35 protein-coding genes and 4 pseudogenes are annotated in these 42506 nt (G+C 67.7%); 21 read left to right on the forward strand and 18 right to left on the reverse strand.

What is annotated here, in order from left to right; all coding sequences use genetic code 11:
- Window positions 1-285 precede the first annotated feature (285 nt).
- Entirely contained in the window at window positions 286-963 is a 678-nt protein-coding gene (locus tag ACWCQK_RS36740; RefSeq protein ID WP_451162715.1) for a hypothetical protein, read from the forward strand.
- On the opposite strand, the pseudogene ACWCQK_RS36745 reads toward ACWCQK_RS36740, so the two are convergent.
- Both ACWCQK_RS36745 and ACWCQK_RS36750 read right to left on the reverse strand, forming a co-directional pair.
- Window positions 915-1825 (reverse strand): annotated as a pseudogene (locus ACWCQK_RS36745) (IS5 family transposase). The gene ACWCQK_RS36740 and the pseudogene ACWCQK_RS36745 sit on opposite strands and share 49 nt — an antisense overlap.
- Window positions 1826-1918: 93 nt before the next feature.
- A complete protein-coding gene (locus tag ACWCQK_RS36750; RefSeq protein ID WP_451162717.1) occupies window positions 1919-2836 on the reverse strand; it encodes a LysR family transcriptional regulator in 918 nt (305 codons plus the stop codon).
- Between the two features lie 138 nt (window positions 2837-2974).
- Here ACWCQK_RS36750 and ACWCQK_RS36755 point away from each other — a divergent pair, with 138 nt between their 5' ends.
- The 5 genes from ACWCQK_RS36755 (at window position 2975) to ACWCQK_RS36775 (ending at window position 6377) form a co-directional block, all read left to right on the forward strand.
- Window positions 2975-3793, forward strand: a complete 819-nt coding sequence (locus ACWCQK_RS36755) for a 3'(2'),5'-bisphosphate nucleotidase CysQ (protein WP_451162719.1) — start codon at window positions 2975-2977, stop codon at window positions 3791-3793.
- Between the two features lie 137 nt (window positions 3794-3930).
- The gene (locus ACWCQK_RS36760; protein WP_451162721.1) at window positions 3931-4527 is read left to right on the forward strand and encodes an NADPH-dependent F420 reductase; all 597 of its coding nucleotides are present in this window, start codon (window positions 3931-3933) and stop codon (window positions 4525-4527) included.
- Between the two features lie 385 nt (window positions 4528-4912).
- Window positions 4913-5704, forward strand: a complete 792-nt coding sequence (locus tag ACWCQK_RS36765) for a GNAT family N-acetyltransferase (RefSeq protein WP_451162723.1) — start codon at window positions 4913-4915, stop codon at window positions 5702-5704.
- Window positions 5701-5925, forward strand: a complete 225-nt coding sequence (gene infA, locus ACWCQK_RS36770; protein WP_004936508.1) for a translation initiation factor IF-1 — start codon at window positions 5701-5703, stop codon at window positions 5923-5925. Before ACWCQK_RS36765 ends, infA begins: the two co-directional genes overlap by 4 nt.
- A gap of 146 nt (window positions 5926-6071) precedes the next feature.
- On the forward strand, window positions 6072-6377 hold the full coding sequence (locus tag ACWCQK_RS36775) for a hypothetical protein (protein ID WP_451162725.1): 306 nt from the start codon (window positions 6072-6074) through the stop codon (window positions 6375-6377).
- A 202-nt stretch (window positions 6378-6579) separates the two neighbouring features.
- On the opposite strand, the gene ACWCQK_RS36780 is transcribed toward ACWCQK_RS36775, so the two are convergent.
- Window positions 6580-7788, reverse strand: coding sequence for a serine hydrolase domain-containing protein (locus tag ACWCQK_RS36780; protein ID WP_451162727.1), 1209 nt, complete (start codon window positions 7786-7788; stop codon window positions 6580-6582).
- A 522-nt stretch (window positions 7789-8310) separates the two neighbouring features.
- On the reverse strand, window positions 8311-8517 hold the full coding sequence (locus ACWCQK_RS36785) for a hypothetical protein (protein ID WP_451162729.1): 207 nt from the start codon (window positions 8515-8517) through the stop codon (window positions 8311-8313).
- Window positions 8518-8814: 297 nt separating this feature from the next.
- Between ACWCQK_RS36785 and ACWCQK_RS36790 the strand changes: the two genes are divergently transcribed.
- Together ACWCQK_RS36790 and ACWCQK_RS36795 are read left to right on the forward strand one after the other, a co-directional pair.
- Complete coding sequence (locus ACWCQK_RS36790; protein WP_451162731.1) at window positions 8815-10656, forward strand: protein kinase domain-containing protein; 1842 nt, start codon at window positions 8815-8817, stop codon at window positions 10654-10656.
- A gap of 183 nt (window positions 10657-10839) precedes the next feature.
- Window positions 10840-11241 carry a hypothetical protein gene (locus tag ACWCQK_RS36795; protein WP_451162779.1) on the forward strand — a complete coding sequence of 134 codons (402 nt, stop codon included), beginning with the start codon at window positions 10840-10842 and terminating at the stop codon, window positions 11239-11241.
- A 134-nt stretch (window positions 11242-11375) separates the two neighbouring features.
- On the opposite strand, the gene ACWCQK_RS36800 is transcribed toward ACWCQK_RS36795, so the two are convergent.
- Window positions 11376-14306 carry an ATP-binding protein gene (locus tag ACWCQK_RS36800; protein ID WP_451162733.1) on the reverse strand — a complete coding sequence of 977 codons (2931 nt, stop codon included), beginning with the start codon at window positions 14304-14306 and terminating at the stop codon, window positions 11376-11378.
- Between the two features lie 180 nt (window positions 14307-14486).
- On the opposite strand from ACWCQK_RS36800, the pseudogene ACWCQK_RS36805 reads away from it, so the two are divergent.
- The 3 genes and pseudogenes from ACWCQK_RS36805 to ACWCQK_RS36815 form a co-directional block, all read left to right on the forward strand.
- Window positions 14487-15164, forward strand: a pseudogene (locus ACWCQK_RS36805) (IS110 family transposase); the annotation flags it as partial.
- A gap of 88 nt (window positions 15165-15252) precedes the next feature.
- Window positions 15253-15741, forward strand: coding sequence for a DUF4265 domain-containing protein (locus ACWCQK_RS36810; protein WP_451162735.1), 489 nt, complete (start codon window positions 15253-15255; stop codon window positions 15739-15741).
- Window positions 15742-15876: 135 nt separating this feature from the next.
- A pseudogene (locus ACWCQK_RS36815) lies at window positions 15877-16275 on the forward strand (transposase); the annotation flags it as partial.
- 324 nt (window positions 16276-16599) lie between these two features.
- Here the strand turns inward: ACWCQK_RS36815 and ACWCQK_RS36820 are convergent.
- On the reverse strand, window positions 16600-17412 hold the full coding sequence (locus tag ACWCQK_RS36820; RefSeq protein WP_451162737.1) for a hypothetical protein: 813 nt from the start codon (window positions 17410-17412) through the stop codon (window positions 16600-16602).
- A 266-nt stretch (window positions 17413-17678) separates the two neighbouring features.
- Here ACWCQK_RS36820 and ACWCQK_RS36825 point away from each other — a divergent pair, with 266 nt between their 5' ends.
- Window positions 17679-18938 (forward strand): hypothetical protein, encoded by a 1260-nt coding sequence (locus ACWCQK_RS36825; protein WP_451162739.1) that lies wholly within the window; start codon window positions 17679-17681, stop codon window positions 18936-18938.
- Window positions 18939-19557: 619 nt separating this feature from the next.
- Here ACWCQK_RS36825 and ACWCQK_RS36830 read toward each other — a convergent pair.
- Window positions 19558-20031 carry a hypothetical protein gene (locus ACWCQK_RS36830; RefSeq protein WP_451162741.1) on the reverse strand — a complete coding sequence of 158 codons (474 nt, stop codon included), beginning with the start codon at window positions 20029-20031 and terminating at the stop codon, window positions 19558-19560.
- 693 nt (window positions 20032-20724) lie between these two features.
- Here ACWCQK_RS36830 and ACWCQK_RS36835 point away from each other — a divergent pair.
- Window positions 20725-22896 (forward strand): hypothetical protein, encoded by a 2172-nt coding sequence (locus ACWCQK_RS36835; RefSeq protein WP_451162743.1) that lies wholly within the window; start codon window positions 20725-20727, stop codon window positions 22894-22896.
- A gap of 427 nt (window positions 22897-23323) precedes the next feature.
- Here ACWCQK_RS36835 and ACWCQK_RS36840 read toward each other — a convergent pair whose 3' ends face one another.
- Both ACWCQK_RS36840 and ACWCQK_RS36845 read right to left on the reverse strand, forming a co-directional pair.
- Window positions 23324-23923: a hypothetical protein gene (locus tag ACWCQK_RS36840; protein WP_451162745.1), complete on the reverse strand. Its 600-nt coding sequence runs from the start codon at window positions 23921-23923 to the stop codon at window positions 23324-23326.
- Window positions 23924-24440: 517 nt separating this feature from the next.
- Complete coding sequence (locus tag ACWCQK_RS36845; RefSeq protein ID WP_451162747.1) at window positions 24441-24836, reverse strand: MarR family winged helix-turn-helix transcriptional regulator; 396 nt, start codon at window positions 24834-24836, stop codon at window positions 24441-24443.
- A 661-nt stretch (window positions 24837-25497) separates the two neighbouring features.
- Between ACWCQK_RS36845 and dxs the strand changes: the two genes are divergently transcribed.
- From dxs to ACWCQK_RS36865, 4 genes are all read left to right on the forward strand, one after another.
- Window positions 25498-27381, forward strand: a complete 1884-nt coding sequence (dxs, locus tag ACWCQK_RS36850) for a 1-deoxy-D-xylulose-5-phosphate synthase (protein WP_451162749.1) — start codon at window positions 25498-25500, stop codon at window positions 27379-27381.
- A gap of 316 nt (window positions 27382-27697) precedes the next feature.
- The gene (locus ACWCQK_RS36855; protein ID WP_451162751.1) at window positions 27698-28522 is read left to right on the forward strand and encodes an LLM class F420-dependent oxidoreductase; all 825 of its coding nucleotides are present in this window, start codon (window positions 27698-27700) and stop codon (window positions 28520-28522) included.
- A 173-nt stretch (window positions 28523-28695) separates the two neighbouring features.
- Window positions 28696-29487 (forward strand): DUF488 family protein, N3 subclade, encoded by a 792-nt coding sequence (locus ACWCQK_RS36860; RefSeq protein WP_451162753.1) that lies wholly within the window; start codon window positions 28696-28698, stop codon window positions 29485-29487.
- On the forward strand, window positions 29484-30140 hold the full coding sequence (locus tag ACWCQK_RS36865; protein WP_451162755.1) for a tellurite resistance/C4-dicarboxylate transporter family protein: 657 nt from the start codon (window positions 29484-29486) through the stop codon (window positions 30138-30140). Before ACWCQK_RS36860 ends, ACWCQK_RS36865 begins: the two co-directional genes overlap by 4 nt.
- Window positions 30141-30224: 84 nt before the next feature.
- On the opposite strand, the gene ACWCQK_RS36870 is transcribed toward ACWCQK_RS36865, so the two are convergent.
- The 4 genes from ACWCQK_RS36870 to ACWCQK_RS36885 all read right to left on the reverse strand — a co-directional run bounded on the left by ACWCQK_RS36870 (window position 30225) and on the right by ACWCQK_RS36885 (window position 33888).
- The gene (locus ACWCQK_RS36870; RefSeq protein WP_451162757.1) at window positions 30225-31103 is read right to left on the reverse strand and encodes an ABC transporter substrate-binding protein; all 879 of its coding nucleotides are present in this window, start codon (window positions 31101-31103) and stop codon (window positions 30225-30227) included.
- A gap of 131 nt (window positions 31104-31234) precedes the next feature.
- Window positions 31235-31960 carry an SDR family NAD(P)-dependent oxidoreductase gene (locus tag ACWCQK_RS36875; protein ID WP_451162759.1) on the reverse strand — a complete coding sequence of 242 codons (726 nt, stop codon included), beginning with the start codon at window positions 31958-31960 and terminating at the stop codon, window positions 31235-31237.
- A gap of 505 nt (window positions 31961-32465) precedes the next feature.
- Window positions 32466-32777, reverse strand: coding sequence for a hypothetical protein (locus tag ACWCQK_RS36880; protein ID WP_451162761.1), 312 nt, complete (start codon window positions 32775-32777; stop codon window positions 32466-32468).
- Window positions 32778-33015: 238 nt separating this feature from the next.
- Complete coding sequence (locus ACWCQK_RS36885; protein WP_451162763.1) at window positions 33016-33888, reverse strand: ATP-binding protein; 873 nt, start codon at window positions 33886-33888, stop codon at window positions 33016-33018.
- Here ACWCQK_RS36885 and ACWCQK_RS36890 point away from each other — a divergent pair.
- Window positions 33802-34995 carry a PP2C family protein-serine/threonine phosphatase gene (locus ACWCQK_RS36890; RefSeq protein ID WP_451162765.1) on the forward strand — a complete coding sequence of 398 codons (1194 nt, stop codon included), beginning with the start codon at window positions 33802-33804 and terminating at the stop codon, window positions 34993-34995. The two genes, ACWCQK_RS36885 and ACWCQK_RS36890, sit on opposite strands and share 87 nt — an antisense overlap.
- A 211-nt stretch (window positions 34996-35206) precedes the next feature.
- Here the strand turns inward: ACWCQK_RS36890 and ACWCQK_RS36895 are convergent, their stop codons facing one another.
- Window positions 35207-35578 carry a hypothetical protein gene (locus ACWCQK_RS36895; RefSeq protein WP_451162767.1) on the reverse strand — a complete coding sequence of 124 codons (372 nt, stop codon included), beginning with the start codon at window positions 35576-35578 and terminating at the stop codon, window positions 35207-35209.
- Window positions 35579-35973: 395 nt separating this feature from the next.
- Between ACWCQK_RS36895 and ACWCQK_RS36900 the strand changes: the two genes are divergently transcribed.
- Window positions 35974-36426: a hypothetical protein gene (locus ACWCQK_RS36900; RefSeq protein ID WP_451162781.1), complete on the forward strand. Its 453-nt coding sequence runs from the start codon at window positions 35974-35976 to the stop codon at window positions 36424-36426.
- 198 nt (window positions 36427-36624) lie between these two features.
- Here the strand turns inward: ACWCQK_RS36900 and chvE are convergent, their stop codons facing one another.
- Entirely contained in the window at window positions 36625-37704 is a 1080-nt protein-coding gene (gene chvE, locus ACWCQK_RS36905) for a multiple monosaccharide ABC transporter substrate-binding protein (protein WP_451162769.1), read from the reverse strand.
- A gap of 865 nt (window positions 37705-38569) precedes the next feature.
- Between chvE and ACWCQK_RS36910 the strand changes: the two genes are divergently transcribed.
- Entirely contained in the window at window positions 38570-38977 is a 408-nt protein-coding gene (locus tag ACWCQK_RS36910) for a cytidine deaminase (protein ID WP_451162771.1), read from the forward strand.
- Window positions 38978-40082: 1105 nt separating this feature from the next.
- Here the strand turns inward: ACWCQK_RS36910 and ACWCQK_RS36915 are convergent.
- Together ACWCQK_RS36915 and ACWCQK_RS36920 are read right to left on the reverse strand one after the other, a co-directional pair.
- Window positions 40083-40736: a TetR/AcrR family transcriptional regulator gene (locus ACWCQK_RS36915; RefSeq protein ID WP_451162773.1), complete on the reverse strand. Its 654-nt coding sequence runs from the start codon at window positions 40734-40736 to the stop codon at window positions 40083-40085.
- Between the two features lie 240 nt (window positions 40737-40976).
- Window positions 40977-41354: a hypothetical protein gene (locus tag ACWCQK_RS36920; RefSeq protein WP_451162775.1), complete on the reverse strand. Its 378-nt coding sequence runs from the start codon at window positions 41352-41354 to the stop codon at window positions 40977-40979.
- Window positions 41355-41418: 64 nt separating this feature from the next.
- Here ACWCQK_RS36920 and ACWCQK_RS36925 point away from each other — a divergent pair, with 64 nt between their 5' ends.
- Window positions 41419-41604: a hypothetical protein gene (locus tag ACWCQK_RS36925; RefSeq protein ID WP_451162777.1), complete on the forward strand. Its 186-nt coding sequence runs from the start codon at window positions 41419-41421 to the stop codon at window positions 41602-41604.
- A gap of 499 nt (window positions 41605-42103) precedes the next feature.
- Here ACWCQK_RS36925 and ACWCQK_RS36930 read toward each other — a convergent pair.
- Window positions 42104-42320 (reverse strand): annotated as a pseudogene (locus tag ACWCQK_RS36930) (e9imm peptide).
- Between the last annotated feature and the right edge of the window lie 186 nt (window positions 42321-42506).

The following is a 42506-nucleotide window of genomic DNA, read 5'->3' on the forward strand; positions in this document are numbered from 1 at the left end:
ACGCCAAGGCCTGGGCCGATGTCGCCCGACGCGTCCACCGCTCCAACACCGCCCGCTCGTCATCAGACAGCAGCAACGGTTCCAGCCTCGGGCCCCGACGAGGAACTGACGCACCAGCAGTAGAAGTCACGCAACTACTAACGATCAACTACCGGCGCAGGACACTAGGCCGTTTCGTTCGGATCTTGCGAGGCTTGTCATACTTCCCGAGTGGAGATGCAAGCCGAGGAGGCAGCGCGGCGTTGGCTGGCTGATCAGGGCGTTGGCCAGGTGCGCGACGGGTGGATGAGCGACGAGAAGCCGGACGCGTTGCTCACCGCCAACCAGGTAGCGCACTCCTGGGCCGGTGATGTGTTCGCCGAAGACCTGGATGCAGCCGACCAGGTGCGGTTGGCTTTCGGGCTGCTGGACCTCCTCGACGAGTACTGGGTCACGTGCGAGATCCGGTTCGCGAACGAGAGTGCGGAGGGTCCCTTGCCCGCCGACGTGCTGTGGGACGGCTACCGTCAGCGGCTGGAGGCGGACCGGGACGCCGAGGCCGTCACCTACTCGCTGTGGGTGGACTGGTTCGAGGACCACGCCACTTCCGCGACGGCCTTCGCCGAGGTTCTCGGTGACGACATCGACCGGGTGGTGGCCGAGCGATCGGAAGCCCCGCTCCGCCGAGCCCGTCGGGTTCTGGAGTGTTCGGGACCGGTGCGCTGGACGGTGAAGGAGCTGACGTACCGCACCGCCATGCGGCTTCCGGCCCTGCACTCGGCCGTCTTCCGCGGCCTCCTGGCGAGCTTCCACGACGCCTGCGGCGACCTGGAGCCGACTGCCGCACTTGCTTTCCTCGGCCGGCTGGATCTCCCCACGAACACCCAGCACCTTGCCGAACTGCGCCACGTACTTGCCGCGGGACACAAGAGCCACTACCACAACCCTGGTGCCTGGGACGATGCGCTTCGCTCCTGCTCCTGAGTCGTTGGCCTGGCAGACCAAAGAAAGATGCCGGCGACGTAGAGTCCGGCCAGGTAGATGGTTGCGGTCTTCTCGTAGCGGGTGGCGATGCCCCGCCACTGCTTCAGGCGGTTGATGCATCGTTCGACGGTGTTGCGCTGCGTGTATGCCTCGCGGTCGAAGGCGGGTGGCCTGCCGCCTCGGCTGCCGCGCCGCAGCCGGTGGCCGCGTTGATCGGCCGGGACGGGGATGACCGCCCGGATTCCGCGCTTGCGCAGGTACTCGCGGATCGCGCGAGAGGAATACGCCCTGTCGGCCAGGACCACGTCCGGCCTGGTACGGGGGCGTCCTCGCTGCCGAGGGACGCGAAGGCCATGACGTGAGCGAAGGCGGGCGCGTCACCGGCCTGGCCGGCGGTGAGCACGAAGGCCAATGGCCGACAGTGGGCATCGGAGGCGAGGTGGATCTTCGTGGTCAGTCCCCCGCGAGACCGGCCGATGGCGTTGTCATCGGGCTCGCTGGCCGGGGCCCCTTTTTGCGGGCCCCGGCTGCGTGCTGGTGAGCGCGCACGGCAGCGGAGTCGACCGAGACGGCCCAGCTGAGGTATTCCTGGGCGTCGGCCTGCGCGATGAGCACGGTGAACACCCGCTCCCAGGTGCCGTCGATGGCCCACATCCGCAGCCTGTTGTAGACGCCCTCCAGTTCCCGTACTTCTCGGGCAGGTGGACCCACTGCGATCCGGTCTGGAACTTCCAGGCGATCGCATCGATCACTTCACGGTGATCCCGCCACCGGCCACCCCGCTGCGGCGTCCGGTCTGGCAACAACGGCTCGATCCGGCCCATTGCGCGTCAGTCAACGGCACACCCAGACCAACGGTCAGATGATCCAAACGAAACGGCCTAGGGCATCGCCTCCCGCTCTCACAGCAATGGGCCAGCACCAGAACTTCCGCCTGGCCTTGCCCTGTTGTCGTTCAGGACGCCGACTGCGGCGCTCCGCAGGCGGCGAGCGCGGCGCGCGCCAGACCGCGCAGCCAGGCGTGGGCGTGGTCGGTGTCGTAGCGCTGATGCCACGACAGATATACCGGTGCCGACGGCAGTTCGAGTGGGAGGGGGAGGACGACCAAGCCGAGGTCGGCGACCGCTGACCGCGTGGTGGCTTGGGGAACGCTGATCAGGAGATCGGAGCCGCGCGCGAACTCCAGCGCGGCCGCTTCCGTGGGCGCGGTCGCCACGACGTGGCGGGTGAGGCCGAGCCGCGCGAGGGCGTCGTCGAGGGCGTTGCTGAGGTTGCCGCGCCGCGAGACGGTGACGTGCTCCGCGGCGGCGTACCGCTCTACGGTGACGGTCCTGACGCGGGTGAGCGGGTGCCCCTGCCTCACGACGATGACGAGAGGGGTCTCGCCCACGTTCTCGACGCGGATGTCCGGTGCGCTCGGGCGGTTGGCGTTCGCCTCCAGGTCGACCTCGCCGCGCCGCAACTCGGGGGTGTCGACGCTCGATTCCGCGACGAAGCGCAGTCGCACGCCCGGTGCCTGTCCACGCACGGCCGAGAGCAGCGATGGGCCGCTCAAGGCCACCAAAGAATCGTGCCAGCGGAGCGTGAAAGTGCGCTCCAACGTCGCCAGGTCGAGTTCACGGCTCGGTGCCAGCACCCCCTGGACCTGGTGCAGCAGCTCGTGCACCTGTTCCCGGACAGCGATCGCATACGGCGTCGGGGTCATCGTGCGGCCGGTGCGCACCAGGATCTGATCGCCGGTCGTGCGCCGGATCCGGCCCAGACTCCGGCTCATCGCCGGGGCGGTGACGTGAAGGCGCGCGGCCGCCCCGGCCACACTTCCCTCCTCCAGCAGCGCGTCGAGCGCGGCGAGCAGATTCAAATCCAATTGCATGTGAGTAATCCTAGACGTGCCTGACATGCATTTGAAGTTAATCAGAGGGCTCTATACCTTCGACACCAGAGCGCAGGACGGAACGCACAGCTTGACCCGACCAGCCTCATCACACCCTTCTCACATGGGAGTACCGCCATGTCCGAAACACTTCAGACCACTGACGTCGCCGCCTCCGACGCCGACCTGCTCGGCGAGACAGTTACCGCCGTGCGCGCGGCCGGTTCGGCGCTGCGCGAGCGCTTCGGCGAAGTGGTCCGCTACCAGACGCGCGAAGAGCTGATGCGGGCGCTCGCCGCCAACGACGACACGGCCCTCGACATCCTGCGCCCCCGCCTCACGCGTCTACGTCCGGACGCCGGCTGGGTGGAGGACGAACTGGACGGCGGGGCCCTGCCGCCCGGCGAGTGGTGGGTCGTGGATCCGGCCGAGGGCAACGTCAACCACCTGCACGCCCTGCCGGAGTGGGCGGTGACCGCCACCCTCGTGCGTGAGAACCAGCCGGTGCTCACCGCGGTCCACCTGCCGTTGACCGGCGAGACCTACACCGCGCTCGCCGGCGCGGGCGCCCACCTCGACGGCCGGCCGCTGCACGTCTCCCGGACCGCGGACCTCGGCCTGGGCATCGTGGCCACCAGCCAGGCCCGGCCGGACGAGGACGAGAAGGTCGTGCGACGCGTCGGCTCCTCGATCACTTCGATGCTCTTCGACGCGCTCGTGGTCCGCACCGCCGTGCCCGCGACCCTGCACCTGGTGAACGTGGCCGCCGGCCGGATCGACGCCTTCTGGCAGTTCGCCGGAGCCCGCGCGGACCTGCTGCCCGGCGCGCTGCTCGTGACCGAGGCCGGCGGACAGATCTCCGACGCCGAGGGCCGCCCCTGGACCCCGCAGAGCGCGAGCTTCCTGGCCGCCGCGCCCGGCATCCACGCCGAGGCCGTCGCCACACTCTCCCGCTGACCGCGCACCACAACCTGCACGAACGACAGCCCGCACGAACGACAACCCGCACGAATCACAACCTGCACGAATGACGAGCCGTACGAACCACACCCTGCACGCACGGAAACCTGCACGCACGGAAGGACCAGATCATCATGAGCACCATCGCAGTTCTCGGCAACGGCCGCGTCGGCGGCAACCTGGCCACAGCCCTCACCCAGGCAGGGCATGAGGTGACCGTGGCGGACCGCGCGCCGGGCGCAGCCGCCGACGCTGCCCGGACAGCCCGGATCGTCATCAACGCCACCCCGGGCGCCGGCTCGCTGGACCGGCTCGCCGCCCTGCGCGAAGAACTGCGCGACAAGATCCTCGTCGACGTCTCCAACGCCACCGTCGACGGACCGGACGGCCTGCCCGCCGACCTGATCTACCCCGGCTCGAGCCTTGCCGAGCAACTCCAGGCAGCATTGCCCGAAACGCGCGTCGTCAAGACTCTCAACACCATGCTCTTCCCCGTGATGACCGCGCCGGCCATGCTCGCCCAGGCTCCCGACGCCTTCCTCTCCGGCGACGACCCGCAGGCCAAACAGGCTGTCCGTGACCTGCTCATCGACCTCGGCTGGCGCAAGGAGTGGATCAGGGATCTCGGCGGGATCCAGACCGCCCGCGCCACGGAGGCCGCGATACTGTTCGTGCCGCACGTGATCCGGTCCAGCGGATTCGCGCCCTTCGCGATCTCGATAGCCTGCTGACCCGCGCACACAGCGCACCGCAGCCCGGCGGCCCCACCACATCCAGAACGGATACGACAGCGCGGCCAGGGCCGACGATTCGCGGTCCGCAGAGAACGACGTATCGAACGCCGCGACTCCTTCCGCTTGTTGGCTTGCGGGCTCAACCGCTGGAGACGCCTCAAGACGCCGGGATCATGATCACGCCACGGGCTCACAGGAAATGATTTGAGCGTGGCCGCGCCCCGCTGCTACTTTCGCGGTGGACCGTGAAGTCGTCGTATGGAGGTGAGACCCGTGAACACAGTTACCCATGGGTGCTCCCTCATCCCGTCACGGTCCGGCGGCTGACGTTCGGTGTCGCCAGGAGCGCCTGAGACCGAGGCACTCCTGGAGAGGGACTCCGATGAACTCAAAGCCCTTCATATCCGGCCTGAGCGAGAACGCGGTGATGATCGCGCGCGTCGCGGACAGGCAATGGCACGCACTGGACGACGACCTGGTGGTCGGCCGCGGGCACGCGCAACACCGGCCCGACGGACGCCTGTTCGTCAGCATCGACGCCTGGCACGACGCCACCTTCGACCGGCTGGCCGAGGCGATGCTGGCGGAGTTGCCGGCGCCGCTGTACACGGTGGTCGACGAAGCCGACGCCGAGCTGACGGCCGGCTGGCGGCGGGCCGGGTTCACAGTCCGGCGCCGCGAGTGGGAGTACGTTGTACCGACCGACCCGCGCGTCACAGGGCTCGAAGCGGTCCTGCCGCCTACGGGCGTGACGCTCGTGCCCGCCGGCGAGGCGGACGAGAGTCTGCTGCGGGCGGCGGATCGAGCGATCCGTGACGAAGTCGAGGCATCCGTCGGGTGGCAGTCGATGCCCGCGGAGGTGATTCCCCGCTCCGAGGGCGACACCATCGTCGATCCGTCGAAATACGCGGTGGCCGCGGCGCCGGACTGCTACCTGGGTCTCATCCGGGTGGTGACGGTGAACCGGCCGCGCATCGGGCTGGTCGCGGTCCGGGCCGGCGAGCAGCGCCGCGGCATCGCGCGGGCGCTGCTGGCTCACGCGCTGGGGACGCTGCACCGCTCCGGGTCCGGCGCGGCCTGGACGGAAGTTCAGGAATCCAATCAAGCGGCCACAGCGCTGTTCGAGAGCATCGGAGCCCGGCCGATGAGCAGCAATCTGGAGCTGGTGCGATGACGAAGAACAAGAACGTCATCGAAGTCGAGGGCAAGGTCGTCGAGTGCCTGCGCAGCGCCATGTTCACCGTGGAGCTCGAGAACGGCCACCAGGTGCTGGCGCACATCAGCGGGAAGATCCGCAAGCACTACATCAAGATCATGCTGGAGGACCGGGTGCTGGTGGAGCTCCCGCCGTACGACCTGACGCGCGGCCGGATCGTGTTCCGGTACCGGAACTGACGTTGCTCGGGCCGTTCGGCGGTACCTGATCCTGGGGCCCTGGTCACGGCGTTTCCGTGACCAGGGCCCCCGATAGTGGCCCGCACGGCCGCGACGGCTGCTGGGGCTGGCGCGGCAGGGGCTGACCGGCCGAGGAGGAAATGGGGATGCAGCAACAAGAGGCAGCACGCGAGGCCGAGGAATTTGCCCGGTCCAAAATTTCCCAGTGGGATGAATGGGGATGCCGCATTCATCCTGCCGTCAGAGTGCACCTGCCCGGCCACCACGTCTTTGGCTGGGCTCCGAGCGCGGAGAGCGGTGTGCGGCTCGGCGGGAACTGGCCCATCGTCGTGAGCGAGCGGACCGGTGAGTGCCGGTTCGTGCGAGGGGTCGACGAGTACATGAAGCTCAAGCGGGCGGCTCGACTGCTGTGGGAGACCGCACCTGAGCGGTCGGCCGGCACCCAACCTTGAAGCGGGACGACAGGTTCCCCTCGCCCTTGTTGACCTGCGGGCGACTTCGGTCCAGGTCGCCGCGAGATCGCGAGAGATAGCCGCGAGCGTGCCCCTGCGGAACCTGAAGACAACGCACTGCACCGCCGCGCCACACCTGAGGAGGTGCGGCGCGGCGGCGCGTCGGCAGTGCTCAAGTCACGTCATACGCGGCCCGACCACCTCAGTGGCGAACGATCTGGGGAGCGATGTCCTCCGTGAATCCGGCACTGCCCGAGCGGGCGGACTTGCTGACCTTGGTGGGATCGACGCCACAGAAGGCGGCCTCGAGGGTCCCGCCGAGGACCGTGTTCACGGTGCCGTTGTTCGAGGTGTTCGCCATCGAGGTCATGCTGCGCTTGCCGTCGGCGGTCGTGAACGCGTAGGTGTAGTAGCCCTGGACGGTGCCGGTGTGACCGTAGACGGTCACACCACAGGAGAGCTTCCTGCCTCGCAGACCGAGCCCGTAGAACTGAGTACCGTCCGCGTTCACCGGAACCAGGCTCATCATCTGCTGCAGCTCCGCCTTCGGGACGAGCTTGCCCGAGACGATGGCGGCGAAGAACCGGTTCAGGTCCGACGAGTTCGAGATGACGGCCCCCGCGGACTGCGCCCAGGAGACGGTCTGTTCGGTCGAGTCCACCAGCGGCAGCGTCGTGTCGTCGTCACGGACGTAGCCCCGTGCGTAGGACCCGGTGATGGCCGTCTGCGGGTGCACGTAAGAGGTGTTCTTGAGACCGAGCGGCTTGAAGATGCGCTGCTCGTACTGCGTGGCCATGGGCACACCCGTGAGGTGCTCGATCATCTGGCCCAGTACCACGAAGTTGGTGTTGGAGTAGCTGTAGGCCGCCCCAGGCTCGTTGTTGGGCTGGTGTGCGGTGGACAGGTCGATGAGCTCCTGGAAGGTGAACACCTTGTTCCGGACCGCTTCGAAGCCCGGAACGGTGTAGAAGAACATGTCGTTCGTGTAGTCCCACAGGCCGCTGCGGTGGCTCAGCAGGTGCCGCACGGTGATGCGGTCGTCCGGGAGCGGCTTGGGGAGGTAGTCGTTCGCCGACGCGTCGAGGCTGATGCGGCCCTCGGCGACGAGCTGCATCAGCACGACGGTGGTGAAGGTCTTGCTGACGCTGCCCACGCGGAACCTGCGGTCGGCGTCCATGGGTGTGCCGGCCGCGGTGTCGGCCTTGCCCATGGAAATGCGATAGCTGGAGGCGCCGGCGTCGATGCGGGTGAGCGCGCCGGGTGCCCCGTTGGCCATGGCCTGCTTCTGCACGGCCAGGACGCCCGTGACTGACGGGTCGGGAAGAGCCGGGGTCGCGTTGGCAGGTGAGACAGCGAGGGTGACCAGTACCACGGAACCGGCGAGCGCGATGCTCGCGTTTCTGATGCGCATCTGATTCTCTCTGAAGTGTGCTGGGGTAATGCTGCTCATAGCGATCCGGAGACTTCAAGGCCGCCCAGTGCAGACGTTGCCGCGACTGGTGAAGGACGTACGAGAGATGAGCACGGCCGTGGTCTCGAAGCAGCAGTCGAGACAATAGCCCACACTCTGCATCACAGCGGCGAAAGAGGGCTGGTTGGAGCTGCGGACCGGGGTGAGATTTTTGCTGGATTCCACCATTTCGCTGTCGCGATGCGGGGAAGCGTACGGCTATTGAAGGCGACGGATAGGCGATTTTGCGCCACCTATAGGCTGTTAATCGCCTGTCAGGGCGAGTTGCCCTTCGCGTGATGGGGTGCCTTTTCGACTCGGGGGTGCAAGGTGTCCACTGCTCGTGATCCGCCCGATGCGGGCGGCGTCAGCTTCCAGGCGTAGTTGAGCTGCACCGCGTAGGCGCGGTCGGCGGCAGCGCAGGTCGGGAACCCTAGCGAGGCGCTGCGGTCGGTCGACGGCGACGGAGGTAGGCCACTACGCCTACTGCGGAATAGAGTCCAGGAACGGACGCCCGTGCGTGCGCATCAGCTCAATCACCCGCGCGTTCACGGCGTTGTCCTCAATGAGGAGAGCCATCCGCGTGTTGGTATTGAAGATGGTGCCTGATGCCACATCCGTCCGGAGGACGATCCAGCCGTCCTCGGAGCCGTCCCAGACATAGTGATACTCGGCGGTCTCGTCCGTCATTTGATGTGGCTCCACTCTGAAATGCTGCCCTTGGTGAACGTCGTTACCAGCCCTGCCTCGCCGACATGGACGATCTGAGCTGAACGCATCGGTCATCCTGCCATTTCGACTGTCACGGTTTCTGCCCGGCCGAGGAGACGACAGGCCGGACCGGGACCTGGCTGACCTCAGCGAGAAGCTTCAGCCGGCTTTCCTGGTCGAAGACGGGACACGTTCATGGCCAGACGCTAGCCTCGGTTGAATCGTTGATGCGGACGGACGCCGAAGCTTCAGGTGTCCATGGGAGAGGGGTTCTCTTTGGCCCACGATGAACGTGCTCTCCCCTTCGGCCGCGCCCCTGGGCTCTTACGAGACGGCCGCGGCAGTGCCATCGGACGGGCCGAGGACGATCTCTGGGTCGCACGAGACGGACTGGGTGTTCCACGCGTTGTCATTCTGACTGCCGCGCTCGCCGAATACCGGGCCGTGCAGGAGTTCCTGACCCGGCCGACGAACGAGAGTTCGGCATCCGGCGCACCGTACACCGTGGGCTCCCTGACGGTGGAGGCAGGCGACTGGGAGGTGTGGGTCACCTGCATCGGGCAGGGCAATATCGGCGCGGCACTCCAGGCAAGTCACGCCGTCCAGGAACTGCGCCCGGAGCTCATCGCATTCGTCGGCACGGCAGGAAGTCTCAAGTCCGATGTCAGGCTGGGCGACGTCGTGTACGCCACCAAGGTCTACGGCTATGAATCCGCGAAACTGACTGACCAGGGTCCGCTGGGTCGGCCCTCGATCGAGGTGACGGACCCGCTCACCACGCAGTTGGCCTTCAGAGTGGCCGCCCAACGCTCCTGGCTGCGGAAAGTCCCCCAAAGCGAAGCCGGGGGTCCGACGCCCGAAGCGCATGTCGCACCGATCGCGGCAGGGGAGAAGATTCATGCAGGAAACCGCTCAGCCCAGTACGACTACTTGCGGAAGGCTTTCGACGACGCGCACGCCGTCGAGATGGAGGGGCTGGGATTCCTGAGCGGTGCGGCCTTCTGGCCTGCCGGAACGAAGGCCGTCGTGGTACGAGGGGTATCGGACCGTCTGGTCGACAAGGCCCCGGGGCAAGACGCCGTGATGCAGCCGACGGCCTGCCGTCATGCCATGGCCCTTCTCTGGGAACTGTTGGAGAGCTGCTGGCCCAAGGCGGACGACGTGTGGGCCCGCCTCAACATGTCGGACGCACCGCGGCGGGTGGCCCCGAACCCTCACACGTTCGTCGGCCTTGCCTCCGAGGGCGGCGCCGCGACGATCATGCGACGGGAGGACATTCCCGCACTGGACCTCGTGGGAGAGGTCGTGGACGGGCGGTACCGCTTGCTGAGGGAGGTCGGTCGCGGTTCCCTCAACGTGGTGTGGGAAGCGGAGGAGTTCGCGTTCGGCGGTTCGCTGGGGCGAGTGGCGGTCAAACTTCAACCGCCCCAGACCGACAAGCGGTACGTGTACTTCTCCCGCGAGGCGGCCATCATGGCACGGCTCGATTCCCCGAGCCTGCTCCCGTATCGCTGCGCAGGCACCCAGCGCGACGGGAGACTCGCGGGCTGGAGCTACATCTGCACGGCCCTTGCGGAGTTGTCGTTGCGCGATCTGGTCAACGAGCAGCCACTGCAGGGATCCGAACTCACCTCCATGATGCGGGACGTGGCAGACGGCTTGCTCGAGCTGCACAAGCAGCGGCTCGTCCACGGAGACATCAAACCCGCCAACATTCTTCGTCTCGGCGAACGATGGGTGATCGGAGACTTCGGACTCACCCAGAAGACGGGAGCACATGAACCGGAGGGAACTATCGGATACATGGCTCCGGAGAGATTCGGCGGCACGGTGACGACCAAGAACGACGTGTACTCGTTCGCCGTCACGGCTGTTGTGGCGGGCAGCGGCCTGACACGCAGCGACGAACGCACTCTCGACAGCACCCACAATCAGGTCTTGCGCTTCCTGGCGACGAATGTGCCTGAGCCGCCCAATTTCCGGGACTCGATGTTCCCGCCTCCGGTGTCCGAGATCGTGCAGCGGTCGCTGAGGGCCGATCCCGCGGAGAGGCCGTCGATACAGGACGTCCTCGGCGTCCTGCACCAAAACCATGACCGGTGGTCCTGGAGTGACTGACCCTGCGGGGGTCGCATCGGGCTGGTGGTCAGGCCACGCCCATGGTCGAATCGCTGTCTTCAACCTGAAGCGCGCGGCCCATGGGGCTCTTGGGGCTTGTGACTGGCAGGCCCACATGCTCAGGAGTCGCGTATGCGCGCATCGGCGTCCGTCGGTCGTCCTCCTGTGTCAGTGCTCTGCGGCATGATGACCGCCGTGAACACCGAGAGTCTGATAGATGTCTGGCAGCGGCTTCTCGCCGACCCGTACAAGTCGTGGGTTCTGTTCGAGCATGGCACCTGTGTCGTGTTGCCTGCTCCGGATGGAGAGCTTGCTGAACAGGCCACCGAGATCCTGAAGGAGTTCGGCCCGGCACACGCCGGTTCTTCCGCGGGGGACTTCGGGGTGATCGAACTCAAGGACGTCGAGGGCTGGGTCGTCACCGGGCACCACAACGACGTCCTTACCTACGTCGGCCCTGATGAGCCTCACGATCGGTCAAAGATCGCCGTTGGACTGCTCGGACGTTCCAAGCGCCATCGGGATGGCACCGAACTTCACATCGTCCACGTCGAGGACAAGCGAGGTCCAGCGGACCCGGTGTGAGCATCTGCTCCACTCCGCTTGTGGTCGTCCTGATACAGGCGGTTGGCCGGCAGCGAGGTGGGTGCCACACGAGGGGCCGGCGTCACGCTCACAGTGTGACGCCGGCCTGATGGGCGTCCCGGGCCGAAGGCGAATCAGAACGGTCCCGCGGTACGGCGCAGTTCTTCCGCGTCGGCGGTGGCTCCCGCCTGTTCGAACAGGTGCAGTGCGTGTCGCCACAGGGGCAGTGCGCTGTCCGCTCCTTCGACGATGAAGCGGCAGTCGCCCAGTACACGCAGGGCTCTGCCTTCTCCGACCAGGTGCCCTGTGGCCCGGTGCAAGTCCAGAGCCTGTTCGGCCCAGTCCGCCGCCGACACCTGGTCGCCCCGGGCCCGGTGAATGGTGGCGATCTCGGTCACCACCTGCCCCTGGAGCACCGCGTACTCGCTCTCACCGGTCAAGGCACGGGCCTGCTGAGCGAGGTCCAGAGCGCGCTGGAGATCGCCGCGCGCACGGTGCAGAGCGGCGAGTTCCCTGGCGGAGATGATCTCGCCTCTGCGGAAACCCGCCTCGCGCGCCAGTTGCAGCGCCGCGTGCAGGTAGTCGTCGGCGAGGTCGTGCGAGCCCGTGTCGGTGTGGATGCCGCCGAGGATGGCCAGAACGTAGGACTCGAGCCAGCGATGCCCGCTGCCGCCTACGAGTTCGTACCCCTCCGAGGCCAGTTCCAAGGCCTGCTCGAACCGTCCGGCGTCACGGTACGTCCGGGCGAGGGCCGCGATCGCATCGGCCAGGTGGTGCGGACTGGCGCCGCTCCGCCGCGCGAGTTCGACCGCGGCCGACAGGTGTTCGGCCGAGGATGGAAGATCGCCGAGTGCCCACAGGACGGAGCCGACGTTGTCCAGGTTGACGGCCTCGTAACGGCGTTGCCCGAGGCGACGGTTGATGCCGAGCGACCGCTGGAAGTGGTCGAGAGACTCCTGGAGCCTGCCGAGGTCCCAGAGGATGTTGCCGATGTCGTTCAGACACCGGGCCTCGTCCTCCGCACTGCCGCTTCCGCTCAGCAGGGTCAGGGCCTGCCGATGGTACTCGAACGCCGCATCCAGTCGTCCGGCGCGTCGGTGCGCGTAGGCGAGCAGGGTGTGTGCGTCGGCTTCGGCCTCGGCCCAACCGGCGGCGATGGCTGCCGCGAGTCCCTGCTCGCCCTGCTCCACCGCAGTCTCGGTCCGCCCGAACTTGACGTGGGCGGCGCAGAGTCCGGTGTGCAGCGCGGCCAAGGCTCGGGGGTCCGCTCCTCGTTGCGAGGCACGCAGCCCGGCCTCCGCCGTGGCCAGCCAGTCGGACCCGGTGCCGTGTTCCGCGAAATGCCCCCGCAAGGCGTCGGCGAGCAGCCACGCGGACTCGTCCTCACCCTGGGCTTCGGCGTGCAGCACGGCAGCCACGAGATTGCCTCGTTCGTTCTCCAGCCAGGCCTCGGGGAGGTCGGGCCGGCCTCGCCGCGCAGGCACGCTCGCTGGCTGCCCCGTCAGACGCGCGGGGAGGTCGAGCCGCAGCGTCCGGGGCGCGACGGCGCTCGCGGCCTCGTGGGTGCGGCGTACATAGAAGTCGAACAGGCGACGCAGCGCCGCGGTCCGTTCCGCCTCGGGTTCCTCCTCCTCGGCGCACTGTTTGGCGTACAGCCGGAGCAGGTCGTGGAAGTCGTAGCGGTTCCGGCGTGAACTCTGCAGCAGATGGGCCTCGACCAGGAGGTCCAGCAGACGCCGGGTCTGTGGTGTTGAGCCGGAGAAGAGATGCGCGGCGGCCTCTGTGCTCACATCACTGCCGGTCGGCAGCCCCAGCCGGCGGAAGAGCCGGCGGGCCGCGTCCGGGAGAGCCCGGTACGACAGGCCGAAAGCCATCGATACCGCGGCCTGACGGTCCCCGGCGATCGCGAGGGAGGCCAGCCGGTCGCCCTCGCGGAGTTCTTCGACGTAGTCGGCGACGGTCCACTGCGGATGATTGCCGAGCCACGCGGCCGCGATCCGCAGCGCCAGCGGAAGGCGACCGCAGAGCTGGGCCAGCTCACGGGCGGCCTCGGGATCGTCGGAGATACGCGCGTCGCCCACGGCGGCATCGAGGAGTTGCACCGCGTGTTCGATCCCCAGCACGTCCAGGGCCACCCTGCGCGCCCCGTGGGTGGCGGCGAGGCCGGCCAGGTCGTTGCGGCTGGTGACGAGGACGCATGAGCCGGTGTGGCCGGGGATGAGCGGACGGAGCTGCTCCGCATCCGCCGGCGCGTTGTCGAGCAGGATCAGTACCTTCCTCCCGGCGAGCAGGCCGCGGAACATGTCGGCCTGTTCATCCGCGTCGGAGGGGATACGGTCCTGTGGCACGCCCAGGATGCGCAGGAACTTGGTGAGCACCTCGGACGACGACAGTGGCGGGGCGTCGTGGGTGTACCCGCGCAGGTTGACGTAGTACTGCCCGTCGGGGAAGTGCTCGGACACCCGGTGCGCCCAGTGGACCGCGAGCGCCGTCTTGCCGACGCCGGCGGTCCCCGCGATGGCGGAGATGATGACGGGGCGCCGGTCGGCCGCCTCGCCGCCTGCGGGCAGCAGGAGGGAGTCCAGCTGTTCGATCGGCTGTCTCTGGTTGGTGAATCCCGCGACGTCGGGCGGGAGACGGGAGGGGGCGAGCACGTAGGACGGTAACGGGCCCTGCGCGGAGCCCACATGAACTTCACGCGCCTGGATCAGATGCCCGCCGACGGTGTTTCCGGATGCCTGCCCGACCATGGCGTCCTCGCGAGCGACCGCTTGGTGGTGGGCGGCCACCCAGGTCGAACGGAGCCGCCTGCCGAAGTCGGGGTCGATATCGGCGGCCGCGTCCAGCATCCGGGCCAGCCGGTCGAGCGCTTCCGCGTCCTGGGGCGCCTCCTCCGCGTCCTGCAGAGCGGCCTGCCCTTCGGGGTCTCCCCGGAAACGGGCGCGGACCAGGCGCGAGAGACCGCTCCAGGCGTCCTGTATCCCGGCCGCCAGCGCCTCGGCCCCCTTGGTCGCCAGCGTGGTCGCGATGGCGAGTGTCACCGGATCCGACACAGTCTCCCCCATGTCCGCGTCTCTGCGGCTGCGTCCCCGTGCATGTGTCGGCGACCTGACAGCTGAACTCCCGGTCAAGCATCCCAGAATCCGGCTTGGCATGTCAGGCGGGAGACCGGTGCGGCGGGTGCTGCGGATCCGCGGCGGAGTGACTTCGCCTGCTCGCGCGAGTACAGCGTCGGAACGGGCGGCGACAAGCTGACCGCGAAGTTCGGCACCGTCCTGGTCGTCGTGGACCAGCCCGCCTCCATCGGAGCCCTCCCCCTCACCGTCGCCCGGGACGCGGGCTGCAAAGTCGCCTACCTGCCCGGACTCGCGATGCGACGGATCGCCGATCTCTACCCCGGCGAGGCCAAGACCGACGCCAAGGACGCCGCGGTCATCGCGGACGCCGCCCGCACCATGCCGCACACCCTGCGCTCGCTGGAACTCACCGACGAGATCACCGCCGAGCTGACCGTGCTCGTCGGCTTCGACCAGGACCTCGCCGCCGAGGCCACCCGCACTTCCAACCGGATATGCGGCCTGCTCACCCAGTTCCATTCCTCCCTGGAGCGCGTCCTCGGTCCCCGCCTCGACCACAGCGCCGTCACCTGGCTCCTGGAGCGCCACGGCTCCCCGGCCGCCCTGCGAAAGGCCGGCCGCCGCAGGCTCGTCGAGCTCGTCAGGCCCAAGGCACCGCGCATGGCCCAGCGGCTGATCGACGACGTCTTCGACGCGCTCGACGAGCAGACCGTCGTGGTCCCGGGGACCGGCACCCTCGACATCGTCGTGCCCTCTCTGGCCCGCTCGCTCGCCGCTGTCCACGAACAGCGCCGGGCCATGGAAACCCAGATCAACGCCCTGCTGGAGGCCCACCGTCTTTCCCCGTGACCCGTTTCATCGAAGTTTGACGAGTCTCACTGAAGTTTGACCGCCCAGCTCAGCCCTGGTGCACGATGCGGCTGGGGCCCCGAGGATGATGGGCACCGTGGAGAGCACAGCTGAGAAGGTCAAGGTCTGGTTCCGGTTCGTCCCGCGTGAGGGCTGGTTCCCCCAGGACATCGAGGGTCTGTGGGCGACAAGGCTCAGTGCCGACACAGCCGTGATCGAGAACGTCCCGTTCTTGCAGGACGGTGTGGCCGAGGGGGATGTCGTGCGGTTCCGGACCGACTCGGACGGGCTGCACTGGGCTGCCGGAAGGGTCAGTTCGGCCGGCAACTGCACGATTCGCGTCGTGCCCACCCCTTCCGGGCCTCTGGGGCGCAGCCCTCAGGCCGTGCACCAGCGCCTGGCAGTCTTCCACCTCGGCGGCGAGGTCATGAGCGCGGACTTCCCCATGGTGGCCCTCAACGTCCCGGCCGACGCGGACTTCGCCGGCATCAAGGCGCTCCTGGACCAAGGCCGGGACCAAGGCTGGTGGCACTACGAAGTGGGCTGCGGCACAGATAAGTGGTCGAACGCCTGACTTCCTTGGAGCTCGGCGTCAGCATCCATGCCGACCTGCGCGGCTCCTGCGACAGCTACTTCCACCAGCACAGCCCGCTCGAAGCAGCGGTCAAACTTCGGTGAGACTCGTCAAACTTCGGTGAGACGGGACACCCCGGTCGTGACGTCGATGCCCGGCGTCGGCGTCAGGACCGCCGCCGTCCTGCTGGTCACCGTCGGCGACGGCACCGGCTTCCCCACCGCCGCCCACCTCGCCTCCTACGCCGGCCTCGCCCCCACCACGAGATCGTCGGGCACCTCCATCCACGGCGAACACGCACCACGAGGCGGAAACCGCCAGCTCAAACGCGCCATGTTCCTGTCCGCCTTCGCCTGCATGAACGCCGACCCCGCCTCCCGCACCTACTACGACAAGCAACGCGCCCGCGGCAAAACCCACACCCAGGCCCTCCTCCGCCTCGCCCGCCAACGCATCAGCGTCCTGTTCGCCATGCTCCGCGACGGCACCTTCTACGAACCCCGCACGCCCGCGGCCATCGAACTCGCCGCGTGACCCCAGCAAAACCGAATCACCCCAAACCCGACAGGGGTGCCTTGACGAAGTACATAGAGGCACTACCCGAGTCCGGCGAGGGTTCGGAACCTCCGCGTTCACTTGCCGTGCGATGTCATGCCACGCCGCATCCGTGCCATGCCATGCCATGCCGTGTCCGTGCACCGTAACCGAACCGAACCGAACCGGCCCGGCCCAGGCGGGCCCCTCGGTTCGAAGAACAAGCGGCCCGCCATCGGCTACGACGTGTACGAAACCGTCAGACGAGCCGAGACCATCATCGAACCCGATCCAGACCTTGGCCAGGGCGCGGGAGCCTGATGGTCAGGTCGCGGTGGGTATGTAGGGCGCTGCCGCGACCTGGGCCATGGTCCGAAGTTTCGTGAAGTAGGAGGCGCAGTACTCCTCGTTGATCAGAGGAACGATCTTGTCGAGGTCGGCGATGCAGCCCCAGAGGTAGGCGATGCCACTGTCGTCGAGTCCGCCCTTCAGCTCCCTCTGCACGAGGCCGGCGACGTCGGCGTCCAGGAGGACCAGGTCTACGCCGTCGAAGTCCACGCCGCGGAAGCCGTCGGGGAACAGTGCGTGCAGGTGGTCCTCCCACAGCCGGGCGAGGCCGCAGTCGGGCTGTGCTCCGCCCACGTCGGCGGCTGTCGCCTCTGCCGTGGACGGTGGGCGAAGGAGCACGGCGACGGCATCGAAGACGGCACGCACCAGCGCGACGGCCCGGAGCGGGTGGAGGGCGGCACTTGACGCGGAGCCCTGCGTGAGTTTGTCGCGCAGCAGTCGGCTGCGGTCGAGTTCGGCGGCGAGTTCGGCCGTGAAGAGCCCTGCGTCGGCGGCCCGCTCGATGAGGACGTGGAGCGGTTCCCTCGTGGCCAGACGCTCGGCGAGGACGTGCTCCAGGGCGAACAGGGAATGCGTGACGGCGACGGTGGCGAACTCGTACCGGTAGTAGGAGTGCCGGATGAGCTCGCGGGAGGTCTCCATCGCGCTCATGACGTACATCGACGCGTCGCCGGGCAGAACCAGATCGGCAACCAGCGCATGCATGTCCGCATAGCCGAGAACGAGGTCGCGGGCGCGTGGGTCCCGTACCGGCAGGAGGAGCGGGTCGGGCGGCGGCAGGGTGTTCACGAGTGCAGTCTCGCGGCCGGAAGGCTGCCGGTGCCACCGGATTTGCTCGGAGCGGTTGGCGTTTCGCTGCCTCATGTCGCCACCGGCCCGGTCTGACCTTGAAGAACAAGTTCAGGAGTCCTACTGGGCGAGGCCGGGCGTGCCGCCGGCGGCTATGGTGCGTTGTCATGGACGCTGCTGATCTTGACTGGCAAGCCCGGACGTTGTCCGGCTGTATTCCTCCACAGTTGGTCACCCGGCTTCTTGAGCTCGGACACCGTGAAGAGGTGGAGTTCCAGGCAGGGCGCGGGGAATGGTTCTGCGCCCGGGAGTGGGCGCGGCTGCTCGGTGAACGGGGACGCCAGGAACAGGCGTTGGAGGTACTCGCTCCGTACGTGGCCACGGGCTGGTGGCCGGCCGCCCGGTCCCAGGCGGAACTGCTGGAGGCCTGGGGGAGGGCGGGGGAGGCGATCGCCCTGGCCCGGCCGTACGCGGCGGCCGGAGGGGACGCGCTCGATTTCTTCGCGCGTCTGTTGGCCCGTCATGAGCACGGGGACGAAGCGTTCACCTTGCTGAGCGCCGGCATGGAGAACTGGCTCCTCGCCACCGCTCTGGTCGATGTCACCGAGGGCATGGGCCGCGACGAGGACACCGCTGCACTGCTGGCCGCCAGGATCACCGCGCGGCATGAATGCGAGTCCCCGCAGTGCCGCCGAGGCCTCGACCCAGACACGGCCATCGGCCTGCTCGCCACGGTTCGGGAACGCCAGGGCCGTATCGACGAGGCGATCAGGCTTCTGCACACCCGGGAGCACATCACCTCCGTCAACAATCACGACCAGCTGGCCGATCTGCTGGCGAGGCACGGACGGATGGACGAACTCCGCGCCTACGCGGCGACCGAGAGCCACGGGCACGCCGCACAACGCCTGGCCGAAGTGCTGGAGGAGCGCGGTGATCTGGAAGGCGCGATCGCCGTGTACCGACAGACGGACCACTCACCGGTCCATCACCATCTCAGCGCGGACCAACTGGCCGGGCTTCTGGCACGGCATGGCCGGGGTGACGAGGCGATCGCGGTGATGCGCACACTCGCGGACTCACCCGGTGGCGCGGAGGACTGGATCATCGACACGCTGTGCACCCTGTACGCCGATGACGGCCGCGCCCAGGAGGGCCTGGCCTACCTCGACGCCCTCCAGACGCGCCACGGCGGCGAGGAGGAATGGGAGTTGTTCAGGCCGAGGCTTCGCCTCATGGCCGCCTGCGGCCAGCTCGACGAAGCGATCGAGCGGGCACAAGCGCACCGCGGGGGCGGCACCTGGTACGCGGCCTGGACGATCTCTGACCTGCTCGCCGGAGCCGGTCGGGTTGAGGAAGCCGTCGCCGTCCTCGAACCGCACCCTGCCGCCCACAGCCGACGTCTGGCCGGCCACCTCATCGACCTCGGCCGCGTCAAGGACGCCGTATCGGTGCTGCAGCAGCACGAGACCAAGCGGATCACACCGACCCAGACCGGCGCGTTCTCCACTGAGCCCCCGTTCTGAGCCCGCGCGCCCTGGGCCACGCCCGTCGATGGATAGCCAGCGCCGAACTCTGTGGGACCGGTCAAACTTCCCTAGGTATTTGTCGGCGCAGGCTGTTATCCAGTTTCGGGTGACGGCCTGCCCACCAGCCTCAGCACCTGCCACCTGCCACCTGCCGCCTGCCGCCTGTCACCTGGCGGCGCCCGCCGGCCGCAGCACAGCCAGCTCGCGGACCCGGTCGGAGGTCGCCATGACCATCGTGTTGGCCCGCGAGATGCCGGTTGAGAGGAGGGCGATCCCGAGGACAAGGAAGAAGCCGAGCCGGGTCGTCCGCGGGTCGTCCGGTTGGTCTCGGGGTACGTCGTCGGAACCCAGGTGTCCCTGGTGAGGACCTGCCCACTCGACGCCCGTACCGCCCGACGCAGCCGGCGACCACGGTGCCCGTGTCGGCACCGTCCGCGAGGCGTACGTCGATCAGCTCGACGGGGCGCGCAGCGGTTTGGCTCTCGAACCAGCGGAGTAGTTAGGGGGACCGTGGCAGGCTCCCCGACTCATGGCCGCTGTCCTTCGACTGCGGACACGATGCCAACCGAGTGCCTGTCGAAGGACTGGACGTAAGCTGGCGCAACCGGATTCTGGCTCAGCTTTTGTGCCGCACCGAAGCTGTGTCCGAAGCGGATCGGGAGATGGCACCGGCGGTGGCGTAGTGTTTGTCGCTGCAGTCCGAAAGCCTGGCTGTCACAGCCCTGAGGAGTCGGTCTTCGTCGGCCGGAAGCAGAATTTCAAGCTGCCGACCGGCTACGGTGCAGACCAGCATTGAGCGCTCGGCGACGACTTCCACCCCGGTGAGCAACATTCCGGGTCGCGGTGTCGCGTTGGTGCCGTCGGCGATGGTGAGGAAGACGCCTTCGGCCTTCACCGTCAGGCGGGCGCGGTGCCGGGCTCCGCCGGTGTTGCGGAATCGTGCGGCACAGCGGATACGAGCGCTGTCTCCGCGGGTCAGCATGGCGACCGTCCGGGACACGCGCATCCTGCGCCACCGCTTCTTCATTCGGCGAAGGAGCGGCTCGGCCAGAGCTGCGAGGGCCATCGTGACGGCGAGTTCCTCCCACACAGACATCTCCCACAGCTCGGCTCTTTCGTGACCAGAATGGTGTTCGACCGGCCGTTGACCTCAGGACCTGCCGCTTTGCGATGATCCCATGGCCTGATCCGCTCGCTTCACTCGCACCCGGGAGACGGCTGCACGGGGGTCATGGCTGTGCCGCTCTCCCGGGTAGCGCCCGTGGTGTGGCGCCCGCGACAAGCACGCCACTGTCGTTCCGCGGCTGCGGCTGCGGCGTGTTCAGGACGTGGCTGGCCCGGGCCGAGGGGGCCACCCTGGCCCGGATGGCCGGCCGACTGCCGCTGCTCTGCGATCCCGACGGCGCCGGCCCGGGCACATGATGGGGCACTCCCTCGGCGCGAGTGCCCCTTCAGGCGCCTCACGCCCGCCCGGTGCGCGGCCGAGCTCCCCCGATTGGAGGCCCTCGCCGGCAGATGGCGGCCCGACGGCGCGGTCCCCGTCCTGCGACGCGCTTGGATCCGCAGCGGGTCCTGAACTCCCCGATGACCACGGCGGCGAAGGAGCGACTTCTCAAGAGGGAAGCGTTCTTGTGCTCGGATGGTTCGAGGTCAGCCTGCGGCGCTGCATGGACTGGTGGGTGGCGGCGAGCGTGGTCCGGCTGTGGCGGGTGTGATCGCAGCGTCGGAGTGCGGACAAGAAACTCCTGTGCACCGACGTGTGCACTTCTGCGACCATCCTCGAATGTCGCACGATTTCGAATCGCTGGTCATCCGGCACACCTACCGCCTTTCCTTCCCCAAGGGCTCCGCCGGGGAAGGAACTGTTGCCGCACGGCAATTCGATGCGGCGCTGGCATCCGTGGGCTTCAAGCTCTCGGCGGAGCTGCTGGAGCGGCTGTCGGGGCTGTCCGAGGCCGCGGTCGTGCACACAGCCAAGCGGACGCTGCGCACGGTCAGCGAGATGGTGGGCGACCACGTCCGGCACAACTCGTACTTCATCGACTTCCCGGCGAACGTGCCGGACACCGAAGAGTTCTGGATGCAGTGCGTGGCGAAGGCGCTCGCCGACGGGAAGTCCCGCGAAAACGTGCTGACCCAGCTGGGCCGCGGGGTCCTGGACCTGCTCAGCCTCCCGGTGTACGGCCGGTACCAGCACACCTACGAGGAGATGCTCGCGGCGCAGGACGAACTGATCGCCTCGGCGGGCGACCGGGTCACCGTATTGCACCTCGGCCGCGACCTGGACGACGAACTCACGGACCTGTACCTGGCCCTGGCCGGAAGCACTATCCCGTTGGGCGAGGACGACCTGCGCGACCTCAAGGCCCTCGCCGAGCGGTGCGCGCTTGGCCCCCAGCCGGAGGCGATCCCGGTCCGGGAGAACCGGGCTGTCATCAACGAGGCCCGGCTCGGCGTCGGGGCGGACCTTCTCCTCGACACGGTCACGGATGTGCTGCGGCTGGCCTGCGCGCTGTCGGGCGGCGATGTGACGCTGCAGGAGCCCACCCGGTTTCGGGCGCTGTCGCGGCCGCTGCGCCGGGGACTGCTCGCGGGCCTCGACGCCGTGATCGCGGCGAACCCCGCGAAGCTCGCCGATGTGCACGCGCACCGGGAGCCCTTCAAGCGGCTCGGCGAGCGTCTCCACCCGCACGAGTACCCGCGCTGGCCGCACGCCGCCGACGTGTTCGCGGTCGCGCGGGGCGAGAAGGAGGCACGGTCCCTCGACAGCCGGGTCGAGCAGCGGCTGGACGGGTTTGACCTCATCGGTGCGGTGAAGTTGCTGGAGTCCGCTCCCGGCAAGCTGTTCCGCGCCCTGGACCTCCTGCTGCGTATCGCCGCCGACCAGGAGGAACGGGACGCGGTGGTGGACGCCGCGGTGCGGGTCGCTCCCGAGGTCTCCGGCCGGGTCGTGCTCTCGGTACGCGAGCATTTCCTCAACCGGGCTCGCGAGAGTGACGCACCCCGGATCTTCGTCAACCGCAGGGGCCGCGCCTGGGTGACCCCCGACCATCGGCCGCCGGTACCGGCCGCCGACCGCGATCGCCTGATCGCGGCCCTCGACACAGAGATACGCCGTCGGCTCCCGGCGCCGGGCCGGCTGCTGCTCGACGCCGATGTCCTCGACGTGGCGCTTCCGCTGAGCGGCCGGGCAACCGCGCCCGGGCTCGGTGTACTGCCACGAGGGTCGGTCTCCGCCGTCGACGGCGAACAATTGCGCTTCTTCGTGTACTGGAAGGAGACCAAGGACCGGACCGACTACGACCTGTCGGCGCTGCTCCTCCACGCCGACTACAGCACCGATTCCTGGCTGTCCTATACGTCCCTCACGGCTGTCGGGGGCAGGCACTCGGGCGACATCACCGAGGCGCCGGACGGGGCCTCGGAGTTCATCCACCTTTCCCTGGACCGTGTGCGCAGCACCTTCATCGTCCCGCAGGTCAACATCTTCTCCGGCGAGAGCTTCGAGGAGGTCGAGGAGTCGTTCTTCGGTTTCATGCTGCGCGACGGTGAGCAGAAGGGCCGGCCGTTCGAGCCGCGTACCGTGCGGATGAAGTCGGAACTGCGAGGGGCGGGCCGGGTGGCGCTGCCGCTGGTGTTCCAGCGCGGCGACAACGGCCGCTGGCGCGCGAAGTGGCTGCACCTGTATCTGAGAGGCATCTCGTCGGCCAACCGGGTCGAGGAGAACCAGGTGTCCGTGTCGAAGGTGGTGCGCGCCATTGTGGAGCGCGAGCAGCTGACGGTGGGGTACCTGATCGGCCTGATGTCCGACGACACCACGGTCGTGGATCTGTGGGACGGTGAGCCGATTGCGGACGAGCCCGTGACGTACATCGGCCTCGAACGTCCCGAGGGACTGCATCCGGACTCACGGATCATTACCCTCGAAAATCTGCGCGACCTGATCCCGGGCTGAGTGCTAGCGTTGCCTGTGGCGAGGCCATGAAGGGGCTTCCTTCTCACTTCCTTTCCCGAAACGAGTTCCTTCGCTTTCCTCGCCGTTGAATTCGACTGGGAGGCGCCCATACGGCGCCTCCCAGCTTCATGTGCGCCGGCACCCGGAAACTCCGTGAAAATCCGGATGGGCTACGTTCACCACCGCCCGCTGGTCCGTCGAGTGAACGGAGAGCGCGGAGCCGGTACCGACACCAAGCCTTGAGGCAGCCTGTTCCTCAGCGCACCCGCACAGGAGTCGACAACGCCAGGCTCGTCGAGCCGTACCCACCGCTCGCACGCCCCCAGCAACTCGCGCGCCAGGGAGTCCGGGCAAGGCAGCAATGCGCGGTTCGCCTCTCTACGGCACTTCTGGGAGCACACCGTCCCTGCCGCGCGGAACCACCCCTTCAGGACACCGACACCACCACGTTGAACCACGGAGTGCTCAGTGAGGACAGCGGCGACCTCAGCTTCTGCATGTCGACCCGGTACGTGCCGGCCGGGAGCACCCCGCCGCCCGGGTACGGCGCCAGCGGCAGGTAACGTCCGTTGAGGGCGCCGGTCGCCCGGTCGCGCGTCCAGATCCCGGCGGAGGTGTGCAGCCAGGTCACTGGACCCCTGCTCAGCGACGGGTTCACAGCCGAACTCTGCGTGGAGGTGAGCCGGAACGTGGCTCCGGCGAGCGACGGCACCCGGGCGGCCCGGGTCAGGGTGAACGCGAAGTAGCGGTGGTTGTAGGGGAGTCCAGAGGTCAGCGGCGGGCAGTTGACGGCGACAACCGTGCGCCCGGTGACATTACCGAGCTGCTTCGGGCTGCTGTACGAGCCGGCACCGGCGAGCCGACGGCAGTCGTACCGGTAGGTCGCGGCCGAGGCGTCGGGGGCAACGACGCCGACGACCGCGAGGGACGCCGCGACCCCCAGCCAGGTCGTGGTCCACCGAGTCCTGGTACGGGGCCGGGCCTCAGGGCGGGTGGCGGGAACGGCGGTGGTGCGGGCTCGGTCCATGGAAAGTCCCCCTCATGCTCGTGCGGTCGCTCGGTCGCGGCGTCTGCCCGCCGGTCGTCGCCCCCTCCGGGCACACTCGCGCCGAGAATCGCACTATAGACGGCTAAATGAGTGCTGTAAGTGTTCTGTTCGGACAAGCCCGCGATTGACCGGATCATCACTCGATATGGTCAGGTGGGTCTGGGGGGGCCGGAGGTTTCACCACCCGGGCGAATCGCCCGGGCCGTGCAGTGGGATCGGATCCATAGGGCCGGGCGGTCGGTTGACGGTTTCCCGGTCATCCGGCTCTCTAGTGACTACTGCGGGTCTGCCCGTCAGAACGGTCGTGGTACGTGACAGCGCCGCCGTTCCCCGAGTCGTGGCCGACCGTCGACGTCCTTCGGTTCCGGCTGGCTGACGGGGCGTGTGAGGCTCCGAAGTCGGACACTAATGGGATGTCCGCGGGGATGCGATCGACGAGCGCCCCGCCGGCACCGGACTCACACCAACGACACCACGTCCACGGACTCAGTGACGATCAACTGTCGCCGCCAGCCGTCAGACTGGGGACAAGGTAGCGGCGCACAAGCGCCTGCGCGGTCTTCTCGGCGTCGGCGGCCTTGGCACGTCCGGCATTGGTCAGCGTGACCTTCACCGTCCTTCGATCCTGCTCAGACCGGTTGCGGTCGATCAGTCCGGACGCCTGCATGCCTTTGAGGACGTAGGTCATCCGGTCCCCCGACTCTCCAAGGAACGCCGTCAGTTCAGCGGTGTGCAGGTATCCGTTGGATGCTTCGGCGAGGGCGCCGAGGACGAGATAGGCATGGAGTGAGAGGCCATGGCGCAGCCGCAACTCGCCGTGCAGGGAGCCCAAGGTCCACAGGATTCGTGGTACTCGCAGCTCGGTGCTGTCCGGCGACGTGCAGTCAGTCATGTTCACTCCTGGTGGTCGACACTTCGGTCGCGAGCACGCGACCACACGCTTACAACCAGGCGCCGCACAACTGTGATCGCGAGCCTGATGGACATGAGGCACTCAGATCAGGACATGGCGCGACCCGTGGCGACGGCGCGGCTGCGGGACGGGAACACTTCGCGCAGGTACTGGCCGGCGGCCTGTCCCAGCGTCCTGATGTGAGGCAGTTGTGGCGCATCCGGCCACCTGCGCGAGCTTTCACGACGATCTAGCGTGTTCAGCGCGATGCGGTCGGACGGGATGACCTTCTACGACTACGGCAAATCCGTGGCGGCCCGCCGAGGGTCGGAACTCGGGTCTGTGCCGTACGTGGTGGACGAGCACCCACAGCAGCATCGACGTGCCGAACTGCCGCCGAGCGGACGGCGCGGCAAGTCCTTCGTCTCTCCCGCTTGGATGGCAGGCGGACAGAACGTCTCGTATCGGGGGCATGGAGCGTGCGGGCAGGGATGAGGCGGCTTTGGAGGCGCTCGGCGTGGGGGTATGCGTCCACCCGTTGCCGACGTGGCGGTGCTGATGCGGCCTTGTCTCAGCATGAAAGCCGTCAACTCGCAGCCTCGGGCCCGGCGGCCGGCGGCGTTCAGAGCCCAATGGTTCAGTATCAAGGAGGAGTAGGGGCATGACCCTGCTGGCACGCATCGATCAGCCCGCGGACCTACGGGGTTTGAGTCACGCACAGTTGATCCAACTCGGCCGCGAGATCCGCGAGTTCCTGATCCGCCACGTGGCGGCGACAGGGGGCCATCTGGGACCGAACCTGGGTGCGGTGGAGTTGACGCTCGCGCTGCACCGGGTCTTCGACTCACCGCGTGACACGCTGCTGTGGGATGTCGGACATCAGGCGTACGTCCACAAGATCGTCACGGGCCGAGCCGGTCAGTTCTCCGGTTTGCGGATGCGCGGCGGAATCTCCGGATACCCCAGTCGCGAGGAGTCCGCGCACGACCATATTGAACACTCCCACGCGTCGGTAGCCCTTTCATACGCGGACGGCATGGCGAAGGCCAGTGAGATCGCGGGGGAGACGGACCGGCACATCGTGGCGGTCGTCGGCGACGGGGCACTCACCGGGGGGCTCGCCTGGGAGGCCCTCAACAACATCGCGGCGGCGCCCAGGCGGCCCATAGTGATCGTGGTCAACGACAATGGCCGTTCATACGCGCCGACCGTGGGAGGACTCGCCCGGCACCTGGCGGCCCTGCGGACGCATGCCGGCTACGGGCGGCTGCTGGAATGGGGCAAGGGGACACTGGGCGTCGCCGGAACACCCGGCCGGGCGGTGTACCGGACCTTGCACGCGGTCAAGGAGGGCCTCAAGGACGCCTTCGTCCCACAGCCGCTTTTCTCGGATCTGGGACTGAAGTACCTGGGACCCATCGACGGACACGACATCCCGGCCGTCGAAGCGGCGTTGGAACGCGCCAAGGACCACGGCGCACCCGTCATAGTCCACTGCATCACGCGCAAAGGGCTGGGATACGCACCTGCCGAGCACGACGACGAGGATCATCTGCACGGCATAGGCCCCATCGATCCGCAGACCGGCCGTCCGCTGCGCTCCGGTGGACTCGGCTGGTCGGCGGCGTTCGGCCAGGAACTGGTGTCGCTGGCGGAGGAGCGCCGCGACATCGTGGCGATCACCGCGGCCATGGGTGGTTCGGTCGGTCTCAGTGATTTCGCTTCCCGGTATCCGGACCGGTTCTTCGACGTCGGGATCGCCGAACAGCACGCTGTCGCCTCGGCCGCCGGACTGGCCATGGCGGGGTTGCATCCGGTGGTGCCCGTCTACGGTACCTTCCTCAATCGCGCGTTCGACCAGGTGCTGATGGACCTGGCTCTGCACCGGCTCGGTGCGACCCTCGTCCTCGACCGATCCGGGGTCACGGGCGACGACGGCCCCAGCCACAACGGGCTCTGGGACCTGGCGATACTCCAGGCGGTTCCCGGCCTGCGCATCGCCGCTCCCCGCGATGCGCCCACGCTTCGGGAGGAGTTGAGCCAGGCTGTCTCGATCACCGATGCGCCGACCGTCCTGCGCTACCCCAGAGGAGCGGTGGGACCGACGATCCCTGCGGTCCGGCGCGTCGGCGGGATCGACGTGCTGCGCGAGGCCGCGCGCGCCGGCGCCCTGGTGATCGCGGTCGGTGTCATGGCGACGACCGCTCTGGAGGCGGCGCGGCTCTGCGCCGATCAGGGTGTGGAGGTCACTGTGGTGGACCCGCTCTGGATCAAGCCGGTTCCCGACGCACTGCTCGACCTGGCCGGCGATCACGCCCTTGTCGTCACGGTCGAAGACGGTCTCCGTACCGGCGGAGTCGGGGCAGCTGTGGCCCAGGTCTTGCACCAGGAGGGCATCCACGTCCCCGTGCGGATCTTCGGAGTCGCCGACGGGTTCCCCCAGCAGGGGACCCGCGCCGAAATCCTTGCCGAAGCGGGACTGACCGCAGAAAACATCGCTCAAGCCATTGTCGCCGCCGTGCCTGTCGGTGCCGAAAGTGACTGAAACGAAGCACGTAGCCCTCGCTTTCCAGATTCATCATCGCCCGGCATTGATGCGCGTCTATCTCCGCCGATTTCTCGCTGAGTCCTTGGGAAACACCACGGGATAAATTCTGGGCAGCGAGAGAGAAACTCTGCCTTCCGGCCTGACGGATGAGTGTTCAGCCTCATGACCGGTGTCCAGAGGGGTCAAATCAGGCCTTTAACTCTGTCTCGTGGCGCAAACGTATGATGACGGCACGGGTTTCAACTGCGCCTCAGCTGCCCGCACCTGCTTCCCAAACGGGACAGATACGTGGAGCGCATGGTTCACTTGGAGGATGAAAATCGGTGTCACGACGTTCATGACGGACGAGGGCATCCAGCCTGCGCTTCTGGCCAAAGCACTGGAAGAGCGCGGTTTTGACTCGCTTTTCCTGCACGAACACAGCCACGTCGCAGTGTCGCGGGAGACTCCGTTTCCGGGAGGTGGTGAGCTACCCAGAATGTATTACCGTACGCTCGACCCATTCGTCGCGTTGGCGGCGGCCGCGAGCGTGACGCGCGATCTACGGCTGGGAACCGGAGTGGCTCTGCTGGTCCAGCGTGATGTGATTCATACCGCCAAGCAGGTTGCTAGCCTGGATCTGGTGTCCGGTGGCAGGGTGATTTTCGGTGTGGGTGCGGGGTGGAGTCGCGAGGAGATGCGTAATCACGGCACGGATCCACGCACACGGGGAAGACTGCTCGACGAGAAGTTGACCGCGATCAAGGAGATTTGGTCTACGGACAAAGCCGAGTTCCACGGTGAATACATCAATTTCGACCAGATCTTCTCTTGGCCCAAACCGGTACAGCGCCCTTACCCGCCGATCTATATCGGCGGCGACGGTGCGGCGTCCTTGGCCAGGGTGGCTGCCCACGGGAACGGTTGGATGCCGCACTCGGCGGCCCACCCGAGTCAGGTACGGTCCCAGTTGAACCGTGTGGTCGAGGCTGTTGGGGACGTGTCGGTGATCGTGATGTCCGTGTCGCCCAGGCCCGAACTCATCAGCGCCTACGCGGAAGCGGGTGCGGACGGTGTGGCGCTTACGCTGCCGACTCAGCCCGAAGCCGAGACGCTGCGCATGCTCGATATGTTTGCCGAAGTGACGGCCGACTTCTGATCGGTAATCAGGCGGTCTCACGAATTCTGTGAACTCCTCAATGCGGATGCTGGGCCGGCCGTCCAGCGGGGCACGCGGCGCTGTGCCGTTCGCTGTCAGCGCGTCCGGCATCGGGCCGAACGGAGCCGGTATAGCCTCGATGACCTGGGACACCTATCCGGGAAAGGTACGTCATGGGCGAGCAGGTGACCTGCCACGGAATCCATGAGCAGACATCTTCCGAGGACGGCACACGGGTACTCGTCGAACGTATCTGGCCCCAGGACCTCAGCAGAGAAGAAGCGCATATCGACAAGTGGCTGCCCGAGGTGGCGCCATCCACGGAGCTGCAGAGCTGGTACGAGCATGAAGCTCCTCCCTTCGCGGAGTTCCGCAGCCGCTATCTCGCCGAACTCGGAAATGCGCAGCACGAGCAGGCCGCGAGCCAACTGCGTGACCTTGCCCGACACGGCAAGCTCGCCCTGCTGACTGCCGCCAAGGATGTGAACCACAGTCCAGCCGCCGTACTTGCCGAATGGCTTTCCGGTGCGGACCGCTCTGAGCCCCCTTCGAACCCGCATGGATACCGGGCGGCTGTTTCCTCCAGGATCGCGGATCTCAACGCGGGGGCTTTCGCGTTCGTCATGGGCACAGGCATCGTGTCCACCGCCCTGAACATCAACAAAGCCCACACCGCCTCCGTCGTACTGCTCGTGGTGGGCCTGGTCGGATTCGCGGTGCTCTTGCCCGCCTATGGATGGCGGTTCCTGTGCTCGCGGCAGCGGTTCATGACGGACCTCGTCGGGCCGCGCTCCTTCGCCTTCCTCACCATCATCATCGCGGCCAATGTGCTGGCCGCTCGCCTGGAGTCGGATGGCTACACCACAGCGGCCGAAGCGTTCCTGGCGTTCGGAGTGCTCGGGTGGCTGCTGTTGGGCTACGGGATTCCACTCGGGCTCATCGCCAACACGAGACGCGGTCCATGATCGACCAGGTGAACGGCACCTGGTTCCTCTGGGCGGTGGCATCCCAGTCGGTGGCGGTCGCGGCAGTCGGTCTTGTGCCCTCGGTCTCGGGTGACGTCCTGCCGGTGCTGGCCCTGGTGTGCTGGGGGATCGGACTCATGCAGTACCTGCTGACCGCGGCGATCATCCTCGCCAGACTGCTGGCCCGGCCCGTCGACCCGGGAAACCTCATGACCTCGTCCTGGATCTTCATGGGAGCCGCGGCGATCGGCGTACTCGTGGGGACGAGGCTGCTCGAACTGCCGTCGGGAAACATGCTGCTGTCGCGTTCGGCCATCGCCGGCGCGTCCGTCGTCCTGTGGTCCTTTTCCAGCTGGCTGATTCCGCTGCTGCTCGCTCTGGGGGTATGGCGGCATGTCCTGCGCAAGATCCCGTTCCATTACGAGCTCGGCTGGTGGAACCTCGTCTTCCCGATCGGCATGTACGCGGTCACCACGCACGAACTGGGGCGCGTCACCAAGACCTCGTGGCTGATCACACTGGGCCGCTGGGAGATCTGGGTCGCCGGCGTGGTCTGGGTGCTGGTGATGGCGGCCATGCTGGTAGCCGCTGTGCGGCGTCACCTCCCGACGAGGAGCGGAGCAGGCCCGACCGCCGCACCGCGCGGGCTGTAGTTCCGGATCTTGGACACCGGGGAACACCAGGGACACGGCGCCCTGCACCGCCGGGTGTTCAGGAGCCCTGCCGAAGAAGCCCTATCAGGGTCCGGCAGTTGTGGTGCGGTAGAACTCCGCTGCGGTGACGTCGGCGGGGACGCCGAGTTCGGCGGCGACCTGAGCGATGGCGGTGGCGCCGACGGTGAGGTCGGCTTGGCCGTTGGTGGTGAAATGCGGTGCGATGAACGAGTCGTAGTGGGCTCGGGCTTCGTCCGCGGTCTGTCCGCCGAAGAATGTCCGCATGTGCCGCACCGTGGTGTCGGGGTCGTGGTGGATCACCTGTAGGGCGCGGCGGTGGGCGCGCAGGACGGCCTGGACCGCGGGGTCGTCCGGATTGGTGTGGGTGGGGTCGACGGCCAGGCCCACGGTGGGGATCCGGAAGTGGTCGCCGACCCAGGCCAGCACATTCCAGCCGTGTTCGGCGGCCACCGCCTCCGGTGCCATGGTGCTGCCGACCAAGGCGGCGTCGATGCTGCCGTTCCGCAGCAGGCGCAGGTCCATGCCGTAGTCGCCGGGGGCGCGGACGATGGTGTCGATGTCCCGGTCCGGGTCCAGGCCGGCCTGGCGCAGCACGATCCTGGTGAAGCATCCCGGCGCGGTGCGGGGCGCGTGCACTGCCAGCCGTCGGCCCGCCAGGTCGGCCAGCGAGGTCAGGCCGGGGCGGGCGAGGAACCAGAACAGCGGGCGGTGGGTGTTCACACTGAGCGCGACCCAGGGTGTCCCGTCGGTCAGCCGGGACAGCAGGGCCCGGCCGAGCCCGATGGTGGCACCGCGGCGCAGTCGCTCCTCGTCCCACAGGCACCCGTCGTGCAGCGCGACGTGGACGCCCTCGTCGCCGTAGTAGCCCTCCTGGTCGGCGATGTAGGCGGTCAGTTCCTCGTGCAGGCCCCGCCCGACGTAGGCGAGATCGATGGTGTGCATGATCGATTCCCTTGATCGTGTCGCGTCAGGCGCCCGTGCGTGTCGCAGGCGCGGCGGTCCCTGGCTCCGGCGGCAGGTGCGCCGAAGGGTGTGCCAGACCTGGATGGCTCGTCTGCGGGGAGCGGGGGGCGTCAGTACATGGACATCCCGCCGTTGACCACGGCCGTGCTGCCGGTCATGAAGGCGTTGTCCTCGGCGGCGTAGAAGGCGACCGCTTGGGCGACGTCGCCGGGATGCGCCAGGCGGCCCAGGGGAGTGGCCGCCACCTGCCGCTGCTTGTGCGTGTCGTCGAACACGTCCGCCATGCGGGTGTCCTCCACGGGGCCGGGCGCGACGATGTTGACCGTGATTCCCTGCGGGCCCAGTTCCTGGGCGAGGTACCGGGCGAACTGCTCCAGCGCGGCCTTGGCCGTGCCCAGGGCGATCATGTTCTCCCGCGGCTGGCGGCTGAGACCCGTACTGATGTAGACGATGCGTCCCCAGCCCTGTCCGGTCATGGCCGGCAGGACGGCTTTGGTGACCGCGAACGCCGCGTGCATCTCGGCATCGAGCTTGCCGCCCAGTTCTTCCCACGTCATGTCCTGGAACGGCTTGACCGCGTACGGGATGAGCGCGTTGTGCACGAGTACGTCGATGCCACCCCAGGTCGCCTGGACCTGTCGGACCATGTCCTCGATCGCCGCCACTTCGCGCACGTCGGCCTGCACGGCCATGGCCCGGCCGCCGGCGGCCTCGATGCCGGCGACCAGCTCCTGGGCGGCCGTACTGCTGCGGCGGTAGTTGACCACCACACGCATCCCTCGTGCGGCAAGAAGTCGCGCGGTGGCCGCGCCGATTCCGCTGCTGGCGCCTGTCACCACTGCCACCCTGCCGGCCACCCCAGTCACGGTCGCTCCTCTTCTTCCTCACGGGGCCGCGGCAACGGCCGCCCGTCGTCGTTCACGTCGATGCGGAGGGCACCGGGCGGATCGCCCCGTGGATCCTGGTGTCGCCGGTCGCCCGCGGCGGATCGGCTGCGGTGCAGTCGAGTGCGTGCGCCGACTGCGAGGTGAGCGGCCACTCCAACGCGTCACAGGTCATCTCACTGAGCGGGTCGGGCAGGGTCGGCGGCAGTGCCCCTGGTGTCCGCGCCGGAGCAGTTCGACGAGCGATACGGTCCGCCGTCGGATCACCGCGTCCACACGCTGCTCCACACACTGGCGCAGCATCGCATCACCCGCCGCGCCGTGAGCTGTGCCGCGCCGATCCGCTCAGTTCCGTGGCGGCCGCGATCAGGAGCCGCGTGACCTGCACATCGAACGATTGCCCTACTGCTCCCTGGACCGTCGTCGCCAGCGCCTCGCCCGTGACCGGCCTGTCGCGCTACGGCGCCGAGCCCTCGCCGGAGGCGGGGAAGAGACGCTGGACGGCGACGACTGCGGCACAGCGGGCTGCGAGGGAGGGATCGCGAGCCTGGCCGGCAGCGGCTTTCAGGAGGTCGAGCTGCCCGGCCAAGGCCATGACGACGTGACTGACGAAGGCGAGGATGTCGATGGGATCCCAGGCGGAATCCAGGCACCCGGCTTGATGGGCTTCGCGCAGCTGCTCGACCTTGTGGCGGACGGTGTGCTGAGCGGCGGCGTCGGTGGTGCTGCCCAGGTCGTAGGCGCGGATGCCGCCGTCCACGAGTCGCATGACGACCCGAAGAGGGCGAGAGCCACATGACGACCTGAAGAGGACGAGCAGGTTGAGCCACGTCGAGAACGTCAGCTTCCAGGGGATCAACAAACCACGGCCGCTCCAACGAATCCGGTCAGAACGACCTCCGCCCCGAGTTGAAGGCGTGCACCGCTTCTTTCACCCATGTGAGTCGACGGCGGTGGCCGTCCTGCCCCGGTCGGCGTCGGCCGGACGGTACTGCGGGGCCGCGTGGTCACATCGGCTGGCGGCCGGCTGGATCGCCATCTGGGTCGTCGGCGAGGGCGACTGCTGCGCGGATGCGTTTGCCGACGGGCTCGCGGTGTACCTCGAAGCTGCGGCACACGGCCATGACGATCTCCAGCCCGTGCTGTCCAACCCGGGTGGGGTCCTGCGGCAGGATCAGGGGCAGTGTGGTGCCGCTGTCCCATACCGTCACCGCGACGGTCCCTTCGCTGACCTCAAGGGTCAGCAGACAAGGGCCGGGGGCGTATTTGTGGGCGTTGGTCACCAGTTCGGACACCACCAGCTGGACGACCCCGATCGCCCGCTGAGACACCGGCAGGCCGTGCACGGCCTGCAAGGACTCCAGGAAGTGCAGGGCTGCGTCCCGGGTTTCGCCGATCTGCGCGGTGCCCTCCACCAATGTGGAGACCGCCGTCGACGGGCCCGGCAGATACTGCCGGCCGTGATGTTGCTCAGCCAGATTCATATGTTCCGCCTCACTGCCGAAGCGCTGTTGCTGCGTCTCGTATGCCCCGGAAGTACCGCGGTATCCCTGGTCGGTACCGCGGTATCCCCGGTCGACCCTGCCGGAGTCGACGGCCCGCTCGATCCGGTCAAGAGTGGTCCCTTCACAGCCCCCGGCGTACTGGCGGCCATGCCGCCCACGGACGCCGCCTGAGGGACCCAAGACCTCCTCGTACCGACCTGGCCACCGTCCTGAACAGGCTGAATGGACAGAACGGGTGATGTTGCGCGGGCTCGGGGAAGAAGGTGCGGCAACCGACAGGAGGTTGCCGTGAAGGGTGGAGATCTGGAACTGGGCGAGTTGCTGGCCGCTGCGGAAGCGGCCCCGCCCGGCGCGTCCCTCGACGTGGTGGCGCACGACCTGCAAAAGCGGTTCGGTGCCGAACGCGTGTCCTTCCTGTTCGTCGATCTCATCGGCCAGCGACTGGTACGCCTCGTCGCGGCGGACGGTGTGGCCGATCGCGATCGCGGGCCGATCGACCTGCGGGGCAGCGTCTACGACGGTGTTCTGCGGAGCCAGCGTCAGCATGTGACTCCGGACGGCCGCGGCGGACGGCGCGTGATCACGCCCGTCAGCAACCGCGGTGACTGCATCGGCGTGCTGGAGGTGACCTTGCAGTGCTCCGACGACACCGTGCTGCGGCAGGTCCGCGAGGCGGCACACGCGCTGGCCTACATCATCGTCACGGACCGCCGCTTCACCGATCTGTACCACCTGGGCCGCCGCACCACGGAGACCAGCCTCGCGGCGGAGATCCAGCACCAGCTGCTGCCCTCGGCCCCCTGCTGCGAAGCCGCTCAATTCACCCTGGCCGCTGGGCTGGTCCCGGCCGATGACATCGGCGGCGACACCTACGACTACACACTCGACCGCGACACTCTGCACCTGTCGATCACCGATGCCATGGGCCATGACACGGACTCCGCTCTGCTGGCCACGTTGCTGGTCGGCGCGCTGCGGCGGGCACGTCGCAGCGGCTGCGACGCCCTCAAGCAAGCCCGCCACGCCCACGAGGCCCTGCTGCGTCACGGCCGAGGTCTGGCCACCGGCCAACTGCTGTGCGTGAACCTCGAAACCGGCCTGTGTGAACTGGTCAACGCCGGCCACCCCAGGCCGCTGCGGCTACGTGACGACGCCGTCGAAGAGGTGCAACTCGCCGTCAATCTGCCCTTCGGCGTGGCGGCACCCACCACCTACCGCCTACAGGAGCTGCAGTTGCGTCCCGGAGACCGTCTGGTCCTGCTCACCGACGGAATGCAGGAGCGGGATGCGGCGGCCGTCGACCTGGCCGCGGTCGTTCGCGACACACGCGCGCTGCACCCGCGAGAAGCGGTCCGGAGCCTGACCGCAGCGGTTCTCGACGCGTGCCAGGGCAGCCTCAAGGACGATGCGACGGTCCTGATAATGGACTGGCACGGTGATCGCAGCCGACTGGACGAGACCAGACCCGACGTGCAGCGATGAACTGCAACGGCCCACTTTGGAGGCCCTGCTGAAGGTCGGGCAGCATGGTTCGCGGCTTCGTCACCCCTCCCACGGCAGGCGAAAAACCGTCGGATCTGTGTGACTCTCACGTCGCGGCAGCGGCGTCCTGCTGGGGCGGTCGTATGCAGGCGTACGGCCGCCCGCGCCGCCCTGGACAACTGGTGGCCAGGTGAGCCGAGGCGGCCGGTTCTCAGTGATCGCGGCCGACGCTCCCGAAGACCCGAGCGACCCACGCATCCAATCGGGTCGCGAAGTCCGATGTGGACGTGATCCCGTTGGCGGGCAGACAACCAGCGTCGTCGAGGTCAGCGACGAAGTCCACATCGGCCCAGCCGCCACGGAACAGCACGACCGACAACACGGTCGCCCCGGGACCGGATATGACCACGCCGACCGAGTCCGGATCACGAACCCGATCCCTGTCGGTCCCCAATGGACGGGGCCAAGGCGCCTCGATGTCCCTCCACGTCGGCCGGCCCACCTCAAGGCCGGCCGACGTCCAGTCCACCATTCGCACAGCCAGAACGACAGCCACCTCGTCGAGATCAACAACTCTGTCCACGAGGAGAGCATCCCGCTGCACGACGGCCGTCGTCGAACTGCTTTGCACCGACGGCCGTGACGCTCCTGACCGGGATGTCGCGCGGCGCTTCGGCCCCGTGTCCGCACGCGATGACATCAGTAGGTGTCTGGATACCACCGGATGCAGGGCTTTGCTGTCCCGACCACTTCAACTCGACCAGCGGCCGGCGGATCGGATGGGGCCTGGCCGCGAGGGCGGCTCGTTCCGGGCGCTGGTCGGCACACCCTGGAAGGCTTCGTGGCGCTGTCGAAAGCGCGCCGGATCGGCCGCGTTGCAGAACGGTCGCGGCCGGCCGGTGCTCTGGCCGGGACGGTCGGCCGGGTTGAGTACGCTCATCCTGCCTCCATCGAAAGAAGAGGGCGGGCGTGACGCGGATGCATTCGATCGATAAGGCTGTGGAACTGTTTGAGGGCGAACTGGGGGCCCGGGCGCTTGCCGATCCGGTCACCGAAGGCGTCTGGCTTGCCTTTCTGCGTTTCGGACGACAGCCGTTCCGCGTCCCGGGCACGCCCGATGCCGACGGGCTTCTGTTCCAGTACGGGACCTACGCATTCGACGGTCCTCCGACGTTCACGCTGGACCTCACCCGGCAGTTCGAGGTCTCTGCCGGCGACGATGATCACGGATGCTACGTACAGGTCCACTGCGAGCTCCGATACGGACTGACACCTGCCCTGGAGGCCCTGGGAAGTTTCCACTCGTGGTTTTTCCATGACGCCGGAGTCGATCTCGGAGTGTGGGCCAGGGGGCTGACCGAACGGGCAGCCTGGGCCGCGATCCACGCACTCGAGCCGACCGAGATCAAGGTGTACCAAGAGCAGGTGTAGTCGGCGTAGGCCGCGGTCATCGCCGGGGCGACGACCGCGTTCCGTACCCGCCCCGAGCCGCCCGACGTCCCTGCTGCCCCGCAGGCTGCCTCAGATGGCTCTCCCGTAGTCACTCGGTCGAGAGTGGTGTACGAGCCGAAGAGCGCAGGAGGGTTGGGCGGGTGGCGTCACAGTTCCGCGCCTCACAGGGACGCGTTGCTACTTGAGCTCGGCGGAGCTGTAGTAGCCGCCCTTGACGAGGACTTGCTCGTAGTTGGTCCTGTCGACGGACTCCGGCTGCAACAGGTAGGCGGGCACGACCTTCACACCGTTGTTGTACGAACTTCTGTTGTTGAGGTTGGGCGTCCTGGCGTTGAGGATGTCGTCCACCATGGTGGAGGCCGTGAAGGCGAGCTCGTGCAGGTCTTTGTAGACGGTCTGCGCCTGCTGTTCCTTGATGATCGACTTTACCGAGGCGAGTTCGGCGTCCTGGCCGGTGATGATCGGGAGGGCGCTGCCGCCGGCTCCGTAGCCGTCGGACTTCAGCGCGGCGAGAATTCCGAGGGAGATCCCGTCGTACGGCGACAGGACCGCGTCGACCCTGCGGCCGCTGTATGACTTGGTGAGGATGTTCTGCATGCGCTTCTGCGCCGTGGCTCCGTCCCAGCGCTGCGTGGTGACATCGGCGAGCTCCGTCTGCCCGGACCGCACGACCAGTTGCTTGCTGTCCAGGAAGGGCTGCAGGAGGTGCATCGCACCCTCGTAGAAGTAACTGGTGTTGTTGTCGTCGCTCGAGCCGGCGAACAGTTCGATGTTGAAAGGACCTTTGCCCTTCTCCAAGCCGAGCTTGTCGATGATGTAGTGGGCTTGGAGCCTGCCGACCTGTTCGTTGTCGAACGAGACGTAGTAGGCGACGTTCTTGGTGCCGAGGATGAGCCGGTCGTAGGCGATCACCGGGATGTCCGCGTCGGCGGCCTGCTGGAGTACATCGTTCAGCGACTTGTTGTCGATGGCCGCGATGATCAGGGCGTCGACGCCTTGTTTGATCATGTCAGCGATCTGGGCAGCCTGCTTGTCCGGATCATCGTCGCCGTAGACCAGGGTGGTCTTGTAGCGCCGGGTCTTCAGATCGTCGCTGATGGCCTTGCCGTCGGTGAGCCAGCGCTCCGAAGTCCGGGTCGGCATGGAGATGCCGACGGTGCTTCCCTCGGCGGAGGGGGTGGATTCGGCACCGCCGCAGGCGGACAGGGCGAGGACGAGTGAGGCCGCTCCGGCGAGGACGGCTCTTCGGCTGCGCATGGTGGTCGTTCCTTGTCTTCTCGTCATTGAGAGGAGGAAGTTCTGCTGAAATATGGTGAAAAGGAGTAGTGAAAGCTGGGCAGGTCGGGCTGAACGCTCCGGGGTGAAAGGTGTGTGACCTTCGGTTTTGAGAGGAAGGCAGGTCAGGGCCCGAAGGGGATGGTGCGTGGGCAGACCTGGGGCAGGGCGTCGCGCGGCCTGCAACCGGTGCTCCTGCTGCGTGACTTGACGTGGCCAGCAGTCGTCAGGGCGACGGTGAACGGCCCCCAGACGATGCGCAGGTGCCCTGCAACCTCGCTACCTGCCGATCGTGATGCCCAGGTCGGCTGGAAGTCGGGTCTCGGCGACTTCAACGCCTTGCGTCTCCTCTCGGCCCGCACGAGTGCAGGTGTCTTGCTGCCGCACCGGGATTTTGACGACGTGTCTGCGGATCTCCGTTCAGGGCGGATACGTATCTCCGTGTGTTCGAAATCCCGTCACCCGTTCGGCATGTTGGCGCGACACTAGGAGGGCACATGCGGGGTGTCAACGGGTCGTACACGAATGCTGTCGAAGAAGATCCAGGGAAGCGCACGGCCATCCCGCTCCAGCCTATTTCCGCCGCGGTGACACCGTTGCGCGTATGTCCCGCACACGGTTGCTTCCGGAGCATGTGCGGTACGTACCCGTGGAGTTGAGGAAGAAGGCTGTCGCGCTTCACCCCACAGCGGTCGGCGAGCGCGGAAACGCGACGGATCTCGGCAAGCTCTCCGCATCGCGCGGGTGCGCTGCTGCCGGCCCCACCACGCCGCCGATATCCGCTCGCGCACTATCGTCACGCGGGTCAACGCCGCCTGCACACCTGACGAAGGCAGAGAAGACAACCATGCGGACCCACCCCGTCGACCACGAACTCGTCCAAGCTGCGGCCCACATCGCGCGCACGCGCTGTCGGGGCGACAACCACACCGTGGCGGCCGCAGCCCGCGCCCGGGACGGCCGGATCATCACCGCGGTGAACGCCTACCACTTCACCGGAGGGCCCTGCGCCGAGCTGGTCCTCATCGGCGCGGCAGCCACCCAAGGCGCCTATGAACTGGACACGATCGTCGCCGTGGGCGACCGTGACCGGGGGGTCATCCCCCCATGCGGCCGGTGCCGGCAAGTCCTCCTCGACTACTTCCCCGCCCTCAACGTCATCGTCGGCAATGACGACGGCGTCAGAAGCGTCCCCATCGCCGACTTGCTGCCCGACAGCTACGTATGGGCCGACCACCAGCTCGACGCCGAGTAGGCCGCGTCAGGCCGGGATGAGGATGTGGGCCCGCAGGAACTCGAACGAGGCCTGGCCATCTAGGGCTCGCCTGAGGGCATCCCGGCCATCAAAATCATCTCGTCAGCAGTCACCGGGCCAAGTACGTTCACCTCGTGTGCTACTACGCCCAGAGGCCCTACAAGCTGCATTACGCCTGCGTGCGCTGCCGTGTCGCGTTCAAGCGGCATCCAGGGCCCGGCGAGCACCGGTGCCCCCGATGCTCAGAACCAACGGTCTGTGCCGGCCACGACTTCGCCGCTCCACGGCGCCGAGACATCAAGGCATGGACGGTCGTGGCTGCGGTGCTGGACGCTGGTCTACGTTACGAGGGCCGCGACGCCTGTGGCTGCGGCAGGGAACCCAAGTTCAGGCCCCGTACCCGAGCCCAGCTGCGAGTGCGACGCATCGCAGGAGCCCGCTTTGGTAGCCCCCTCGCCGACATGCTGGAATGCGCAGATCCACAGGCTTCCCCGTGATCTGACCGATTGGCGCAGTCTCGCGAGCACGTGCCGCGGGTCGGGCGACCGTGGCGCCATGTCCCTCGAGCCCTCCTCCGCCGCGGTGCAGGTGGCCTTGGGGTGCTGGCCGTGAGGGCTGTACTGCCACTGCCAGGGCCTCGTGCACAGGCCGCAGACCGTGATGAGCCGGCCCGGCGTGAATGGGCCAAGATCGAGAGCCGCAAGGACATCAAGGTCACGATCGAGGTCGGAGCCCGCTTCGGCCGGACGGCGCCGCTGCTCAGCCGACTGACCGCCGCGTGGGAGGAGACCGTGCCGGCGGCCGGGAGCCCCGAGAGTGCGAGCCGTGAGGCGCTGCGTGCCAAGGGCTTCGGTACCGTCTTCGGTGAGTACCGTCCGGAACTGAACGTCGTGGGCTTCCCCGTCTTCGACCGTGAGGGATATCCCTGCCTGTTGATCACTCTGCTCGGTATCGGGGCGGATCTCACACCGCGGGATGTCGAGGAGCTGGCCGAATATCTGGTGGTGGCTGGTCGGGCCATCACGGCCCGCAGTGGCGGACGGGTGCCCGCCGACTATCCTGGGCCACTGCGGAGGCGCCCCTTGGCTGAGAGTGGTGGATCCGCCTACCAGAGCCGGCCGGTGCAGAGGTGTTGGATGGTGGACGCCATCGCTTGTTTCACTACGTCGGCGTCAGCTTCGGTGATCGCGTCGAACGCCAGCAGGTAGTGCCCCACATGCAGGCCCAGCAGATGGCTCGCCACCAACGAGGCACGCAGCTCGGCCCGCTCGGGATCGATGGCCGCGACGATCGGCTGTACCACGCACGTGGTGAACAACTCGCGCATCAGTGAGACGGCTTCGGGGCGTTCGCACGCCGCGTGCAGGAGGGTCAGGGCCGTGTTGGCCCGGTCGTCCTCTTCCCAGGTCTCCAGGAACACATCGGCGAGACGTTCGCCGATGTGGTCGGGGCCCATGGCGAGTACCTCGCGGACGACCGTGTCGGGGTCGAAGGGCCATTCGACGGTGCCGGCCAGCAGGCCTGCCTTCGAGCCGAAGAAGTGCACCACCAGTGAGGGTGTAACTCCCGCGTTCCTGGCGATCTCGCGCAGTGATGTCTGTGCGTAGCCCTTGTCGGCGAAGGCGGCGCGGGCAGCGGTCAGGATCGTGAGGCGGGTCGCCTCGCCGTCCCGCGAGCGCGTCGCGGCGGGCTGCCGCGTACCGGAGTGGCCCGGGTCTGGGAGGCCCGTGTCGGGGGATGGGGTCCGCGTCGCTGCCATCCCCTCAGTCTGACAGCCCTCGGCTGTACATGTACAGTCGCCGTATCGTGCAACTGTACATGTACAGCAGGGCACGGCTCCGGTGGCTGTCCTCCAGGCCCGTTCCGGCTTTCCGGTCTTGCCGCTCCCCGATGCTCCCCGATCGCCTAGAGGCGCACTCCATGGCATCTCCGCCCGGGTCTGCGTCGGGAGTTCGTTGCTGGACCTGGCGGTCCCCGTTCAAGCCGCCCGGTCTGCTCCTCAGGGTTTCAGCGGGCCGCACGTCAGCTGGTAGGCCTCCTGGACCCAGGACTGCTTGGTGTCGGGGTTCACGCCGCAGGCCAGGGAAGCGCCTCCAGAGCCGAACCAGGTGGTCACGCTGCCGTAGACGTCACGGCCGGGGCAGGTCACGGTGAAGCTCGCGTCGACGGCCTGGACTGCCTCGGCCTCGACGAAACGCCCCGCGTGCCCGAGGGAGTCGGCCCTGACGGGGGAGGGCCGACGATCGGCGGACTCCTTCCCCGGGGCGGCCAGTTCTTGGACGCTCCACCACTTGAGGCGCTTGGCGAGCGCGGCGAGCACCTGGTGCGCGGATACGCCGTCGTCGCTCGTGCTGACCTGGGGCACTATGTTGCGCACGAGCCCAGGGTGGAACGTGACCCAGCCGTCGTTCTTGCGGACGTTCACGACCGGCGAGACTTCGGTGAGTCGCCACTCCCGGTGCACCGAGGTCCACCGGACGGCCCCGCCCGCGCACGACGGTGTGGACGCGGTGGCCTTCGTCTCGGCCTCGGTCGTCTTCCTCGCCGCCGGCTTCCCGGGCGTCGCCGAGCAGGCGGCCGCCGACGGCGCCAGCGCGCACAGCAGCGCCACCGTCGCCCACCCATGACGTCGTGTCATCCTGCCGCGTGCCATTCGCCGTCGTTCCGCTCGCTCAAATGCCGGACCAGGCCGTGCGGGCCATCGGGTCCAAGATCTAGGACGCTGCGAATATAGGCGCTCTGACCAGCCACGACAGACTTCGTGACGCAGTCGTAACGCACCGGTGTGGTGTCCCCGTGATGCGGCAGGGCGGTGCGACACGGCAACCGTCTTCACGGGACACCGCATCCAGTCCACAGGATCCGCCGTAAAGGAGTGACTCCTGCCCGGGCACCGCCCCGCCGCCGATCACATGTGCCGGCCCCCGGGTCACTTCTGTCACCGTGCCTGTGACGTATGACGCCAGGTCGGAAGCGAGGAAGAGGGCCACGGACGCCATTTCCTACGCCTCGCCGACGCGTTGTATCGGGATCTCGGCCAGTTTGGCCTCCCAGATGTGTGTCGGCATGTCCAGCAGGTTCAGGCTGCTGCCGATGCCCCTCTGGCTCCGGAGCTGAGCGCCGCCCTCACAGGGCGATAGGCCGATAGGGCAGGGCTTGCTCGACCACTCCAGCAGCCGAGAGTTCCCGCTCTGGAGGCCAGAAGATCAAGTCACAGACGTGGCCGGTCGGACGTGCCAGGGCTTGGTCGAGCATGTCCAACCAACCGTCCACCTCTTCTTCGGAGGCGTAGGTCCGCATCCATGATCCGCTGCGCGAGGGCAACGGCCTCAGTCCTGTTCATCTCGACTGCACTCACCCCCATTTAGACACCGTTTCCTTTGGCGTTCGTGGTCGTTGAAGGGTTCATGACGGATCTGGTTGAGCGGCTGGTGCCGGACGAGTTGTGGGAACTGTTCCGGCGGGTGGTGCCGCCGACGGAGGTCATACGCCCGCAAGGCGGCGGCCGTCGACGGGCAGGCGACCGTGA

It is taken from the genome of Streptomyces sp. NPDC002306 (genome assembly GCF_053593435.1).

Coding starts and splice junctions, on each gene's coding strand:
- ACWCQK_RS36870 (WP_451162757.1), bottom strand. CDS start 31,103: ATGCACACCATCGATCTCGCCTACGTCGGGCGGGGCCTGCACGAGGAA.
- ACWCQK_RS36740 (WP_451162715.1), top strand. CDS start 286: ATGAGCGACGAGAAGCCGGACGCGTTGCTCACCGCCAACCAGGTAGCG.
- ACWCQK_RS36915 (WP_451162773.1), bottom strand. CDS start 40,736: ATGGCAGCGACGCGGACCCCATCCCCCGACACGGGCCTCCCAGACCCG.
- ACWCQK_RS36800 (WP_451162733.1), bottom strand. CDS start 14,306: ATGGGGGAGACTGTGTCGGATCCGGTGACACTCGCCATCGCGACCACG.
- ACWCQK_RS36810 (WP_451162735.1), top strand. CDS start 15,253: ATGATGGGCACCGTGGAGAGCACAGCTGAGAAGGTCAAGGTCTGGTTC.
- ACWCQK_RS36840 (WP_451162745.1), bottom strand. CDS start 23,923: ATGGACCGAGCCCGCACCACCGCCGTTCCCGCCACCCGCCCTGAGGCC.
- ACWCQK_RS36855 (WP_451162751.1), top strand. CDS start 27,698: ATGAAAATCGGTGTCACGACGTTCATGACGGACGAGGGCATCCAGCCT.
- ACWCQK_RS36780 (WP_451162727.1), bottom strand. CDS start 7,788: ATGCGCATCAGAAACGCGAGCATCGCGCTCGCCGGTTCCGTGGTACTG.
- ACWCQK_RS36750 (WP_451162717.1), bottom strand. CDS start 2,836: ATGCAATTGGATTTGAATCTGCTCGCCGCGCTCGACGCGCTGCTGGAG.
- ACWCQK_RS36795 (WP_451162779.1), top strand. CDS start 10,840: ATGATGACCGCCGTGAACACCGAGAGTCTGATAGATGTCTGGCAGCGG.
- ACWCQK_RS36835 (WP_451162743.1), top strand. CDS start 20,725: ATGTCGCACGATTTCGAATCGCTGGTCATCCGGCACACCTACCGCCTT.
- ACWCQK_RS36880 (WP_451162761.1), bottom strand. CDS start 32,777: ATGCGACTCGTGGACGGCGGCATCCGCGCCTACGACCTGGGCAGCACC.
- ACWCQK_RS36900 (WP_451162781.1), top strand. CDS start 35,974: ATGCATTCGATCGATAAGGCTGTGGAACTGTTTGAGGGCGAACTGGGG.
- chvE (WP_451162769.1), bottom strand. CDS start 37,704: ATGCGCAGCCGAAGAGCCGTCCTCGCCGGAGCGGCCTCACTCGTCCTC.
- ACWCQK_RS36765 (WP_451162723.1), top strand. CDS start 4,913: ATGAACTCAAAGCCCTTCATATCCGGCCTGAGCGAGAACGCGGTGATG.
- ACWCQK_RS36785 (WP_451162729.1), bottom strand. CDS start 8,517: ATGACGGACGAGACCGCCGAGTATCACTATGTCTGGGACGGCTCCGAG.
- ACWCQK_RS36865 (WP_451162755.1), top strand. CDS start 29,484: ATGATCGACCAGGTGAACGGCACCTGGTTCCTCTGGGCGGTGGCATCC.
- ACWCQK_RS36775 (WP_451162725.1), top strand. CDS start 6,072: ATGCAGCAACAAGAGGCAGCACGCGAGGCCGAGGAATTTGCCCGGTCC.
- ACWCQK_RS36910 (WP_451162771.1), top strand. CDS start 38,570: ATGCGGACCCACCCCGTCGACCACGAACTCGTCCAAGCTGCGGCCCAC.
- ACWCQK_RS36760 (WP_451162721.1), top strand. CDS start 3,931: ATGAGCACCATCGCAGTTCTCGGCAACGGCCGCGTCGGCGGCAACCTG.
- dxs (WP_451162749.1), top strand. CDS start 25,498: ATGACCCTGCTGGCACGCATCGATCAGCCCGCGGACCTACGGGGTTTG.
- ACWCQK_RS36860 (WP_451162753.1), top strand. CDS start 28,696: ATGGGCGAGCAGGTGACCTGCCACGGAATCCATGAGCAGACATCTTCC.
- ACWCQK_RS36845 (WP_451162747.1), bottom strand. CDS start 24,836: ATGACTGACTGCACGTCGCCGGACAGCACCGAGCTGCGAGTACCACGA.
- ACWCQK_RS36755 (WP_451162719.1), top strand. CDS start 2,975: ATGTCCGAAACACTTCAGACCACTGACGTCGCCGCCTCCGACGCCGAC.
- infA (WP_004936508.1), top strand. CDS start 5,701: ATGACGAAGAACAAGAACGTCATCGAAGTCGAGGGCAAGGTCGTCGAG.